At 57.2% G+C, this 57,671-nt stretch carries 48 protein-coding genes and 9 pseudogenes (2 of these 57 running past the window's edge); 35 read left to right on the forward strand and 22 right to left on the reverse strand.

Annotation, left to right across the window (positions count from 1 at the left end; translation table 11 throughout):
* The 5 genes from JCM15831_RS01950 to JCM15831_RS01970 all read right to left on the reverse strand — a co-directional run.
* On the reverse strand, positions 1 to 63 hold the beginning of the coding sequence (locus JCM15831_RS01950) for a glycosyl hydrolase family 8 (RefSeq protein ID WP_198024215.1). It extends 981 nt beyond the left edge of the window; the window shows 63 of its 1,044 coding nt (coding positions 1-63); the start codon lies at positions 61 to 63; the stop codon falls past the left edge of the window.
* Positions 64 to 409: 346 nt separating this feature from the next.
* A complete protein-coding gene (locus JCM15831_RS01955; RefSeq protein ID WP_051528239.1) occupies positions 410 to 2,128 on the reverse strand; it encodes a sensor histidine kinase in 1,719 nt (572 codons plus the stop codon).
* Positions 2,129 to 2,251: 123 nt separating this feature from the next.
* Entirely contained in the window at positions 2,252 to 2,440 is a 189-nt protein-coding gene (locus JCM15831_RS01960) for a NepR family anti-sigma factor (protein ID WP_025822334.1), read from the reverse strand.
* A gap of 208 nt (positions 2,441 to 2,648) precedes the next feature.
* On the reverse strand, positions 2,649 to 3,227 hold the full coding sequence (locus JCM15831_RS01965) for a sigma-70 family RNA polymerase sigma factor (protein WP_025822335.1): 579 nt from the start codon (positions 3,225 to 3,227) through the stop codon (positions 2,649 to 2,651).
* Between the two features lie 118 nt (positions 3,228 to 3,345).
* On the reverse strand, positions 3,346 to 3,891 hold the full coding sequence (locus JCM15831_RS01970; RefSeq protein WP_373277596.1) for a sigma-70 family RNA polymerase sigma factor: 546 nt from the start codon (positions 3,889 to 3,891) through the stop codon (positions 3,346 to 3,348).
* Between the two features lie 138 nt (positions 3,892 to 4,029).
* Here JCM15831_RS01970 and JCM15831_RS15895 point away from each other — a divergent pair.
* Positions 4,030 to 4,772: pseudogene (locus JCM15831_RS15895) on the forward strand (PhyR family response regulator anti-anti-sigma factor).
* 36 nt (positions 4,773 to 4,808) lie between these two features.
* On the forward strand, positions 4,809 to 6,614 hold the full coding sequence (locus tag JCM15831_RS01980; protein ID WP_025822339.1) for an ABC-F family ATP-binding cassette domain-containing protein: 1,806 nt from the start codon (positions 4,809 to 4,811) through the stop codon (positions 6,612 to 6,614).
* A 16-nt stretch (positions 6,615 to 6,630) separates the two neighbouring features.
* Here the strand turns inward: JCM15831_RS01980 and JCM15831_RS01985 are convergent, their stop codons facing one another.
* On the reverse strand, positions 6,631 to 7,599 hold the full coding sequence (locus JCM15831_RS01985) for a Gfo/Idh/MocA family protein (protein WP_025822341.1): 969 nt from the start codon (positions 7,597 to 7,599) through the stop codon (positions 6,631 to 6,633).
* Positions 7,600 to 7,760: 161 nt separating this feature from the next.
* Between JCM15831_RS01985 and secD the strand changes: the two genes are divergently transcribed.
* Positions 7,761 to 9,311 (forward strand): protein translocase subunit SecD, encoded by a 1,551-nt coding sequence (gene secD, locus JCM15831_RS01990; RefSeq protein WP_025822343.1) that lies wholly within the window; start codon positions 7,761 to 7,763, stop codon positions 9,309 to 9,311.
* 4 nt (positions 9,312 to 9,315) lie between these two features.
* Entirely contained in the window at positions 9,316 to 10,254 is a 939-nt protein-coding gene (gene secF, locus JCM15831_RS01995) for a protein translocase subunit SecF (protein ID WP_025822345.1), read from the forward strand.
* 83 nt (positions 10,255 to 10,337) lie between these two features.
* Here the strand turns inward: secF and JCM15831_RS15900 are convergent, their stop codons facing one another.
* A complete protein-coding gene (locus tag JCM15831_RS15900) occupies positions 10,338 to 10,607 on the reverse strand; it encodes a hypothetical protein (protein ID WP_035773642.1) in 270 nt (89 codons plus the stop codon).
* A gap of 174 nt (positions 10,608 to 10,781) precedes the next feature.
* The gene (gene mscL, locus JCM15831_RS02005) at positions 10,782 to 11,240 is read right to left on the reverse strand and encodes a large-conductance mechanosensitive channel protein MscL (protein WP_025822349.1); all 459 of its coding nucleotides are present in this window, start codon (positions 11,238 to 11,240) and stop codon (positions 10,782 to 10,784) included.
* A gap of 236 nt (positions 11,241 to 11,476) precedes the next feature.
* On the opposite strand from mscL, the gene rpmE reads away from it, so the two are divergent.
* The 6 genes and pseudogenes from rpmE (at position 11,477) to JCM15831_RS02040 (ending at position 15,141) form a co-directional block, all read left to right on the forward strand.
* Positions 11,477 to 11,710 (forward strand): 50S ribosomal protein L31, encoded by a 234-nt coding sequence (gene rpmE, locus JCM15831_RS02010; protein WP_025822351.1) that lies wholly within the window; start codon positions 11,477 to 11,479, stop codon positions 11,708 to 11,710.
* Between the two features lie 159 nt (positions 11,711 to 11,869).
* Complete coding sequence (locus JCM15831_RS02015) at positions 11,870 to 12,346, forward strand: Hsp20 family protein (protein WP_025822353.1); 477 nt, start codon at positions 11,870 to 11,872, stop codon at positions 12,344 to 12,346.
* A 206-nt stretch (positions 12,347 to 12,552) separates the two neighbouring features.
* A pseudogene (locus JCM15831_RS15905) lies at positions 12,553 to 13,136 on the forward strand (DUF1013 domain-containing protein).
* 77 nt (positions 13,137 to 13,213) lie between these two features.
* Positions 13,214 to 13,414, forward strand: coding sequence for a YdcH family protein (locus JCM15831_RS02030; protein ID WP_025822360.1), 201 nt, complete (start codon positions 13,214 to 13,216; stop codon positions 13,412 to 13,414).
* Positions 13,415 to 13,942, forward strand: coding sequence for a 5-(carboxyamino)imidazole ribonucleotide mutase (gene purE / locus JCM15831_RS02035; RefSeq protein ID WP_025822362.1), 528 nt, complete (start codon positions 13,415 to 13,417; stop codon positions 13,940 to 13,942).
* The gene (locus JCM15831_RS02040; protein WP_025822364.1) at positions 13,939 to 15,141 is read left to right on the forward strand and encodes a 5-(carboxyamino)imidazole ribonucleotide synthase; all 1,203 of its coding nucleotides are present in this window, start codon (positions 13,939 to 13,941) and stop codon (positions 15,139 to 15,141) included. Before purE ends, JCM15831_RS02040 begins: the two co-directional genes overlap by 4 nt.
* On the opposite strand, the gene JCM15831_RS02045 is transcribed toward JCM15831_RS02040, so the two are convergent.
* Positions 15,104 to 15,853 carry a JAB domain-containing protein gene (locus JCM15831_RS02045; protein ID WP_156938697.1) on the reverse strand — a complete coding sequence of 250 codons (750 nt, stop codon included), beginning with the start codon at positions 15,851 to 15,853 and terminating at the stop codon, positions 15,104 to 15,106. The genes JCM15831_RS02040 and JCM15831_RS02045 overlap by 38 nt on opposite strands.
* A gap of 32 nt (positions 15,854 to 15,885) precedes the next feature.
* On the opposite strand from JCM15831_RS02045, the pseudogene JCM15831_RS15910 reads away from it, so the two are divergent.
* Together JCM15831_RS15910 and JCM15831_RS22215 are read left to right on the forward strand one after the other, a co-directional pair.
* Positions 15,886 to 16,387: pseudogene (locus tag JCM15831_RS15910) on the forward strand (HAD hydrolase-like protein); the annotation flags it as partial.
* A 6-nt stretch (positions 16,388 to 16,393) separates the two neighbouring features.
* The gene (locus JCM15831_RS22215; protein ID WP_232227953.1) at positions 16,394 to 16,579 is read left to right on the forward strand and encodes an HAD hydrolase-like protein; all 186 of its coding nucleotides are present in this window, start codon (positions 16,394 to 16,396) and stop codon (positions 16,577 to 16,579) included.
* A 10-nt stretch (positions 16,580 to 16,589) separates the two neighbouring features.
* On the opposite strand, the gene JCM15831_RS02055 is transcribed toward JCM15831_RS22215, so the two are convergent.
* Positions 16,590 to 17,213 (reverse strand): JAB domain-containing protein, encoded by a 624-nt coding sequence (locus tag JCM15831_RS02055; protein ID WP_232227941.1) that lies wholly within the window; start codon positions 17,211 to 17,213, stop codon positions 16,590 to 16,592.
* 102 nt (positions 17,214 to 17,315) lie between these two features.
* Here JCM15831_RS02055 and JCM15831_RS02060 point away from each other — a divergent pair, with 102 nt between their 5' ends.
* The 5 genes and pseudogenes from JCM15831_RS02060 (at position 17,316) to JCM15831_RS02080 (ending at position 23,766) form a co-directional block, all read left to right on the forward strand.
* Positions 17,316 to 19,544 carry an ATP-dependent helicase gene (locus JCM15831_RS02060; protein ID WP_025822369.1) on the forward strand — a complete coding sequence of 743 codons (2,229 nt, stop codon included), beginning with the start codon at positions 17,316 to 17,318 and terminating at the stop codon, positions 19,542 to 19,544.
* A pseudogene (locus JCM15831_RS15915) lies at positions 19,541 to 20,436 on the forward strand (50S ribosomal protein L11 methyltransferase). Before JCM15831_RS02060 ends, JCM15831_RS15915 begins: the two are co-directional and overlap by 4 nt.
* Entirely contained in the window at positions 20,393 to 20,929 is a 537-nt protein-coding gene (locus tag JCM15831_RS02070) for a GNAT family N-acetyltransferase (RefSeq protein WP_025822371.1), read from the forward strand. The pseudogene JCM15831_RS15915 and the gene JCM15831_RS02070 overlap by 44 nt, the downstream one beginning before the upstream one ends.
* Before the next feature lie 29 nt (positions 20,930 to 20,958).
* The gene (locus tag JCM15831_RS02075) at positions 20,959 to 22,728 is read left to right on the forward strand and encodes an aminopeptidase P family protein (protein ID WP_035773645.1); all 1,770 of its coding nucleotides are present in this window, start codon (positions 20,959 to 20,961) and stop codon (positions 22,726 to 22,728) included.
* Positions 22,729 to 22,743: 15 nt separating this feature from the next.
* Positions 22,744 to 23,766 carry an isocitrate/isopropylmalate dehydrogenase family protein gene (locus tag JCM15831_RS02080; RefSeq protein ID WP_025822375.1) on the forward strand — a complete coding sequence of 341 codons (1,023 nt, stop codon included), beginning with the start codon at positions 22,744 to 22,746 and terminating at the stop codon, positions 23,764 to 23,766.
* A gap of 272 nt (positions 23,767 to 24,038) precedes the next feature.
* Here the strand turns inward: JCM15831_RS02080 and JCM15831_RS02085 are convergent, their stop codons facing one another.
* Together JCM15831_RS02085 and JCM15831_RS23820 are read right to left on the reverse strand one after the other, a co-directional pair.
* Positions 24,039 to 24,611, reverse strand: coding sequence for a hypothetical protein (locus JCM15831_RS02085; RefSeq protein ID WP_373277597.1), 573 nt, complete (start codon positions 24,609 to 24,611; stop codon positions 24,039 to 24,041).
* 86 nt (positions 24,612 to 24,697) lie between these two features.
* Positions 24,698 to 25,003, reverse strand: a complete 306-nt coding sequence (locus tag JCM15831_RS23820) for a DUF1647 domain-containing protein (RefSeq protein WP_025822379.1) — start codon at positions 25,001 to 25,003, stop codon at positions 24,698 to 24,700.
* Between the two features lie 340 nt (positions 25,004 to 25,343).
* Between JCM15831_RS23820 and JCM15831_RS15920 the strand changes: the two genes are divergently transcribed.
* The 6 genes and pseudogenes from JCM15831_RS15920 to JCM15831_RS02120 all read left to right on the forward strand — a co-directional run bounded on the left by JCM15831_RS15920 (position 25,344) and on the right by JCM15831_RS02120 (position 32,344).
* Positions 25,344 to 26,684, forward strand: coding sequence for an aldehyde dehydrogenase family protein (locus JCM15831_RS15920; RefSeq protein WP_156938715.1), 1,341 nt, complete (start codon positions 25,344 to 25,346; stop codon positions 26,682 to 26,684).
* Positions 26,685 to 26,967: 283 nt separating this feature from the next.
* Positions 26,968 to 28,468, forward strand: a pseudogene (locus JCM15831_RS15925) (phytoene desaturase family protein).
* Between the two features lie 24 nt (positions 28,469 to 28,492).
* The gene (gene crtI / locus JCM15831_RS15930) at positions 28,493 to 30,817 is read left to right on the forward strand and encodes a phytoene desaturase family protein (protein ID WP_232227942.1); all 2,325 of its coding nucleotides are present in this window, start codon (positions 28,493 to 28,495) and stop codon (positions 30,815 to 30,817) included.
* Positions 30,818 to 31,006: 189 nt separating this feature from the next.
* Positions 31,007 to 31,057 (forward strand): annotated as a pseudogene (locus JCM15831_RS23825) (hypothetical protein); the annotation flags it as partial.
* Positions 31,058 to 31,173: 116 nt separating this feature from the next.
* Positions 31,174 to 31,911, forward strand: a pseudogene (locus JCM15831_RS21295) (glycosyltransferase); the annotation flags it as partial.
* Positions 31,901 to 32,344, forward strand: a complete 444-nt coding sequence (locus JCM15831_RS02120) for a DUF2141 domain-containing protein (protein ID WP_025822386.1) — start codon at positions 31,901 to 31,903, stop codon at positions 32,342 to 32,344. The pseudogene JCM15831_RS21295 and the gene JCM15831_RS02120, both read left to right, overlap by 11 nt.
* Positions 32,345 to 32,422: 78 nt before the next feature.
* On the opposite strand, the gene JCM15831_RS23195 is transcribed toward JCM15831_RS02120, so the two are convergent.
* Positions 32,423 to 32,770, reverse strand: a complete 348-nt coding sequence (locus tag JCM15831_RS23195; RefSeq protein ID WP_051528241.1) for a TonB-dependent receptor — start codon at positions 32,768 to 32,770, stop codon at positions 32,423 to 32,425.
* Entirely contained in the window at positions 32,746 to 35,349 is a 2,604-nt protein-coding gene (locus JCM15831_RS15940) for a TonB-dependent receptor plug domain-containing protein (RefSeq protein WP_051528242.1), read from the reverse strand. Before JCM15831_RS15940 ends, JCM15831_RS23195 begins: the two co-directional genes overlap by 25 nt.
* Before the next feature lie 546 nt (positions 35,350 to 35,895).
* On the opposite strand from JCM15831_RS15940, the gene JCM15831_RS02130 reads away from it, so the two are divergent.
* A complete protein-coding gene (locus tag JCM15831_RS02130; RefSeq protein ID WP_025822388.1) occupies positions 35,896 to 36,192 on the forward strand; it encodes a superinfection immunity protein in 297 nt (98 codons plus the stop codon).
* A 153-nt stretch (positions 36,193 to 36,345) separates the two neighbouring features.
* Here the strand turns inward: JCM15831_RS02130 and JCM15831_RS15945 are convergent, their stop codons facing one another.
* The gene (locus tag JCM15831_RS15945) at positions 36,346 to 38,607 is read right to left on the reverse strand and encodes a heavy metal translocating P-type ATPase (RefSeq protein ID WP_051528243.1); all 2,262 of its coding nucleotides are present in this window, start codon (positions 38,605 to 38,607) and stop codon (positions 36,346 to 36,348) included.
* A 59-nt stretch (positions 38,608 to 38,666) separates the two neighbouring features.
* On the reverse strand, positions 38,667 to 38,882 hold the full coding sequence (locus JCM15831_RS02140) for a heavy-metal-associated domain-containing protein (protein ID WP_025822390.1): 216 nt from the start codon (positions 38,880 to 38,882) through the stop codon (positions 38,667 to 38,669).
* Between the two features lie 108 nt (positions 38,883 to 38,990).
* Here JCM15831_RS02140 and JCM15831_RS02145 point away from each other — a divergent pair, with 108 nt between their 5' ends.
* The 10 genes and pseudogenes from JCM15831_RS02145 to pstS all read left to right on the forward strand — a co-directional run bounded on the left by JCM15831_RS02145 (position 38,991) and on the right by pstS (position 52,256).
* Positions 38,991 to 39,383, forward strand: coding sequence for a hypothetical protein (locus tag JCM15831_RS02145; RefSeq protein WP_025822392.1), 393 nt, complete (start codon positions 38,991 to 38,993; stop codon positions 39,381 to 39,383).
* A 65-nt stretch (positions 39,384 to 39,448) separates the two neighbouring features.
* Positions 39,449 to 41,284: a copper resistance system multicopper oxidase gene (locus tag JCM15831_RS02150; RefSeq protein WP_025822393.1), complete on the forward strand. Its 1,836-nt coding sequence runs from the start codon at positions 39,449 to 39,451 to the stop codon at positions 41,282 to 41,284.
* Positions 41,285 to 41,367: 83 nt separating this feature from the next.
* Positions 41,368 to 42,071, forward strand: a pseudogene (locus tag JCM15831_RS15950) (copper resistance protein B).
* 639 nt (positions 42,072 to 42,710) lie between these two features.
* Entirely contained in the window at positions 42,711 to 44,180 is a 1,470-nt protein-coding gene (locus tag JCM15831_RS02160; RefSeq protein WP_025822394.1) for a beta strand repeat-containing protein, read from the forward strand.
* 176 nt (positions 44,181 to 44,356) lie between these two features.
* On the forward strand, positions 44,357 to 47,536 hold the full coding sequence (locus tag JCM15831_RS02165) for a beta strand repeat-containing protein (RefSeq protein ID WP_156938700.1): 3,180 nt from the start codon (positions 44,357 to 44,359) through the stop codon (positions 47,534 to 47,536).
* Positions 47,506 to 48,027, forward strand: coding sequence for a hypothetical protein (locus JCM15831_RS02170; protein WP_025822396.1), 522 nt, complete (start codon positions 47,506 to 47,508; stop codon positions 48,025 to 48,027). The genes JCM15831_RS02165 and JCM15831_RS02170 overlap by 31 nt, the downstream gene beginning before the upstream one ends.
* 46 nt (positions 48,028 to 48,073) lie before the next feature.
* A pseudogene (locus JCM15831_RS23830) lies at positions 48,074 to 48,394 on the forward strand (autotransporter outer membrane beta-barrel domain-containing protein); the annotation flags it as partial.
* 11 nt (positions 48,395 to 48,405) lie between these two features.
* Positions 48,406 to 48,960, forward strand: a complete 555-nt coding sequence (locus JCM15831_RS02175; protein WP_025822398.1) for an autotransporter outer membrane beta-barrel domain-containing protein — start codon at positions 48,406 to 48,408, stop codon at positions 48,958 to 48,960.
* A gap of 522 nt (positions 48,961 to 49,482) precedes the next feature.
* The gene (locus JCM15831_RS02180; protein WP_084490519.1) at positions 49,483 to 51,027 is read left to right on the forward strand and encodes a carbohydrate porin; all 1,545 of its coding nucleotides are present in this window, start codon (positions 49,483 to 49,485) and stop codon (positions 51,025 to 51,027) included.
* Positions 51,028 to 51,248: 221 nt separating this feature from the next.
* Entirely contained in the window at positions 51,249 to 52,256 is a 1,008-nt protein-coding gene (gene pstS / locus JCM15831_RS02185; RefSeq protein WP_025822402.1) for a phosphate ABC transporter substrate-binding protein PstS, read from the forward strand.
* Positions 52,257 to 52,364: 108 nt separating this feature from the next.
* Here pstS and JCM15831_RS02190 read toward each other — a convergent pair whose 3' ends face one another.
* The 5 genes from JCM15831_RS02190 to JCM15831_RS19825 are packed head-to-tail and all read right to left on the reverse strand — an operon-like array spanning position 52,365 to position 56,487.
* Positions 52,365 to 53,015, reverse strand: coding sequence for a response regulator transcription factor (locus JCM15831_RS02190; RefSeq protein WP_051528244.1), 651 nt, complete (start codon positions 53,013 to 53,015; stop codon positions 52,365 to 52,367).
* Positions 53,012 to 53,155 carry a hypothetical protein gene (locus tag JCM15831_RS23835; protein WP_373277601.1) on the reverse strand — a complete coding sequence of 48 codons (144 nt, stop codon included), beginning with the start codon at positions 53,153 to 53,155 and terminating at the stop codon, positions 53,012 to 53,014. Before JCM15831_RS23835 ends, JCM15831_RS02190 begins: the two co-directional genes overlap by 4 nt.
* Positions 53,098 to 54,081: a sensor histidine kinase gene (locus JCM15831_RS15955; protein WP_051528245.1), complete on the reverse strand. Its 984-nt coding sequence runs from the start codon at positions 54,079 to 54,081 to the stop codon at positions 53,098 to 53,100. Before JCM15831_RS15955 ends, JCM15831_RS23835 begins: the two co-directional genes overlap by 58 nt.
* Before the next feature lie 10 nt (positions 54,082 to 54,091).
* Complete coding sequence (locus tag JCM15831_RS15960) at positions 54,092 to 55,714, reverse strand: TonB-dependent receptor (RefSeq protein WP_051528246.1); 1,623 nt, start codon at positions 55,712 to 55,714, stop codon at positions 54,092 to 54,094.
* Complete coding sequence (locus JCM15831_RS19825; protein ID WP_051528247.1) at positions 55,711 to 56,487, reverse strand: TonB-dependent receptor plug domain-containing protein; 777 nt, start codon at positions 56,485 to 56,487, stop codon at positions 55,711 to 55,713. The genes JCM15831_RS15960 and JCM15831_RS19825 overlap by 4 nt, the downstream gene beginning before the upstream one ends.
* Before the next feature lie 417 nt (positions 56,488 to 56,904).
* Here JCM15831_RS19825 and JCM15831_RS21300 point away from each other — a divergent pair, with 417 nt between their 5' ends.
* A complete protein-coding gene (locus tag JCM15831_RS21300) occupies positions 56,905 to 57,066 on the forward strand; it encodes a hypothetical protein (protein ID WP_156938702.1) in 162 nt (53 codons plus the stop codon).
* 19 nt (positions 57,067 to 57,085) lie between these two features.
* Here JCM15831_RS21300 and JCM15831_RS02210 read toward each other — a convergent pair whose 3' ends face one another.
* Positions 57,086 to 57,671: the 3' end of an MFS transporter gene (locus JCM15831_RS02210; protein ID WP_025822406.1), read on the reverse strand. It continues 605 nt past the right edge of the window; only the last 586 of its 1,191 coding nucleotides appear in the window; the start codon falls outside the window, past its right edge; its stop codon occupies positions 57,086 to 57,088.

Below are 57,671 nucleotides of genomic sequence, written 5' to 3' on the forward strand. Positions count from 1 at the left end.
GAGCACACCGCTCAACGCCATTGAACTGCGGCAAAAGCAACGCCTGGAAAGTTCACGACGCATTAACGTTCTTTCGACGATTGACGGGCTTAGCCGCAGATGAGAGCACATTTCTGTGAAGAAGTATGCATATCCCGTCAACTCCTCGTTCGCGCCAACCAGCTTTTTTCTCGATTACCTCCAAGTATCTGGGTATAGTCCCGTAAAATTAACGATTTATAACGATTACATTTCCTATTCAGAACGGCGCTCGTCAACGAGACTCCATTTGCAGAAACCGATGATTGCATCATTCACCTACACCGAACCTGGTTAGAGTTCAGTCGGTATTTTTCCAATATAGATAGTAGTTTAAAACTCGACGGGACGAGGACTTTTATGAGCGGAATGCAGAGATGGGATTGAAATATTAGGTCAACGCCCTGCGCGTTATTGGAACTGGAAACACCAGACGATACTCCGTTCCAGCTTCAGAGCTAATATCCAGCGTTGCACTTAACTGGCGCGCGAATCCTCTCACCAACTGCAGCCCGATACCCTCTCGCTTCTCTTTCTCTGCCTGAGCCGCGTGGCTTAGGCCCACACCGTCATCTCGAAGTGTCAGAATCGCCATATCGTCGTTCCGGCTCAGCGTAATCGCGACAGCACCACGACGTTCATCAGGGAAAGCATATCGGAGAGCGTTGGTCACCACCTCGGTAACGATGAGCGCAAGCGGTACCGCCTGATCTGGCGTCACCGGTACATTTTCCACGTCGAGCGAAAGGCTGATTCGACCTCTATTGATACGGTTATTCGCAGTAAAAATCTGACTGGCCAGCTCCTCCAAGAACGCCCGGATATCCAACGCGGAAAGACCACCTTCCGGGTAAAGATGCCTGTGAAGCGTGGCCAAAGATCGCACCCTGTCCCTGACAAGATGAAACTCTTCACGCGCTTCAGGTAATTTGATCCTGTTGGCCTGCAAATTCAGAAGCGACGCAACAATCTGCAAATTATTTTTGACGCGGTGATGAATCTCTTTGATCAATAAATCCTGCTGTTTCGCAGCTCGTTGCAGGCGGGCCTCGTGTCGGTCGAGGCGTCTCGTCGCGCGATCAAAGGCGCGCTCCATCTGACGAATCTCAAGAGGCAAGGATTTCGGGAGATCAGGCTGAAATTTCCCATTTTTCCGCCAGACAGCAACGCTAAAAGCCAGCTTTTCCAAAGGTTCAACGAGATAGCGTTGAGCAGCAAGCGCGACCAATAGCAGTTCTACGACAAGAATAAGGACGATCAGCGCGACGCGTGCAAGGAAGAGGTGAAGCGCGCGGGTTTCAGCAAAGCTTCTTACGGACACCGCAACGATACTATTATCGCCATACCCCGGAACCAGGGTGTAATATAAATCGTCGACTTGAAAATGATCGCGAACCCTTCCCTCTCTCAGATCTTGATCAAGTCGTTTGAGCGCTTGGGTCGACCAGGGATCATCAACTTTTTGTGAGCCCTCTAATGGTACTGGCGGCGCCCCCGCCTTAAAAAGCCATAGATCCGTCGTTTCAGGCTCAAGATCGGTTGGCGAGCGAGAGTTCTTCACGGACGTCGCCACATCCTGCTTGATCAAGGGTCTTAGCGCGATAAGCTCCCCAGGCAGCGTCTCTCCCAAACTATTGACGTAACTCACCTTGATATGAGCTCGTGCAAGGGGAACCTCACCGTACGATAGAGACACGGTGGCTTCGCTGGGGCTTCGACCCATTCCAGAGGGACTGCTCTCTGCTTTCGTCGCAGAAAAAATCGGGACTGACCCACCGAGACAGGCAACTTTCGTCCGCCCCTTATCGGAGGAAGGAACAACAACCCGCCCTTCCCCATCGGATAGGATGAGCGCGCAATAGCGGTTTTGATCGATCGACTGAACAAGTTGAAACGCTTGATCGGCAGTTGCCTCGCGCATCCCACTTTTCGCAAGCGTCCGCAGCGCGCTCTGAACCCGCTCGAACTCATTCGCAATCTCACGTCGCGCGCTGAGAGCATCAGCGCGCGCGCGCTCAAAGCTGTTATCAGAGGTCGCGAGATAGGTGTGCCATGCCAACACCCCAGCCACACAGGCGAGAGGGAGAGACGTGCAGATGATGAGAGCCATCACCCGGGACCCTACTGTATCGAGCAGCCCGGAACGCACGGACAGCGCTTTAATCGGGAACAGCCTGCGAGAGCTCAATTTCTGTCCCCGTTTCGATTCATAAGCGCCGTCACAACCACATCATTAGGCGCTACGATCGTCTCGATCTTCCTCAATCAGACGAAGAAGCTCCTCTGGTATCGGCTCGTTCGCCACATCGTCAAACAACTGATGTAAACCGCGCTTAAGCCAGATATCAAAAGGATTGTCATTCTCCGGTGATGGCTGTGCCTGCCGGGGCTCATCGGCCGCGCCGTCCTCTCCCCCAGTCATGTCATCACCTCAACAAAAGAAATCAACCTATGCGTGTTTAACAGAGGTCTTGCACATGAGTTGCACTCAAGAGTTAAAATCAGCGCACTTGGGTCAAAATAGAAGCAGACTCACAAAAACGGGGAATGATGTGCAATCATTCCCCTCATAGCTCTGCAAATTATCAGCGCCAACTACAGGAAACCCCTGCTCAGCACATGAGAGCTACTTAAAATGTGAAAAGATCGTCTGACTTGAGGCCCTTCCGGCGACGATCATCAAGCAATGCACGCAATGAGGAAACCTTGACGCGCAACTTGTCATTCGCAGGAAGATCACCCGTCATCCAGGCTTCGAGCTGACGGCGAGCACGGAAGACACGGCTCTTGGCGGTACCAACGGCACAACCAGTTGCCTCGGCGAGCGATTCATAGCTCATCCCCTGCACGACAACCATCACCAAAGCTTCACGCTGGTCAGCAGGGAGACGCGACAGGGCCAGGGAAAGATCCTTAAGCGCCAGACTATCTTCGTGTGTCGGGTTGCTCGCAAACGACGCTGCGGGGACATCATCGATATCGGTCGTTTCTCGGCGCTTACGCAGATCGGAGATAAAACGGTTACGGAGAATGCGATGCATCCAGGCTGAAAAATTTGTGCCTGGAATGAAGCTGTTCTGAGCAGCCAGAGCGTTGCAAACCGCGTCCTGGACCAGATCCTCTGCAGCGGAACGGTTGCGCGTCAGGGACAAAGCCTGGACGCGGAGCTTGGGGAGAATCTGGATAACTTGGTCGTGGAAGCTGGTCATGCGAAAATCCTTCTTCGCTCAGTGCTTTTCATCTGAGGAATGAATGGCGAGAAACTTTGGTTGCAACGGCTCGAAATTTTTTGAACTTTTTTCGATACGCGGCGTGCCCAAGCACGATTCAGCTGACTTGAGTGACTGGTTTCCCACCTTCCGGGATAGAGGCGGACATGGCCATTTCCGCCAGTTTTGCGCGAGCCCGAGATACCCGCGCCTTGATCGTGCCGGCTGGACAGAGGCAGATCGCCGCCGCCTCCTCATAACTCATTTCCTGGGCGCCTACGAGAATGAGAGCCTCACGCAAGGCGTCAGGCAATCTCCAGATCAGAACTGATAGATCGAGCACCTGATCGCTGAACTGCTCGCCCCCTCGATCGTCGCCTTCATTGTCGCGGGATATCTGCGACAGGATTTCAACTTCACGAACCTGCCTTCGCCTTTGTTCGTAAAACAGGTTCCTCAAAATCGTAAAAAGCCACGCCTTTACATTTGTTCCTTCTGCGAATTGCGCCTTGGCGCCAAGAGCGCGCAAAACCGTGTCCTGCACGAGATCGTCGGCTTTTGACGCATCCCTTGAGAGATAGCGTGCAAAGCCGCGCATATCGGCAAGATGAACGGCAATGCCCTCTCGGACTGGATCACGAATGGCGGGCAGATTGCTCTGCAAACTGTCATGGACGTTCTTCAGGGTGCTGTCTTCTCAGTGGATGTCACAGCATTCCTCTTTGCTGATTTCGGAAATAGTGCCATTCTACCGCAATTGAACGCGTCTCGTACGTGAATGATTTCGGAGTTACGTTATTCAATGGTCGATGCAGAGCGCCAAGACCTGATTAGAGCCTTGCCCTTTGCGCGCCGTTTTGCAAGGGCCCTTGAAGGCAATCAGAAACAGGGCGACCAGCTTGTCGCGCACGCCCTCAAGAATTTGGCCACCCTTAAGGACGGCCACAACATCGGTATCCGCTATCGGCTTTACCGTGCAATCACTGAGCGCTTTCAGCAAGCGAATGAAGGCCCTCACACATCGGTAACGTTAACGCTTACCCAGCGATTTGTTCTTCTGCTCACGTCGCTCGAAGAGGTTCCTCTCAGCGCAGTGGCACTCATTCTCGATAAGTCCGAGCAGGATATCCTCGAAGACATCACACGAGCCAATGACGGGCTACGCTCCGTTGCCGAGACCAGCGTGCTGATCATCGAAGACGAGCCGATCATCGCGATGGACATCCAGGATGTGGTTCAGCAATGCGGGCACCGCATCGCGGGTGTCGCCTATAACGAGGCAGATGCAGTGCGGATCGCCAAGGAAACGCGTCCAGGCTCATTCTGGCAGACATTAATCTCGGAGGAGGCGGCGACGGCATGCATGCCGTTGGCCGGATCATGAAAGATCATCAGGCCCCTGTCATTTTTGTCACAGCCTACCCCGAGCGTCTGTTGACAGGAGAGCAGGAAGAGCCCTCGTTCATCATCACAAAGCCCTTCGAACCCACGACACTGGCCATCACAACCTATCAGGCGGTGACGGGCGGCGTGAAGGCAATCTGACTTGCATCAAATGGGTCTGTGCGACACATAGGACCCATGGCTGCACCGATCCTTCATCTTCGTGATATCGTCTATAGTTTAGGAGGCCGTCCGTTGCTGGACGGCGCTGAGATCGGGGTCGCTCCCGGGGAGAAACTCTGCCTTGTCGGCCGTAACGGCTCAGGCAAATCGACCCTGCTTCGTATCGCAGCAGGTGAGATCCTCCCGGATTCCGGGCAATGCTTCGTGCAACCGGGCATCAAGGTTGTCTATCTGCCTCAGGAACCTGACCTGAGTGCGTTCCCGACCAGCTATGACTACGTCGCTCAGGATCTCGAGCCCGAAGAGGATTATCTTGCTCGCAGCATGCTGGCAGAGCTCGGACTGACCGGCGATGAGCTGACAACGACATTGTCGGGAGGCGAAGCAAGACGCTGCGCCCTCGCGCGCGCCCTCGCCGCGCGCCCGGATCTGCTCCTCCTCGACGAGCCGACCAACCACCTCGACTTGCCGACGATCACCTGGCTTGAGCGCGAACTCGCCTCGATGCGCTCAGCCATGATCGTCATCAGCCATGACAGACGCCTTCTCGAAACGCTCTCCCGGGCCGTCGTATGGTTGGAACAAGGAATCACGCGCCGCCTCGATCAGGGATTTGCGCGCTTCGAAGACTGGCGCGAAGAAGTTCTCGCCCTGGAAGAGCTTGCAGCGCACAAGCTCGATCGCGAAATCGCGCGCGAGGAAGACTGGATGCGCTACGGCGTGACCGCGCGCCGCAAACGCAATGTCAGACGCGTTGCCGAACTTGCCGGGCTACGCGCACGCCGCAAGGACATTTCGAGCCAGTTCCGCGGCGCCCTCAAACTGACCGTTTCCGAGGCGCAGAACACCGGCAAACTCACGACCATGGCTGAGAATGTCACCAAGGGCTTTGGTGACCGCGTCGTTGTGCGAGATCTGGACCTGCGTGTTCTCAAAGGAGACCGGCTCGGGATTGTCGGTGCCAATGGCATGGGTAAAACGACGCTTCTACGCCTCCTTACCGGCGAAGATCAGCCCGATAGCGGCAGAATACAGATCGGCCCCTCGACAGCGCTCGTGACGCTCGATCAGCGCCGTGCGAGCCTGGACCCCAACCTCACCCTGTCCGACACAATGACCGGGGGAAGTGGCGATATGGTTCAGGTCGGCACAGAGAAGCGTCATGTTATCGGCTATATGAAGGATTTCCTCTTTCGCCCTGAACAGGCCAGAACACCCGTTGGCGTTCTCTCGGGTGGCGAACGCGGACGTCTCGCTTTGGCCTGCGCGCTCGCTCAGCCCTCAAATCTCCTCGTCCTCGACGAGCCGACGAACGACCTGGATTTGGAGACGCTCGACCTGCTTCAGGAAATGCTGGACGATTATCCCGGTACAGTCATGCTTGTCAGCCACGATCGCGACTTTCTCGACCGTGTAGCAACGTCAGTGCTCGTCGCACAAGGCGATGGTCACTGGATCGAGTATGCTGGAGGATATAGCGACATGCTTGCTCAGACAGGAGGAGAAGCTCCTGCTGAGCGGGGCACCGCAGAGCCAGCATTTAAGGAAAAAAATACTGTAAAAACAGAGAGAAGCAGCAAAAAGCTCACCTATAAAGACAAGCTGGCGCTGGAAAAACTTCCCAAGGAGATTGAGCGATTGGAGACGCTGATCGTGTCGCTGCGGGAAACGTTGTCCGATCCGGCCCTCTACAGCAAGAACGCAAAGGTGTTCACTAAGGCCAGCGAGGACCTGACGCAGGCCGAGACAGACCTCGCCACTGCGGAAGAAGCCTGGCTCCTGCTCGAAATGAAAAAGGAAGAGATCGAAACCGGCGCCTGAAGCGCTCCTTCCGATCTCAGGCCTGAATCAAACCGGAGAGCTCCATGGTCCTGCGGGAGAGGTCCATGCTGCTTTTGACCCGGATGGCCGCATCCAGAGCTCTGATACCAGCTTCGGCATCGACAAGCACAGGCGCCCCATCGAGGCAGGCCGCTGCGAAAGCATCATGCTCGGCGGCGAGATTATCACAATCTTTCCAGCGCATGGCTTCACGCTTGAAGCCACCTGTGCCGGGCAGAGGCAGGCCCCGCTTCCGCCCGATCATAGTCAGCTCCTGCTGCATGAAATCGGCAGAAAGATAGCCTTCTTCGGAAAAAACCCGCATGCGACGCTCGGTTTTGAGCGAGATGCGGCTGGCGGAGATCGATGCAACGCATCCGTTCACAAAACGAACACGCGCATTGGAAATATCCTCATGCTGGCTCGATACGGCGACACCCACCGCGTCGATTGATTCGATCGGCGAGTCAACCAGTGAGAGCACGAGATCGAGGTCGTGGATCATCAGATCCAGAATGACCGAGACGTCAGTGCCGCGCGGCTTGAAGGGGGCGATACGGGTCGCCTCGATATAAAGAGGCTTGCCGATCCGCTCGGAGATCGCACGATGCTCTGCCGAATAGCGAAGCAGATGTCCTACCTGCAGAATACACCCAGTCTCACGGGCAAGGGCGGCAAGCGCCTCGGCTTCTTCGAGGGTCGCTGCAATCGGCTTTTCGACGAGCACGTGACGGCCCGCCTTGAGACAGGCAGATGCGACAGGAAAATGGTGTTCGGCCGGAGCCGCGACGATGACGGCATCGACCTGCTTGATCAGATCCTCGAGGCTCTCCGCCTGAAGACATCCCGCTTCCTCAGCCACAAGACGGGCACGGGCCGGGTCAGGGTCGAACAGCGCAATCAGGGCCTCTCTCTTGCAGTCTCGCGCCTTGAGCGCATGAAACCGCCCAAAATGCCCGGCCCCGACAATACCGACCTTCAGCATGTGTTTTCCCGTCTCATACGCATCCGAATTCATGTTTTTGGTGTAGCAGGGCGCAGAGGGAGGTTGCAACGCACGGCGCCACCCGGCATCTTCCCGCAGCTTGACCGCCCTGCGGTAGCTTTTGATCTCCGGTCGTTACAAGAAGGACGCCGCTCAGTTCGATGATGTACTATAGTCGGCCTACCATGCTGGGAGTGCTCGGAGCCTGTTTGCTCGGGCTCCTGCTTTGCCTGCCCAATTTCATGCGCGCCCCCTCGGCCAAGCTGCCCTGGCATCAGATCCATCTGGGTCTCGATCTCCGGGGTGGCTCGTACCTTCTTCTTCGACTCGATCAGCAAAGCCTGGTCGATGATCGCCTCCAGTCGCTGGAAGATCAGACCAAGCAGGGTTTGATCGAGAAAAATCTCGGCTATCGCGATTTCCGCAAGGATGCAGCGTCACGCACGCTCAGCTTCCTCCCGCGCGATGCCAGCGAGCAAAAGGCGAGCCTTGAGGCGCTGTCTTTCCTCTCAGGCAGCAGCAACGAGGTCACGTCAGCTCTGGATCACGACCGCATCGTGCTGACGCTCAACGACGCTGTCCTGAAGCAACGCGCGCGCGAAGCCGTAAGCCAGTCGATTGAGATCGTGCGTCGTCGTATCGATGCAACAGGCGCTGTCGATCCGGAGATCACCCGCCAGGGCGAAGACCGCATCGTGGTCGAACTGCCTGGCATCAGCGATCCGGAGCATATCAAGCGCCTTCTCGGCACGACCGCGAAAATGACGTTCCGCCTTCTTGCGAATGGCATTGGCACCACGGTTGCCCCCCCGGGTGCAACGATGTTGCCCGATCTGAGCGCGAACAATCTTCTGCTGCCGGTCATGGATCATGTCGAGGTCGATGGCGCGGCACTCACCAATGCAGGCGCAACAATCGACCAGAAAGGCGGGCAATGGGCCGTCAGCTTCTCGTTCAACCGCGCTGGCGCTGCCGCCTTCGCGCGGACGACGCGAGAAAATGTCGGCCGACGCTTCGCGATCGTTCTCGATAACAAGGTGATTGAAGCACCTGTCATCAACGAGCCAATCACGCAGGGCAACGGTCAGATTACAGGCAATTTCACGGCTCAGGCCGCGACCGATCTCGCCGTCATGCTGCGCGCGGGCGCCCTGCCCGCTCCGCTGGCAGTGATCGAACAACGATCGATCGGTCCGTCTCTCGGCGCTGACTCCATCCGCGCAGGCGGGATCAGTCTCGGCGTCGGTTTTGTTCTGGTCATCCTCTTCATGGCCCTGTTTTACGGGCGGTTCGGCCTCTACGCGAATGTTGCGCTGCTCGCGAACCTTGTGCTCATGACGGCCATTCTCTCGCTTTTCGAAGCGACGCTGACGCTGCCCGGAATGGCGGGCATGCTGCTTACGCTCGGCATGGCCGTTGATGCCAATATCCTGATCAATGAGCGTATCCGCGAAGAGGTAAGGCGCGGTCGCACTGCGCTGGCTGCCATGCAGGCGGGCTTCGAGCGCGCGTCTTCGACGATTATCGATAGTAACGCCACGGCCTTCCTGGCCCATGTGATGCTGTTCGTCTTCGGCACCGGCCCTGTGCGCGGTTTCGCGTTGACGATCACCATCGGTATCGTCACCACGCTCTTCACCACCCTGCTCCTGTCGCGCCTGCTGATGGTGCGCTGGTATGCCCTCACCCGTCCCACAGAACTGCCGGTCTGAAGCGATGCTCTCACGTCCCCTTTTGCGCTTCGTCCGCGAAGACAAGCACATTCCGTTCATGCGGGGTCGCTTTGCCGGCCTTGCAACTTCGGCCATCCTCTCCGCGCTTTCGGTCGTTCTGTTTTTCGTGCCCGGTCTCAAGCTCGGTCTCGATTTCCACGGCGGTATCGTCGTCGAGGCCCAGACGCAGGGACCAGCCGATTTCGACAAGCTGCGTCACGCCCTGGCCGTCCATAACGTCACCGCGGCCGGGCTCCAGAAATTCGGCGCTGATAATGACGTCCTGATCCAGCTCGATACTCCGCCTGCTGGGCCCAATCAGGAAGCGGCGACACAAAATCTCGTCGACACGGTGCGTCATGCGGTTGTCGAGGCTCAACCCGGTACACAGGTTCTTCGTGCCGACGCGGTCGGGGCATCGGTTTCAAGCGAGCTGTTCCGCAACGGCCTTCTGGCGCTCGGGCTCAGCCTAGTCATGATCCTGGTCTATATCTGGGTTCGTTTCGAATGGGAGTTTGCGGTCAGCGCCGTCATCACCCTCGTGCTCGATTTGACCAAAACCGTCGGCTTTCTGGCCGTCACACGCTTTCAGTTCGATCTCGTGATGGTGGCAGCCATCCTGACCATCCTGGGCTATTCAACCAACGACAAGGTCGTGGTGTACGATCGGGTGCGTGAGAACCTGCGCAAGTTCCGCACCATGCCGTTACGGGAACTCCTCGATCTCTCGATCAACGAGACACTGAACCGGACGCTCGGCACGTCCATGACGGTGTTTCTCGCAGCACTGCCCCTCGCCATTTTCGGTGGGCACAGCCTATCCGGTTTTGCGACGGTCATGCTTTTCGGCATTGTGGTGGGCACGTCGTCTTCGATCTTCATCGCTGCCCCCTTGCTCCTGCTGATGGGCGAGAAGCGCTTGCGCCGCAGCAAAACGCCCTAAGTGCAGATTGCAGGCATAAGAAAAGGGGCCTTCGAGGCCCCTTTTTGCTGTCATGACCCTGATTGTTTGCTGCGCTGACCGGTTCAGCGAGTATCACTGGCCTGACGCTCTTCTTTCGACGGCGGCTGTGTCACCGGCGTGGCATACTCCAGAATCTGGTTGATCCCGGAATCAGCGAGGCGAAAATTTTCTTCGGACGGCGCGAAAGCGGCCTGCTTGATCAGTTGCCACGTATTGTGATCGATGGCGATCAGTCGGGCGATCTCTTCGTGCGTCGCCCGCTTCTGGATAATACGCACGATAAGTCCATGTTCGGCCATGCCGTTGGCAATAGCGTAGCTCGTTAGCAACACGCTTGGCGAGCGGTTCCTCTGAACAATGTCTCCTTCCGGTCCTGCGCAAGCAGTCAGAAGGGCGAAACCACAAAGTAAGGCTGAGGCAGAAAGACGGCGCATAGCGTGATCATGCGCCTCGACGGCGCATACGCCAAGTCGGCATATGCGCTGCCTGAAGGATCCAGTCGAAACTTACTTCGACTCTTTGGCCATGAGATCGCGGATCTCGGTCAAGAGAACTTCGCTCTTTGTCGGAGCGGGCGGTGCAGAAGGGGCGGCTTCCTGCTTGCGCTGAAAACGGGAAATAATCTTGATCAGCCAGAAGATGGCGAAGGCAACGATCAGGAACTGAATGACGGCATTGAGGAAAACGCCTACATTAACCGTGACGGCTCCAGCCTTCTGAGCCTCTGCCAGTGTCGGAAGAACGGGCCCCTTCAGCGTCAGAAAGATGTTCGAAAAATCGATGCCCCCCGTCAGCAGACCAATCCCAGGCGTCAGGATATCCTTCACCAGACTGGTCACGATCGAGGTGAAGGCAGCACCGACGATGATACCCACAGCCATGTCGATCACGTTGCCGCGCATGATAAATTTCTGGAATTCTGTAATCCAGCCAGGGGTGTGCAGCTTTGATCGGAGATCGGACATGATCTATCCTTTTCTAGGTTCAAGTATGACGAAAACAGGCTTCGTCCGCCCTGACCTGTTCGGTGAGGCAGACGGATCGGGTAAGGGATGAGGGATAAAAGAGAGCGATCAGGTAGAAAAAACACAGGAGACGCAAAAGTTTCTGCGTTTTTATCGTTCCCCTGACGGTTTCTTTCCGTTATAGCCGCGAAATTCGCTCCGGTCGGCATCGGAGCTCTGCAACAAGGACAACTGAGATGAAATCCGGCATCCACCCCGACTACCACGAAATCAACGTCATCATGACCGATGGCACCGAGTACAAGACCAACTCCTGCTACGGCAAGGCCGGCGACACCCTGCGCCTGGACGTTGATCCGAAGTCCCACCCGGCCTGGACCGGCGTGCAGCGCATGCTCGACACTGGGGGCCAGGTTGCCAAGTTCAACAAGCGCTTTGCTGGCATCGGCGGTCGTACCGCAAAGAAGTAAGTCAGGCACTCCTTCCCAGGCGGGACCTTGTTCTGCCTGGAAACGGTCCTACATGATGGTTATCGCGATGCCCTTGAGGGTCGCGAGACACCCCTCATGCAGCGGCGCTTGCCCCTGAGGAAGCACGCTGTCGGATCTGCCTTGAAGGAGGTTCACATCATGTCCTACGATTTTGCACCCCTATTGCGTTCAGCAATCGGCTTCGATCGCCTCGCTCGTCTTGTCGACGATGCCGTATCGAATGCTCCTGCCAATGCGAGCTACCCCCCGTATAATATCGAAAAAGCGTCGGACGACGATTATCACGTCACGATGGCACTTGCCGGTTTCGGACCTGACGATGTCGAGATCTATCTCGCGGATAATCAGCTGATCATCAAAGGCAACGCGCCACGATCCCCCCGCGCGGGTCAGATCCTCCACCGAGGTATTGCCACGCGCGCCTTCGAAAGACGCTTCGCGCTCGCGGATCATATCGAAGTTACCGGAGCAGAACTCGTCAACGGGCTTCTCACGGTCGCTGTGCGACAGATCACCCCCGAGGCCCTCAAACCGAGACGTATTCCGATCAGCGTCGGCCAGCCCGTCTCCCGGCAGGTTCCGGAAAAGACAACAGCCCTCGGGCACGCTGCCTGATACTAGGCGAGACGCTCGGCGTCACACGGGTTTTTTAACGATTTTAGCGCGGAAGGGCTTGACCCTTCCGTGTCCGACAGACCATACATTTGGCAACTTTGCAGTGCATCCAGCAGGTGCCAGGCAGAACCGCCCCGGTTTCCCCGGGGCAGGACATTTCAATCGGTGCCTGCTGGAGCGATGCTCCTCACGCAGGATAAACCGAGATGACCTTGCCGCTTATGCCGAAAGCCACCGCAGTGTGGTTGATCGACAAAACCGCCCTCACCTTCACCCAGATTGCCGAGTTCTGCGGCATGCACCCGCTCGAAGTTCAGGCGATTGCTGACGGCGAAGTGGCTGCAGGAATCAACGGCTACGATCCCGTCAAGAATAACCAGCTTACGCAGGAACAGATCACGCGCTGTGAAGGCAATGCTGACCTTCGTCTGAAGATCTCCGCGAAGGCCAACCCGGTGGCACGTCGTGCCAAGGCGCCCGCTACACGCCAATTGCCCGCCGTAACGACCGACCGGACGCAATCGCGTTCGTCCTGCGCCAGTTTCCCCAGCTCTCCGAGCTGCAGGTCATCAAGCTGCTCGGCACGACCAAGGACACCATTGCCAAGGTGCGCGACCGCCAGCATTGGAACAGCGCCAACATCAAACCACGCGATCCGGTGATTCTTGGCCTGTGCAGCCAGACCGATCTCAATGCTGCCGTCCAGGCTGCCAATGAGCGTCTCGCCCGCGAAGGCCAGAGCGTTCCTGTTGTCGCGGAAATGTCAGCCTTTGAAGACAGCCACAACTAAGAAGGGTTGGCACCAGCCTACAACCCTGTTGTAGGATTTCTGGGTTAACGTCTGTCTTTAGAGCGGAAAAGAAGCCGATGCTCGTTGATCATGAAATCATGCTCCGCCGTTTGCATGAGCTCCGAAGCGAGCATCGCGACCTCGACACGGTCATCGACAGACTCATCCAGCATCCTCTCAATCAGTTGCAATTACAGCGTCTCAAGAAAAGGAAGCTCATTCTCAAGGATGAGATCAATTTCATCGAGAACCGCCTGATACCGGATGATATCGCCTGAATGAGCGAAGAACTCGATCTTTACCGTCAAAAGACGGACGCGGCCCAGACTCCTCGCGTAGGGATTATCATGGGGAGCCAGTCTGACTGGTCCACGATGAACTTTGCAGCAGAAAAGCTGGCCGAACTCGAGATTGCTTTCGAGACGCGCATCGTCTCAGCCCATCGCACGCCCGACCGGCTCGCCGAGTATGCGCGCTCGGCGCGCGGGCGCGGATTGCAGATCATCATTGCCGGAGCTGGCGGTGCAGCTCATCTCCCAGGAATGGTCTCAGCTTGGACGACCCTTCCCGTATTGGGTGTGCCAGTCGAATCCCATGCGCTTAAGGGGCTCGACTCCCTGCTCTCCATTGTCCAGATGCCGGGTGGCGTGCCGGTCGGAACATTGGCAATCGGCAAGGCCGGTGCCATCAATGCGGCCCTGCTTGCAGCATCGATCCTTTCTCTTCAGGATGACGGCGTGCAGGCAAGGCTGGACACCTGGCGTGCCATGCAGACGGCCTCTGTCGCCGACACACCTGAATCATGAGTCTGGATGCGCTGCCCGCCGGGGCAACGATCGGGATCATCGGTGGCGGTCAGCTTGGGCGCATGTCTGCCATGGCGGCCGCCCGTCTGGGCTATCAGGTGCATGTTCTGAGCGCGGAAGATGCACCCCCGGCGGAGGACACCGCCTATCGTGTGACGATCGGCGCCTATGACGACGAAGCGGTGCTCAGACATTTTGCTGAAACCGTCGATGTGATCACCTTCGAGTTCGAAAACATCTCCACGGAGGGGCTTGAGCTTCTCGCCTCGCTACGCCCGGTTCACCCCGGGAAGCATATTCTGGCGACCAGTCAGGATCGTATCCGGGAAAAGACCTTTCTCGGCGATCAGGATATTCCGGTCGCGCCCTGGGTTTCTGTCCCCGACGAAACACAGCTTGCCAAAGCAGCCTCTCAACTCGGTGTCCCCTTCCTGCTCAAAACCACGCGTTTCGGATATGACGGAAAAGGCCAGTTCCGGATCACTGATGAAGGGTCGCTCTCGCAGCACGCTGCGGATCTGCCTTATCCCTTGATCGCCGAGGGGTTTGTCGATTTCGAAAGAGAGCTGAGTGTCATGGTGGCGCGTAACGCTCACGGTGCGGTCCGCTGCTTCAGCGTGACCGAGAACCAGCATCGCGAAGGCATTCTCGATCTCAGCCTCGCACCGGCACGTATCCCGGTGGCGCTGGCTGAGGAAGCGGAACGACTTGCCAGAAGAATTGCAGAGACCATCGGACTGATCGGCATTCTTGGCGTCGAGATGTTTGTTGCGGCAGACGGAACCCTGCTCGTCAATGAAATCGCGCCACGACCGCATAATTCGGGTCACTGGACCATGGATGCCTGCCTGATCGACCAGTTCGAGATGCATATCCGCGCGGTGGCCGGCCTGCCTCTGCCGGAGCCGTTTCGTCATAGCGACGCAGTGATGAAGAACCTGATCGGCCCGGAAGGAATCGCACTCTGCGATGCTGTACTGGAGCAATCGGGTCTGGCGCTTCACCTCTATGGCAAGCGTGAATGCCGACCGGGGCGCAAAATGGGGCATGTGAACGCGCTGTTCCCCCTCGGTGCACTTCCGGTCCGTACGGAATTGCCGCTCAGTTCGACGCAGCGCTTCAGCCGGAGCTTTCCAGCTGAGCGCCTAGCGGGTCCAGCCCTTACGACTCACTCAACAGACCCAGATCGCGGAAGCTGACATAGGCGCCGTTGCCGATGATAATATGATCGACGATACGCACCTCGATCAACGCTGTTGCTCGCGCGGTATCTCTCGTCATGGAGATATCCCCGTCGGAAGGGCTGGGGTCGCCGCTCGGATGATTATGGACGAGAACAATTTTTTTGGCGCCCAGCTCCATGGAGCGTCTTGCCACCTCTCTGGGATAGACAGGGGTATGATTCACAGTCCCGCGCGTCTGGGCTTCATCGGCCAGCAATCGGTTTTTCTCATCCAGAAAAAGGATATGAAATTGCTCGATGGGTTCGCGGGCGAGGCGCGAAATCAGATAATCGAGCAAAAGCTTCCGATTGCCGAACACGTCATCGCTGCCCAGACGCGCACGGCTCACCCGAATGGCGGCGTCATGAACCAGCCGCAATCCGGTGCGTATAGGAGGGCCGACATGCAACAACCCGGTCAACGCACGATCCTCTGCTGCAAACACGGCAGCAAGTGAGCCGAACCGAACCAGAAGGGTCTGCACCATCGTCCGTCCAATTTCCGGATTCACCCCAAGAGACTCGCAGAAAAGCCTCAACAGCACTTCATCCGCCAGCACTGGCCCCTGCCCCGCGACCAACGCCTGTTGGGGAAACTCAGTCCAGTCAGGTGAAGAAATGTCCGATCCGTCACCAGAAGGTTCCTTCTTCTGGTTCTTGACGCCGTTAGTGTGCTTTACTTTCCTCAACGGCTTCTCCGCCTTGGTCCATCGAGAGAATTATGTCAGAGTTTGATAATTATACGAGTGATCATTCTATTTTATTTGATCTTGACGGGACAATTATCGACTCCCGCATCGGTATTATCGAAACACTCCACAAAGTGGTTTCGGCGCTTGGACACAAGCCGGATTTATCGATCGACCTGACTTGGGTCGTCGGGCCACCACTTGCCGAACTTATGGCCGAGGTGATCAGCGCCTACGGAGAGACACGGGTGAACGAAGCCATCACACTCTATCGTCGCTTCTATGACGAGACGGCGCTTTCAGACACTTGTATTCCCTGCGATGGCGGAATTGCTTCGCGATCTCGCCCGGTCACCGATCCGTATTTTCACAGCCACCTCCAAGCCAGCCTTTCTGGCCCGTCAGATCCTGACGGAGCATGGCCTCGATACATGTTTCGACGCGATCCACGGGGCTTCCGATAATGATAGCGGCGGCGAGAAGCCTGAGATGATTGCCCGGATCATCGCCGAAGAAGGCCTCGCGCCCCACCGTACGCTCATGATCGGCGACCGGCGCTTCGACATATCAGGTGCGCATGCGAACAAGCTGAGAGGGCTCGGCGTCCTCTGGGGCTATGGCGGTGTCGAGGAGCTGACCGAGGCAGGAGCGGATCTTCTTGTCGAAACGCCTGATGGGCTTGCCGCCGCCATCAGGGGACAATTTCAGGCGCTCTCTCGCCTCTAAGTCACGAGATCTAAAACAAACCTTTCTGCCTCAGGCTGAGGGGGGAGCGCCTCTCGGAGACGATGACGACATCGTGCAGGATCATCGACAGCGCGCCCGCCTCCTGGCTCAGACGCCCGGCGAACAGTTTGAGAGGCGAGGTTGTGGCATGAAAGCTGGCGAGCGTTTTCTGAACGCCGATCAACGCCACAGCCTGTAGCGCCAGAGCGCGACGAAAGATCGGGGCCGTGCAGGCAAAATCATCGACTGGCTCATCGGCGAGAAGGCGGTTTCGGTTATCGAGATAGAGCAAGCGAAACTGCTCGGGCACCGCACTTGTCATCGCGCCAGAAAGATAGGCGCAAAGCTGCTCCCAACCACTCAGCCTTGGGCGCAATCGATCCTCAGCCAGGGCAAGGCGATCTGCGACAACGGGCGGGAATTTCAGCAGCAGGACAGCCTGCTCCCGTAACCCCATGGCGAGGAGGTCCTTGCCAGAGGCGGCAAACACCCCGGCGAGGCTCCCAAACCGGTGCAGAAGCGCCTTTGCCAATGGCTTGGTGTCCCGTCTCGGCACGCTGTAATAAAGCAGCATTTCCAATGTTTCGTAATCGGCCAGCGTCTCTGCCCCCTGCGTCAGCACACGATGACGCATCCGCTCCCGATGACCGTGAGGGCCAGTTCCTTTCAGCAGGTTCTTTTCTCGGGTCGGAAATGAGGATTTGGCCATAACGCCATTACATTCTATATCGAACCGGTGACGCAATCCCTCATCTCACCCTCCTCCCCTGAGTATCTCGACCGGCTCAATCCGGAGCAACGAGAGGCCATTGAAACGACCGAAGGGCCGCTTCTGATTCTCGCGGGAGCCGGCACTGGCAAGACACGTGTTCTGACGACACGTTTTGCCCATATCCTGCTCGAAGGGCGCGCGCGCCCCTATCAGATTCTGGCTGTGACCTTCACCAACAAGGCGGCCCGGGAGATGCGCGAGCGTATCGGGGCCCTGCTCGGCGAAACCATCGATGGGTTGTGGCTCGGCACCTTTCACGCCCTCTGCGCGCGTATGCTTCGGCGTCACGCCGAGTATGTCGGGCTAACGACCGGCTTTACCATCCTCGACACCGACGATCAGATCCGTCTGGTGCGCCAGATCATGGAGCCTTATCGTCTCGATACCAAGCGGTGGCCGCCTCAGGCATTGCTCGGAATTTTCCAGCGCTGGAAAGACCGGGGACTGACCCCCGAACAGGTGACCGCCGCTGAGGATACGGATTTCGCGGGCGGTCAGGCGCGCAAGATTTACGCGGCCTATCAGGACCGCCTCAAGGCAGTAAATGCGTGCGATTTCGGCGATCTCATGCTGCACACGCTCGAGATCCTACGCACCCAGCCCGATGTCCTCGCTCAGTATCACCGGCTTTTCCGTTACATTCTGGTCGATGAGTATCAGGATACGAACACCATCCAGTATCTCTGGCTTCGGCTTCTGGCCAAACGCGAGCACGGCCCGGCCAATATTGCCTGTGTGGGTGATGACGATCAGTCGATCTATTCATGGCGCGGCGCCGAAATTGAAAATATCCTGCGTTTCGAGAAGGATTTCCCCGGCTGTAAAGTCGTCCGTCTCGAACGCAACTACCGATCCACCGCCCAGATCCTGGCTGCCGCTTCCGGTCTGATCGCCCATAATTCGGGTCGCCTGGGTAAAACGCTTCGTCCCGGCCGAGACGACGCGCAGGGCGAAAAGGTGCAGATCATCAGCGCCTGGGATTCGGATGAGGAAGCCCGTATCGCGGCAGGCGCCATCGAGCGTCTGCGCGCCGAGGGTCACCCCCTTTCGCAGATTGCCATACTCATGCGGGCGGGCTTCCAGACACGCCCCTTCGAAGAGCGTTTTCTGACACTGGGTCTTCCCTATCGGGTCGTTGGTGGTCTGCGCTTTTACGAGCGCGCCGAGATTCGCGATGCCATGGCCTATATGCGTGTTCTGGCGCAGCCCGCAGACGATCTCGCTTTCGAACGCATCATCAACGTGCCCAAACGCGGTGTCGGCGCGGCGGGGCTGCAGAAGCTCCACCATGAAGCCAGAACGCTGAATGCACCGCTCAGCGCAGGTGTTGCCCATGCGCTTGAGACTGGCGTGGTCAAAGGCAAGGGCCGCGAGGCTCTGGCAAGCCTGATCGAGGCCTTCCGGCGCGCACGCGAGACACGAGAGACCGAGGGTCATGTCGTGGCGACCGAGCAGCTGCTCGAGGAGAGCGGCTATCTGCAGATGTGGCGCGACGACAAGACGCCCGAAGCACCGGGCAGGCTCGACAATATCAAGGAACTGCTACGCGCTATCGGCGATTTCGGAACGCTTGAGGGTTTTCTCGAACACGTGGCTCTCGTCACGGAGACCGAGGACAAGGCCAATCTCGACACCGTCAGTCTGATGACACTGCATGGCGCCAAGGGACTGGAGTTCGACACGGTCTTCCTTCCCGGTTGGGAGGAAGGCGTATTTCCCTCCCAGCGCAGTCTCGATGAAGGCGGTCTCAAAAGTCTGGAGGAAGAACGCCGGCTGGCCTATGTCGGCATCACGCGCGCGCGCAAACGGGCGATCATCATCCACGCAGCACGTCGACGCATCTATGCCAACTGGCAGGACTCAGTGCCAAGCCGCTTCATTGAGGAAATCCCCTCCGAGACGGTCGAACATACGGGTCAGGCCATGCAGGAGCGGCGTCAGGCCGCAGCGCAGACATCGATCTTCGCCTCGGGCCCCGTGTCCAGTTCACGGGGCAGCTATGGTCGCCCCTCTCCGCGTGTTACCGACGTGCTACCCGATGCCTCGCATAACATCGCCATTGGAGCGCGCGTTTTCCATCAGAAATTCGGTTATGGCACAGTGCTGGGCGTCGAATCCGATCGGCTTCATATCAACTTTGAAAAGGCAGGCGAAAAACGCATCATGGCCCATTTTGTGGAACAGGTCTCGTGAGCGCATCCAGACGACACGCTTCGGCACTCGAAACCATCTCCGTCACCGTTGCCGATGAGGCCGTGCCTCTTTTCGAACAGGCCATGCTGACAGTCTGCACCACGGTCGGCATTTTCGAAGCCAATGAAGACCAGAACATCTGGCGTGTCGAAGGTGTCAAAGACGTCGGCTACGGTGAGGAAGAGCTCGACCGCGCTCTGACGCTGGCACGCCTGATGACAGGCGTGGATGCCGAACTGATCCGCGAGCGCACCGAGGCCGAGGGCTGGCTGGCCCGCACCTATGAAGCCTTTCCCCAACAGAATGTCGGCAAGCGTTTCGCCATACGCGGCACACATCTGACGCCGAGCCATAAGCGCGACCGCCTCACCATCACGCTAGATGCCGGCATTGCCTTCGGTTCTGGCGAGCATGGATCGACACGGGGCTGCCTTCGCGCGCTCGAGGAGATGGCCTGGCGCAAGCCGCCCGTATTCTGGATATGGGATGCGGTTCGGGCATTTTGGCCATGGCGGCGGCGCAGCTTTTCCGCAAGCGCGTTCTGGCAGTCGATATCGAGCCGTGGTCGGTGCGTGTCGCTGCCAGCAATGCCACGCTAAACGGCATCGGCCCGCAGATCGATGCGCGCCTCGGTAATGGCTGGCTTACCCCCGCCGTCAGGGCAAAAGCCCCTTATGACCTGGTCTTTGCCAATATTCTGGCCCGCCCGCTTTGCAAGATGGCGCGCTCCCTCGCCAATCATCTCGCACCGGGCGGGACGGTCATTCTCGCCGGTCTTCTGACCACTCAGGCGCGGATGGTGCTTGCTGCTCATCGCCGACAGGGCCTGGTGCTCGAAAAGCAGTATTATGAAGGCGAGTGGTCCACGCTGGTTCTCCGCCGCCGTGGTTGAGCTGCGCGACGCGACAAAACACGATCTGCCAGCCATCCTGGCGATCACAAACGACGCCATCGAGACGTCGGAGGCCATCTGGGCCACGTCACCGCGCAGTCTCGATGAGCGCAGAGCCTGGATGGCTGACCGCCAGGCGAACGGCTTTCCCGTCGTCGTCGCGGTTTCCGAGGGCGTTATCCTCGGTTTCGCCTCATACGGCCCCTTCCGGGCCTATGAAGGCTATGCGCGCACCGTGGAGCATTCGATCTACGTCTCCCGGCAGGCCCAGAGGCAGGGCATCGGTCGGCGACTTCTTGACGCCATGGTCGCCCATGCTGAAGGAGCGGGCATGCACGTGCTGGTTGGCGCCATCACGGCGAGCAATTCCGCCTCCATCGCCCTGCATCGTGCTGCGGGGTTCAGCGAAAGCACCCCCTTGCCTCAGATGGGGCGCAAATTCGGGCGATGGCTCGACCTGATATTCATGTACCGGCTTTTCGAGAGCCCCTGATTCCCGGACCAGAAGTGAAAGATCGCACGATGAGCAGCATTCCCCTCGCCAATCGTCAGGCCCTTGTCCGTCAAGAACTCAAGGCCAGCCGCGTGGATGGATTTATCCTGCCTCGAGGAGACGAGTTCATGGGCGAATATGTCGCGCCCTATGCCGAACGCCTCGCCTGGCTGACCGGATTTACCGGAAGCGCCGGCATGGCCATTCTGCTGCGTGACAAGGCCGCTGTTTTCTCGGACGGACGCTACACCAGCCAGCTTGAGGATCAGGTGGAATCCGACCAGTGGGAACGCCTTCATATCACGAAGGAGCCCCCCCGTGAGTGGCTGGCCGCTCATGGCAAGGGACTCAAGATCGGGTACGATCCCAGGCTTGTCAGTGACGTGCTTGTCGCCTCCCTGAGTAACACGGGCCTTGAGCTCGTGGCCATGGACCGCAATCCGATCGATGCAGCCTGGACGGATCAACCCGCCCCCCCTCAGAGCGAGGTGCGTTTTCAGGAGGATGCGTTCAGCGGTGAAGGCAGTCTCGCCAAGCGCCAGAAGCTCGCTGCCGAGCTCGACAAGGCCGGTCAGCAGACGATGCTCGTCTGCGACCCGACGTCACTCGCCTGGCTGCTCAACATCCGTGGCGATGATGTGCCCCACACGCCGGTCATCCTTGCGTTCGGCATTTTGCACCAGAACGCCTCTCTGGAGGTTTTCGTTGACGCGGCCCGCGTGAGCCCCGCCGCTGCGGCCTCTTTCCAGGAAGTCTCTGTTTTGCCGCCTCAGGCCCTTTCTGAGCGTCTGCAAGCACTCAGTGGTCGCGTCGTGCGCTTCGACCCAGCCCAGACCGGGCTTTGGTTCATCCAGACCCTTACGGAGGCCGGAGCGGAACTGGCCCGTGGTCCCGATCTTTGCGCCCTGCCCCGCGCATGCAAGAATGACACAGAGCAGAATGGCGCCCGCAAGGTGCATCTGACGGATTCAGCCGCACTGTGCCGCTTCCTGCGTTTCGTCGAAAGCAAAGGGACGGGTCTTCGCGAGACCATGCTTGCGGACATCCTCGATACCTATCGGTCTGCTGCTCCGGATTATCATGGCGAAAGTTTCCCCGCGATCTCTGCAGTGGGACCGAATGCGGCCCTGCCCCATTACCGTGCGCTGCCCGGAGAAGATCGCGTTCTGCAACCCAATCAGGTCTATCTGATCGATAGTGGCGGGCAATACGACGCCGGGACGACCGACGTGACGCGCACTCTGTGGAGCGGACCGGATGCCCCGCCACCGGCACTCTGCGAAGCCTTTACCCGCGTTCTCAAAGGCAACATCGCCCTTGCGCGGGCACGCTTCCCGGCTGGCACGACAGGACACCGCCTCGATGCGCTTGCCCGTTATGCGCTTTGGCAGGCCGGACTCGATTATGACCATGGAACAGGTCACGGTATCGGCAGCTATCTGTCCGTGCATGAGGGACCGCAGAACATCAGCGCCGTGCCACGCCCGACAGCGCTTGCCGCAGGCATGATCGTGTCCGACGAGCCCGGATATTATCTGCCGGGCGAATACGGGATCCGGCTTGAAAACCTGCTTCTCGTTCGTCCGTCCGCCGTGACAACGAGAACGCCCTTCCTCGAATTCGAGGTCCTGGGTTTCGCTCCCTTCGATCGCACGCTGATCATGGCATCGTTACTGGAACCTGAAGAGCTGCGCTGGCTGAATGCCTATCATGAGGATACGCTCGCGCATATCGGACCGCTTCTGGACGAGCAGGACCGGAAGTGGCTCGTCGACGCCTGCGCGCCGATCACGAACTGACAAAGGAAAGACAGAATGGCTGATCACATGATCCCCGCGACCCTTATCGAAGGCGACGGTATCGGTCCCGAGATCACCGCTTCGGTCGTCGAAATCCTGACGAAAATCGGAGCGCCGCTCGAGTGGGACCATCAGGCCGGCGGTCTCGGCGCGATCGAGAAGTTCGGCGCTCCGCTGCCCCAGCCGACGCTGGACAGCATCCGCAAGACCGGCCTTGCTCTCAAGGGCCCTTTGACGACGCCGGTTGGCGCTGGTTTCAAATCCGTCAATGTCACCATGCGTCAAGAATTCGGTCTATACGCGAATCTGCGTCCTACGAGGACGGTCGTGCCGGGCGGTCGCTTCGACAAGATCGACCTGGTGGTCGTGCGTGAGAACATCGAAGGCCTCTACGCCGCCATGGAACATTACCTGCCAGAAGGCGACGACCCCAAGGGTCTTGCCTACGGCGCAGGGTTCAATTCCCGTCGTGAATGCGCCCGTATCGTGCGCTTTGCCTTTGACTACGCCGTGGCAAACGGTCGCAAGAAGGTCACGCTGGTCCACAAAGCCAACATCCTCAAGATCTTCAGCGGTATCTTCCTCGAGGAAGGTCGCAAGATCGCGAAGGAATATGAAGGCAGGGTCGCTGTCGAGGAACGTATCGTCGATGCCTGCGCCATGCAGCTCGTGACCGATCCCTGGCAGTATGATGTGATCGTCACCACCAACCTCTTTGGCGATATCCTGTCCGACCTGACAGCGGGTCTCGTCGGTGGTCTGGGCATGGCTCCTGGTGCCAATATCGGCCCCAATGCCGCGATCTTCGAAGCGGTTCATGGCTCGGCTCCTGACATTGCAGGCAAAGGCGTTGCCAATCCGCTTGCCATGTTGATGGCCGCAAGCATGATGCTTGCTCATGTCGGCCGTCAGGATCTCTCGAGCCGCGTCGACAGCGCCATCGACCGCGTCATTCGCGTCGACGGCGTGCGCACGCGCGACCTCGGCGGTGAAACCGGAACCGCCGAACTGACAAAGGCTCTTCTTGCCGCTATCTGACACTCTCGACGAGGCCGGGTGCCTTACCCGGCCTGACTTCCAAACCTTCTAAGATCCGGATGGGTCGAGAAAGGGTCTTCTGCCACTTTACCGTGTCGGTAGAGAGAACTGTCCACGCCGCTCAGACGGCCCGTAGGCCTCAACGCGGACTCTTTCCCTGGACGGTGAGCATCTGCGCGGCACCTTCACATCACAGACCAAATGAGACCGCTCGAGCACGACAGGGAAGGCTTCTCCTGCGTGCTCGAAGGCTCCGTCTAAAGCGTGAGTCCTTATTCACGTGCCAGAAGCGTGTTGACCTTATCTTCAATGTGGATCAGTCGATCCATCATATCCTGGCTCCTGAGCTTTTCCTTGAAGTGATCGCTTGCTTCCAGAAGCATCTCGCGTTCCTTAAGTTCACGAAACGGCAGGCACACAGACAGCGAGACTTCCGCTCCACCGCCTCCGAGATTCAGCCACTCCAGATGATTTCGGTACCACTCACTGAAGAGAGCGAGCAACGCCTCGCTCTTCCAGATTTTTTCGTCTCCACCGAAATGGACAACCCTCGCCATGATGGCAGTTTCCCGCTCTGGCATGCATTGCCAGATTTCTGTCGGGACGAGAGTTGGGCGAAGACTGAAGTTTTGCAACGCCAGATTGAAAATCGGTTGATCGCCAAGCTTCAAGAGAGCTGCATGACGGACGACAGCTTCGTGGCACCATTCGTAGATTTCTCTGTGGTTTCCAACTGAATCGTCCACAACGATGAATGCTGAACAGACAGACGGAGTCCGCATGTTGAAGCCTGGAACAGGCTGCAGAAAATTGTCACCAACTGTCCAAGGGTAGTCTTCGGTCATGACCAGACCCTGAAAATCTACAATCTCGTTAAGGTTCCTCTGGACAAGCATATCGATATCCAGCCAGGCCGTTTTTTTGTAGGTGTCTAACAGACTAAAAACCTCAAAATGGGCGAGAGCATCAAGTGCTTTTCGTTACGCACAAAACGAGAGTCCTCGGAACAGTTTTTCAACACCGTTTCCCTGTAGGTTTCTACATCGAAGCGACGCACGGAAACGTTGTCTATGCTCTCCAGTGCCTCTCGATCGCTCTCAGAAATATCATCGCTAAATAAGATGATATCGAACGGACAAGCTGTGAAATACTTATTAAGACTAATCGCTGTATTTGCGGCCGCGAACAGAAGGTTATTTGTAGCAGCAAGAACGAAAGCTAATTTTTTCTGATTCAAGGAGAAATATATCCCTTCGCTTAACTGGGTATAAACAATGATACGATCTGATTATCGTCGATGACGACTCTGAGGGAAAATAAATATTTATTGAGGCTTTATTATGGGTGTCGGTCGGTTACACATACGAACTCCGATACTTATTCTCAAATCTCCGGGCCCATAGATCAACATCCGGACATATTGCTGTCGCACACCTTCGCGACGTCAGAGCACAGCCTGCTGGAGTCACTTGGACTCCGACGGCGACCGAATAACGTTAAGCCAAGAACTCCTACCGCTTATGAAACTCTTTTCTGCTCCCACTGTTTCGTCCTCCCATCGAAGCAGTGAGACGATCATGATCAACGGCGTGCCTGATTTTAGGCAGCAATCTGAAAAACAGTCCGACGCTCTGACACACCAGATCAATTCACTTCGCGAGTATCAAGAAGAATGGGCTCAGGTACCGGTACGAAAGCGTATCCTGTTTCTGAAACGCCTCAGAAAACTTCTTCTTTTTAATATCGCCGACCTTACATCCCGCATCAAAGATCAATCAGCGTTCGATATCGTCACCGCAGAACTGCTTCCTCTCCTCTCGGCGACACGCTTCTTAGAGCGAGCCTCTTCCAGACTTCTTAGAGACAAAGCGCTTAGCGTCGTGAACCGACCTTTGTGGCTCTGGGGCGTCAAGACCACCGTAACGCGAAAGCCGCTGGGTGTCGTTCTTATCCTTGCACCGGGCAATTATCCCCTCATGCTCGCTGGCATCCAGACCCTGCAGGCGCTGGTCGCGGGCAATACCGTTGCGCTCAAGCCTGCGCCAGGACGGACGGCCGTGCTGACACATTTCGCCAGTCTGCTCGCACAATCCGGCCTCCCTGACGGTACACTGCAAATACTGCCGGAAGACGCCGGCCCCGAGGCCTGCCGGGCGGATGTCGATCTCATCGTTCTGACCGGCTCTGCCAACACGGGGCGTCAGGTCGCTCTCGCAGCAGCGGATAATCTCACCCCCACGATCATGGAGCTCTCCGGGGCTGATCCCGTGTACGTGTTACCCTCCGGCTCGCTCTCGCTTGTGACGCGAGCCCTGCATTTCGGCCTCTCGCTCAAACAGGGCGCGACCTGCATCGCACCGCGACGTGTCTTCGTTGAGAAAACGCGGCGCGACGCGCTCGAAGCGCGGCTCATCTCTTTGCTGAAGAAAGCACCTCTGCGAGATCAGACTGCGCCTAACCCGGCTCTGGATGCTCTCTTGAGCCGCGTCATCGCTGCCGGTGGAAAAGCCATCCTCATAGGCGGAGCGACGGTTTTCGTCCTGGACGCAAAACACACTGACCTGGTGGACATCGATCTCTTTGCCCCGTGGCTCGCTCTGATCAGCGTGACGGACATGGATCAGGCACTTGCTCTCGAAAGGCAGGCGAAGCACGCCCTGGGCGCCAGTATCTTCGGCAATGAAGACGAAGCGACAGCGCTCGCGCGCCACCTTCCGGCGGGCACCATCACAATCAACGATCTCATCGTACCTAGCGCAGACCCACGCCTCGCATTCGGTGGCGCCAAGTCGAGTGGCTATGGCGTGACGCGGGGGCGCGAGGGATTGCTGGCCATGACCCGCCCTGCATCGATCGCCATCCGCAGGCGCGGTGCCTTGCATCTTATCGAACGCGTAAGGCGCTGGCACAGCAGATAAAACCTTGACGAACCGAAACCCCATCGATCACGATCCGTTCTTGAAGATGTGCAGAGTTTCGGCGCATCGACCGGTCATGCGCCTTGAAACGATCCTCCGGTCTGACCATGCGCCTCTGACGCGGCGCGGCCTGACCGGAACATTCCGGTAGCGGCTAATCCTTGGAAGGAATTCTCGCCTGATGGCCCCCTCCCTCCCGCCGGCATCCCAGCTTGCCTCGTCTTCTCTCGCTTCAAAAAAAGTTGCGATTGTCGGGGCTGGCCCAGGTGGGCTCGCTGCAGCAATGCTTCTTGCTCACGCAGGCGCCAAAGTCACTGTCTATGAAAAAGCCTCACAGCCGGGTGGACGCTCGGCTTTTATGGAAATCGACGGCTTCCGCTTCGACACCGGCCCGACGTTTTTTTCTTTACCCCGAGATCCTTCGGGAGATTTTCACACGCTGCGGCTTCGATCTTGACCGGATGGTCAAACTCACGCGCCTCAAGCATCTCTATGATCTCGTCTTCGAGGATGGTCCCCGGCTCGGCCTGACTACCGACCCGACACGGCTGGAAGCTGAAATTGCCAAGATTTCGCCCGAGGATTCTCGCCAGGTCAGGCGCTTTCTGAAAGATAACCGAGGCAAGTTCGCACGATTCATCGCGCCGCTGCAGCGACCGTTCAATTCATGGCGTGACCTGCTCAAGCCTGACATGCTGCGTGCTCTGCCGGTGCTCTCGCCCTTCTCGTCGATCGACAAGGATCTGTCGCGGTATTTCAAAAACCCGCGCACCCGCCTCGCCTTCTCTTTTCAGAGCAAATATCTGGGCATGTCGCCCTATCGCTGCCCGTCGCTCTTCACAATCCTGAGCTTTATGGAGCACGAATACGGCATCTATCATCCCGAAGGCGGGACTGGATCCGTGATGGCCGCCATGACCGAAGCGGCCGAGAGCCTTGGGGTAACGATCCGCCTGAACACGGCCGTGGAGACGATCGTCACCAAAGACGGTAAAGCCGTTGGTCTCAAGACGTCAGAGGGGACGCAGTCTGCCGATGCGGTCATCGTCAACGGCGACTTTGCCCGTACGATCCAGAAGCTCCTTCCCGACACATCACGTCGCAAATGGAGCAATGAGGCACTCGCGAGCAAGAAATACTCCTGCTCCACCTTCATGATGTATCTGGGTTTGCGCGGAACCATGCCCGGCAAGGGACATCACACGATCTTCCTGTCGAGCGACTACCAGTCCAATTTCGCCGAGATCGAGGCGGGCAAAATTCTCTCACCTCGCGCCTCACTCTACGTTCAGAACGCCTGTGTCACCGATCCAACCCTGGCGCCAGAGGGATGCACAGCGCTTTACGTCCTGATGCCCGTCGGCAATCTGCGCGAAGGCGGCTATCAATGGGACGAAGCAGCAACTCAGGAGGCGAGGCAGATCGTCTTCAATCGCCTGCGCGATGCTGGATTCGGCGAGATCGAAGACCGCATCATGGTCGAGAAGACCGTCACCCCGCTGGACTGGCAGGAAGAATACGACGTCCATCGGGGTGCCGTCTTCAACCTCGCCCACTCGCTCGATCAGATGCTGCATCTCCGCCCTCATAACCGCTATGAGGATGTCGGCTCCGTGTATCTTGCCGGCGGTGGAACCCATCCTGGCAGCGGTCTTCCCGTCATCTTTGAAGGGGCTCGCATCAGCGCCGACCTTGTCATCAGAGATCTGGCAAAGATGCCCGCTTCAATCGCCGAAATGCCGACACCCGGCCTCACCCTCATGCCCGAGTGCTCGCGTGGATGAGGGCCCTTCCAAAGGGATTACGTCATGACAACATCGTCTGAACACGCGCCGGTTATCATTATTGGAGCAGGACTTGGCGGGCTGGCCGCAGCCTGCACCCTCAGCGCAAGAGGGCACAAGGTCGTCGTTCTGGAAGCCAATGACTGGACGGGTGGCAAGGCCGCGGAACTGAGTCAGGATGGCTACCGCTTCGATATGGGGCCGACCATTCTGACGCTGCCTTCGGTCCTCAAACGCATCTTCGCCGAGGGAGGCCTCAGCCTCGATGAACGGCTCGATCTGCGTCGTCTTGACCCGCAATGGCGTTGCTTCTTCGATGAGGGATCCCCTCTCGATCTCGTCGAAGACATTCCCCAGATGGCTGCCGAGCTTGAAAAGCGTCATCGTGGCGACGGTAAGGGTTATGAGGCACTTCTCGCGATGAGCGAGAAATTGCATGAGATCTCCCGACGCTTTGTGTTCTGGAAGTCCGTCGGTGGGCTTCGTGATACGATCAAGATCGGCGAGGCCATGGCGCCCGATACGATGCGTGATGTCCTCGCACTGAGGATGCATTCCACTCTGGGCCGAGAGATCCGCAAACGCATCTCTAACCCGCAAGCCGCTCAGGTATTCGACCATTTCACACAATATGTCGGGTCGAACCCGCTTCAAGCGCCGGCTGTCCTGACAGGAATCGCCCATATGCAGGTCGATGAGGGCATCTGGTACCCAATCGGTGGCACGCGTGCAGTGCCGCAGGCATTACGCCGCATGGCCGAGGAAAACGGCGTCGTCTTCAAGACAAACAGCCGTGTCACGCGTCTTGTCCATGATTCAAAGCGGGTTCGTGGGGTGGTTACCGAGCAGGGCGACACCTTTGCCGCGTCAGCCGTCATCTCCAATATGGACTCTGTGCGAACCATGCGGGAACTGGTCGACGCCCAGATTGCGCCGCGTGCCGTGCGCAGTTTCAAACGGCAATGGAAACACCGCGAACCGGCATGCTCGGGCGTCGTTCTCTACCTCGGGCTCAATCGGGCCTATAACCATCTGGCCCACCATAACTTCGTCTTCTCCCGTGACCCAGAAGAAGAGTTCGATGCCATCTATAAGCACGGTGAACCAGCCCCGGATCCGACCTGCTATCTGGCGGCACCATCGCGCACCGAGCCGCAGACAGCCCCCGATGGGGGCGAAGCGCTCTATGTGCTCGTCCATACGCCTTATCTGCGTCCGGGACAGAACTGGACCGAGATGTTCCCCGGCTACCGTCAGGTAATTCTGGACAAGCTCAAGAAGGCGGGCGGGATGCCCGATATCGAAGAACGCATTGTGAGCGAACATCATCTGACGCCAATGGACATCCATACCCGCTATGCGCCGCAGGCGGGTGCCATCTACGGTCTGGCAAGTCACGGTCGTCTTTCCGGCGGGTTCAAGCCTGCCAATCGCTCGGGGGAGCTCGCGGGGCTCTATCTGGCTGGCGGAAGCGCCCATCCCGGGCCCGGGATGCCGATGGCCTCATGTCTGGCTGGATTGCCGCAGATTGCCTGGACAGCGACCGCAAGGAGACTGCCCAGACCCTGCATGCTCGTGCCGTCTGATCCCGCAAGGGCTTTCGGCAGATCGCCCTTCCTGACGCCTTGGGTCACGCGCGCCTTGAAGCATCGCGTCAAACGCAGCTTCGAGTGCGTCAGGTATTGTGGAAAGCTTCCGCAGATCGAAAGAGGACGCGGGATCCTCCTCTATGCCACCCATCCCTCCTGGTGGGACCCGGCCATCTTTGCGCTTCTTCAAGATCACTTCTTTACCGACCGGCCGGGCTTTGGCCCCATCGACGCGGCTGCGGTCAAGCGCTATCCCTTTCTGCAAAAGGCGGGTTTTCTCCCACTGGACGCCCGTTCTCATGGCTCGATACGTAGCTTCCTGACTGCTTCACAGCAGATTCTCCGTTCAGGAGGAACGTTCTGGATCACCGGTCAGGGCGAGTTTTCAGACACGCGCCTTCGCCCGATCCGGCTGCGACCCGGACTGGCCCATATTGCAGCCCGTTCACCCGGAACGGCCATCATTCCCGTCGCCCTCGATTACAGCTTTGGCTCGGAAAACCGTCCCATCGTCTCGGTCAAGTTTGGAGAGACGATCTATCCGACAGGCCATAGCATTGCCGAGCTTAACCAGCATTTGAGCAAAGCTCTGGAATCGACTGCAGACGCACTCACGCGCCTCGTCGTCGCGCGGCAGGACACCGCTTTCACCATTTTGCTGAGAGGATCAGTCGGGATGGGCGGTCTTTACGGAAAAATCCAACATTTTTCGGCATTTTTAAAACGGCGGCCCTATGATCCGAACCATGCTGATCGCTAGCCCTCTCCTTCGGAAGAGCGGTGAGACAGTCATTGCAGGGCTCGCCTTGCTGCCTCTCGTCATGACGCGCTCAACCTCCGCGCGCTTGGCCGCGCACCGGCAGAGGCTCCTGGTGACGTTGAAGGAATCTCTGTTCTTATCCCTGCGCGAAATGAAGGTGCGCAGATCGACGACGCCCTTGAGTCCATTCTGGCGAACCGTGACTGGGTTCGGGAAATTCTCGTCCTTGACGACCGCTCGACAGACGATACCCGGGCACGGGTAGAGGCGTTTCATGACCCGCGCATTCGGCTTCTCGCAGGGGGAGAGCTCCCTTCGGCTGGGGCGGGAAGAACTATGCCTGTGCGCAACTTGCTGGGGCAGCAAGCCAGCGTTGGATGCTCTTTATCGATGCTGATGTCCGTCTTGCACCGGATGCGCTCTCCCGCCTCATGGCACATATTCGCAGAACCGAGTTCCCCTCTTTTGTCAGCGGTGTGCCAAGACAGGTGATGAACACCCCGATGGAGTGGCTGCTTCTGCCGTTCATCAACGCTCTGCTGTTTGGCTATCTTCCTGCGTCGCTCGACAAGGGACGAAAGCCAAAGATGGCAGCAGCATGTGGGCAGCTCATCCTGATCGAGTCAGACGCCTATCGCAAGATCGGGGGGCACGGCGCCATCAAGGCCCGTCTTCACGATGGCCTGGCGCTGGCTCGTCGGATGAGAGATGGCGGGTATCGCACAAATCTTGTTGATGCGACCGATCTGGCATCCTGCCGCATGTACCGAAACGGTAGCGAAGTCTATGCCGGACTGATGAAAAACGCCACGGAAGGCCTGGCTGGTCCGGTTGCGCTCCCGGTGTGGACCCTTCTGCTCGGAGGTGGGCATATTCTGCCTTTCCTCATGCGCTCGTCTCCGGTCATCTGGCTTGCACGTTCTGCAAGCCTTCTTTTCCGGTTGCTCGTTGCGCTAAGGTGTAAACAAGGCTTTCGTACCGTGCTCGCAAGCCCTTTTGGGACGTTTATTCTTCTCTGGATCCAGTGTCACGCACGCCTGCGTCACCTCGCCGGGCGCCCCGTTTCGTGGAAAGGACGTTATTATGACACTTGACTTGCATCACCTCAGGCATGTGCTCGCTGGCACCGTTTTTTCTCTTGTAGTCCTGCCGGGCGTCGCGTTGGCCGGTCCGGTCACAGCAACCATCGAAAACATCCCTGACGACCAGGGGACAATTAGGGTCGCTGTCTGCACCGAAGACGAGTTCCTGAAGCCAACCTGCCACTATAACAGTGAGGTGAAGGCCAGCTCTCCCAAGGTCAGCATCAGCTTCACTGACATCCCTGCAGGAACCTACGCGGTTCAGGCCTATCAGGATCGCAACGGCAATGCGAAGCTGGATCGCTCCTTCCTCGGGATTCCCAAAGAGCCGATCGGCTTCTCCAGAAACCCGGCGCTCCATTATGGACCGCCCAGCTTCGAGGACTGCGCTGTCGAACTCAGAGAGGCAGGCGGCGCCCTCAATGTGACGCTCCGCACTCGCTGAGCCGAGCACGCCGACCCTGCGGTCGTCAGGAGCGTCTGGCCTGAATGGAGAAGATCTCCAGCCAGGCCATGCTAAAGGTCAGAACGAGCGATTGACCTGCATGAAGACGTAACGTCCGATCATCGCGCCTGAATAGATTGCGTTGGCGGTATTCGTCGCTGTGTCGAGAACAAATGGCGGGTTTTTATCGAGGATGTTGTTCACACCCGCTTCGAAGTTCCACTTGTTCCAGCGGTAGTTCACTGTCACGTCATGCGTGAAGATGCCCGGTGTCCGCCATTGTCCCGCAGTAGCTGGTGTCAGATCCACCGACATGTCATTCCAGACCATACCGCCTGTGTAATGCAGCATGTAGGTGAAGGTGAAGGCATTATGCTGCCACGACGCGGTGGTGTAGTTGGTCACGCGCGGGATACCATTGGGCATACCCACCGCTGAAGACCCCTGGAAAAACAGCGCCCGGCATAGTTATACCATGATCCACCCGGCTCGTTCTGCTGCAGATAAGAGACGATCTGCTGAAGATTGTTCGACAGGGTCAGCGTATTTTCGCGATTGATGCGGAAGCGATAATCGAGATCGAAATCGATGCCCGAGGTCTTCAGGCCGCCCAGATTGTCGTAAAGCGTGCTGACATAATTGATCTGCTGGTTCGAAGACCGCACGATGTCCGAGCAATATTGCTGCGAAGAACCTGAATAGCAGGAGTCCAGAACATACTGCGCGGAGACCGCGTTGATCGCGTTCTTGATCGTGTAATGCCAGTATTCCACCGAAGCAGAGAGGTTCGGAATCCAGCGTGGCGTAATGACGGTGCCAACCGTATAGGTGCGACCCGTTTCCGGACGCAGGTTCTGGTTACCACCACTGATGGAGGGCACCTGACCCGAATTGGCAACTTCGAATGTCGCAGGGTTGATCCCCTGTCTCATGCATGTCGCCACCACTGTCGGGTTGCTGGCACCCGCGCAAGGATCATTGGCCGCCGCATAGCCAAGCGATTGACCCTGATAGAGCTCGTAAACATTAGGCTGACGATAGGACGTGCCAAGTGTCGCGCGGAACCGGATGTCGCGGATCGGAGCCCAGTTGATGCCGACTTTCCAATTCTGTGTGTTGCCGAAGGTGTTGTAATGCGACCAGCGACCCTGCGCGTCGACCGTCAGATCCTTCGCCAGAAACGCGTCGCGTAGCAAAGGCAGCTTGGCCTCGCCATAGATCTCAGTCGCGTTAAACCCGCCCCCCGTATAAGATTGGGTGTTACCAGTCGTATCGCCATTAACTGCCAATGGATCGGGCGCATAGCTGAGCTGCTCGCTACGACGTTCAAGCCCGAAAGCCAGCCCCAGAGCGCCACCGTGCTGATACGGCATCTTGACGACCTTGTCGTTGTTCACACGGAAGTTGAAATCGCGGATCATATATTGTGAATGATCGTGCTGATTGAACTTTGCGTAAGAAGCTCCCTGCTGCGACATCGGCGCAAAAGGGTTCTGCAGCGTGCATCCCGATGAGGCCTTACACACGCTCGGGTCGTAGACGACGGCGCTGCTGGCGTCGGTCGGATCGACCTGACGAATACCGTATTCTTCCTGAATATGGCGGTAATTACCCATATTATTGGTATCGTAACGCGCTTGGCTCACGCCGTAACCCATTGACGCATCGTAGTACCAGTTATGCGTGATCAGGCCGTTCATCCCGCCTGTGATCTGCAAATTATCAGTCGCGTATTCCTGTCGACGATCGCCCAGATCGGTATAACGCTTCTGGACGATGGCATCGACACCGAACGGATTATAGGGTGCCCCAGCAGGCAAAGTCAGCGGGTTGGAGAGCTGTGACGGATAGATCGAGCCGGCAACGGGCGACGGAGCCAGTGAAGCTGCGGCTGTCTTATGCGCGTAGCGCACATTCGCATAGATATTGAAGTGCTCGCTGAACTTGTAATGGGCATCGCCGGACAGAACCGAGTTCTGGACGTAATTGGTGAGGCTCTGGTTATTACCGTAATTATAGCGATTGGCCGCTGTGTATTTCGAGAAGCTCGACCCGTCTCCATTCGAAATCAGACCGGCGCCGGGACCGCTGAGCACGCGCGTATTTGCCGTGTATCCCGAACCATAGATCGGGGCGACGCCAGGGTCGTTCGAGGCCTGAACGAGACGCGACCAATCGCGGTCTCGCTGCATGACCGGGCCCTGCGTCAGATACTGACCAGACAAGGTGATGTTTCCCTTGTCGTGATCGAAATTCCAGCCTTTATAAGCGGAGATGAGCCCGGTGCGTGAGTCACCCTGATCTGTAATACCACCACGAATGGTCATGCCGCCTGTTGTCAGGTCATGACGCAGCTTGATGTTCACCACACCCGAGACGGCATCGGCGCCATAGAGCTCTGAACCGCCATCCTTAAGGATTTCGACACTCGCGATCTGCTCGATGGGGATCGTGTTCAGATCGACGCAGGCGGCGCCGGGATCCTGTGCGACACGCTTGCCGTCGACCAGGACAAGAACACGTTTCGAGCTCAGGTTACGGATATCCGTGCACGAAACTCCACTGAATCCATTGGTCTGGGTGTTGGACGCGCCCGCACTGCCAATGGAGGGAAGACGCTGAAGATAGTCACCGAGCGTCGTGGCTGAAGTCTGCTGAATCTGCTTCGCAGTGATGATCTGTACCGGATTGGCATTCTGGTTGTTCGAGCTGCGAAGCATGGAACCCGTCACAACGATGTTCTCGCTCCCGCCCTCGCTCACCCGGCTTGAAAGAGTCCGTGCGCGTGCCGATGGTTTGGCAGCCGGCACCGCAGTGGGAATAGCGGCGCGACTGCCATCATTGACGAGGACCTTTGTCTGTTTCGCTGAGCCCTTGGACGCATGAGTGCCAGGAAGTGTGTGAGATTGGGTTTGCGTCGCAGCCATCGCGGCAGGAAGACCGCACCAGGACGACGTCAGAACGGTTGCCCCGAGAATTCTTGCGAGGATCGAATGACACTTCATGTAAAAAGCTATCCATTCTTTATCAGTTATCAGATGCCAATGTTCTTCCGTCGCAGAAACAATACCGGTTAAGCAATGGCATTCGGTTACAAGAACGCCAGTTTCGTCACAAGACACCGATACAGTTGCATAAAAGCAACAATTACTAATATAGGTAAACGATCTTCGGTGCCAAGAAGAAACAAGAGAAACGAAACATAAGCACAGTCACTCTGGATCACCCGAAGATTAATCTGACGGTCGCGTGAGTTTCTTACTGCACTTGATATTCCACCCTCTCTAATATTTAATCGACATCACTTAATTGAGAACAGTATGAGTGTATTCTCATCATCCCTGAATTCAGGATGATCAGTGGCGAAGGATGTGCAGCGATATGACGAGGACTTGCGTCGACCCCCTTCCCTCGCCCGATCAAAATGCCGCAACTTCAGCAGCCTTAAAGCTCACACTCTTCGGAAATCTGTTGAACCTTCGAATATTTCATGGAACGATATTTTGACGTAACAAATGACACGGAAATAGCATTCGCTAGAGGGAGCCATTATGAGCGAAAAAACAGTTATCCTGATCGCGTCTCTGATCGTCGCTTACTTTATTCCGACGATCATCGCGGTCGTGATGCGTCGGAGTTATTATCGGAGATTGTTTTTCGTCAACCTGGCCTCTGGCTTCACGTTCTCAGGATGGCTCGGAACGCTGACATGGGCTGTATCGAATAACCCCGAGCCGCTGACGAAGAAAAACAGTCCGAAGTCGAGATATGCTTATATTTTCCTGATCGGAGTTTTTATTCTTGAGGCCGGGATCGCTGCCTATGTCAGCAGCAGAAAGCATTTTTGAGCCCGACCTCGAAGGGCCTGCTGGCCAACCCGCCTTAATCCTCGCTGGGGGGAGTGTATGGTGCTTCAGACGACTGCCAACGATTGAGCAGTAGGGAATTACTGACAACCGACACCGAGCTCAGCGCCATGGCACCCCCCGCTATCGCCGGGCTCAGATAGCCACAGGCCGCCAGCGGAATTGCTGCAAGATTATAACCGAAGGCAAAGCGAGATTCTGCCTGATCTTGCGGACTGTGGCCTTCGACAACGACAGCGCGTCCGGAATGGCCCGCAGATCCGAGCGCATCAGAACGAGATCGGCAGTCTCCATCGCCGCGGCCGAGCCCGAGCCAATCGCAATGCTGATATCGGCTGCGGCCAACGCCGGTGCGTCATTGATGCCATCACCCGTCATACCGACAACTTGCCCGGGCCGACGCAACCCCTCGATCGCATCGACTTTCCCCTCAGGTTTGAGGGCCGCGAATACCTGATCGATACCGATCTCCCGGGCAATCGCCTCCCCCATCACGGGAGTATCGCCTGTCAGCATGACGGACCGAATGCCCTGCCTATGAAGCACATCAATGACCCGAAGGGCCTCGGGACGAATCTGGTCCGAGAGGCCAATCGCCCCCAGATAATCGTCATCCCGCGCCAGACAGGCAATTGTCTCCGGCCCTTCCGAGGACAGAAGCTGAGTCGTATCGACGCCCGAGTTAGTCAAAAACGCCGGTGTTCCAACCAGATAGCGGCGCCCGTCGCTCCACGCCTCAAGGCCACCACCGGGGATCGCGCGAAAGCGCTCCATCTTCGCCGAAGGGTCAATTCCTCTCTCCTGCGCCTCACGACAGATCGCCTTTCCGAGAGGGTGCTCCGAGTTCAGTTCGAGAGCTGCGGCAAGGGCCAGGAGCTCATCACAGCTGACTCCGTTAGCCGGATGAAGCGAGTGCACCCGAGGAGCCCCCATCGTGAGAGTCCCGGTCTTGTCGAAAGCCAACACATTCAGTCGATGTACCCGCTCGAGCGCCTCGGCATTGCGAAAGAGAATACCCGCAGACGCGGCTTTCCCTGTCCCGACCATCAGGGCAGTCGGCGTGGCCAGACCGAGGGAACAGGGACACGCAATCACAAGAACGGAAATCGCTGAGACAAGGCTCCAGCTTGCATTGCCGGTGATAGCCCATCCGATCAAAAACGTAAGGACCGCGATGATGATAATCGTCGGCACAAAAACTGCCGAGACGCGATCTGCCATTCTTTGGATCGGCGCTTTCGACCCTTGCGCTTTTGAGACAAGCGCCACAATCCGGGCCAGAGCGGTTTCGCTGCCGAGCGACGTGGCTCGTGCCCGCACTGCGCCCGTCGTATTGAGCGTCCCGGCATAGATGATGTCACCCTGACGGCGCAGGACCGGGTTGGCTTCACCGGTCAGCATCGACTCATTGATCTCTGTCTCGCCGTCGATCACCTCACCATCGACCGGCACTGCCTCTCCCGGACGAACGAGAAATACATCGCCCTTACGTAAAGACGACACGGGACAGGTGACGATTGCCTCCCCCTCAACCCGATTGGCGGTCTCAGGCTTCAGATTGAGCAGAGCCTCAAGCCCCGCCGCAGCATGGTGACGCGCCCTCGCCTCAAGCAGACGCCCAAGCGAGACCAGGAGGATGACAAAAGCACTCGCCTCGAAATAGACAGGCAGATCAAGATCAAGGAGTGTGACGATCAGACTGAAGGCATAGGCGATGGTCGTGCCGAGACAGACGAGCACATTCATGTTCGCCGCGCCGGTCCTCAAAGCGTGCCACGCACTCCGGTAAAAATGACGCGCTGAATAGACCTGCACGACCGATGCACAGAGACACTGGATCCATATCGGGACAACGCCATGCTGACCGAAGGCCATGCCGCTCATCTCGACGATAAACGGCAGGCAGAACACAGCGGTCAGCCAGAGATCGACCCAGGCACGGTTTTGCTCGGAAGCAGGATTTGAACCGGGAACTTCGTCGCGCGCGGGTGCCGCGGAAAATCCGGCTTTCTCGATTACCGCAACGAGTTTTTCTTCCGTCGCGGCGCCGGAAATATACCGAATTTGCGCCCGCTCGGTCGCAAGATTGACTGAGGCCGCTACTCCTGGGAGCCGGTTCAGCACCTTCTCGACCCTGGCCGAGCAGGCAGCGCAGCTCATTCCGGTAATCTGAAGCGTCGTGTCCACATGCACGAGCCCAAAACCGGTTTTCTCGATTACTTTCTCGATCGCCGCCAGATCGGGAGCTTCGGCCTTGCGCGCGATCACCGCGCGGGACGAGGCAAAATTAACCGACGCCTCGATCCCGGTTTGTCGGTTGAGCACTTTCTCCAGACGTGAGGCGCAGGCAGCGCAGCTCATCCCTGTGACTTCAAGATCGAGACTTTGAACGGTCATTCACAACACTCCCCGCGCTCGCCGACACATGATCTTGCGCCTGCCCCCGTCAGTCCGACTCAGTCCCGGACGACGTCAAACCCCGTCTCTTCAATCACTGTCTCGATCGTGGCTCTTGGCAGCGGACGCTCCCCCAGCGTAACCGTCACAGCGCCCGTCTCATGGCTCGCCGTCACGGCCTGAATGCCCGGAATTTCGGAGAGTGCTTTCTCCAGCTTGCCTGAACATCCGCCGCAGGACATGCCGTCGACCTGAAAATGGAGTAGTCCGCTCATCTCAAATACCTCTTCACTGCGTTGACGCCCTGAAGTTAGGGATCAAAGCTGTTGCAATCAACTCGCAGCTCTGAGAGATTTAAGGCCTGACCGCAAATCAAGGATCCCATGCCGCGCCTTCGCCAGTCCCTCTGGATCGTCTTTGTTCTGACGTTCTGCCTCGTTCTGCGCGGTGCCTTGCCTGCGCAGGCGGGAGGGGTTGGGTGCGCGTCATCGCATCACTCACTCGGCATGTCAGCCATGCCGAATGCAATGATGTCCGGTCAAGGCGACTGCATGGAGCCACACAAGAAGGCCCCGCCTCACCCGGCCTCGCACGGCCATGGATGCACGACGACTTGTCTGCCCTCCATGTCCTGCATTTCCTGCTTCTCTGTCCCCCCGGGCACCTCATTCAGTGCGTCCTTTGCGACTGACGAGGCGCGCTTCGATATGCGGACATCGTCCGTGTTGCTCGGGCACAGGGTTCCACCCGATCTGAGACCCCCCAGAACCTCCTGAAGCTTTGACCCTCACAGACCCGATCAATGCCCGGGTCTCGTCTTGTCTCGCTCAGGAATTATCTGATGATTATGCGTTCCCGCCCCGGAACCGGTCTGTCCCGTCGGCATTTTGTCACGGGTCTGACGGGCCTTGGTCTTTCGGCCTGCACCCGGGCCCCTGCGCCTTTCCCGGCGTCGCCCCTTGTCGATGCCTCCGCCATCCCTGCCACCGCAACCTCGCGCCATACGCTCACCGTGGATACAAGACCCTGGCAGATCGGCTCACGCATCGGACGGGCCTTTACCGTTAATGGCAGCGCGCCTGCCCCGACGCTCCGCTGGCGCGAAGGCGATGACATGGTCCTCGAGGTCCAGAACCGCCTCAGTGAGCCGACATCGATCCACTGGCACGGGATCAGACTTCCTGCGAATATGGATGGGGTCCCCGGCATCAGTTTTGGTGGTGTGCCTGCGAAAGGCGCGTTCACCTATCGCTTCCCGGTTCGGCAGTCCGGGACCTACTGGTACCATAGCCACTCCGGAATGCAGGAAGCACAGGGGCTTTTTGGCGCGCTGGTGATCGACCCGATCAGCAAACCGATCCACACCTATGAGCGTGATTACGTTCTCGTGTTGTCCGATTGGAGCGACGTCGCTCCGCATGACATCATGAGCAATCTCAAACAACAGGATGACTATTATAATTTCCGTCAGCGCACTGTGGCCTCCCTGTTTGGAGAAGCCAAAGAGAAAGGCCTCGGCAACGCGCTCGATGACCGCCTGACATGGTCTCGTATGCGGATGGCGGCAACCGATATTTCCGATGTCAGTGGCGTCATCTATAGCTATCTGATCAATGGCGAGGCCCCGGATTCAAACTGGACAGGTGTTTTCACACCAGGCGAACGGATACGTCTGAGGGTGATCAACGCTTCGGCCATGACTCTTTTCGACTTTCGCATCCCCGGTCTGACCTTTTCCGTCATCTCGGCCGACGGATCAGATGTCGATCCTGTGACGGTCGAAGAGTTCCGCATCTCACCGGCCGAAACCTACGATATCATCGTGCAACCCACAGATGGCCGCGCCTGGACCATCTTCGCGCAATCTGAGGACAGGACCGGCTACGCCCGTGGCACCTTGGCTCCGAAAAAGGGCATGAAAGGCGCGATCCCGCCTATGGATCCGCGCCCGGTGCGGAGCATGGTCGATATGGGTATGGGGCACATGGATATGGGCCATATGCACGGCTCGGAGTGCGGCATGAGCGGCATGAGCGGCATGAGCGGCATGAGCGGCATGAGCGGCATGAGCGGCATGAGCGGCATGAGCGGCATGAGCGGCATGAGCTCGACTGACAAGCCTGCGTCAACCCCAAAAGAGGCCCCGCCAGCGCCGGTGATCGACGATCCGGGACCGCCTCCGAAAAACGTCGAAAACCAGATTGTCGCCGTCAATCCGATCGACAGACTGGGCGAACCGGGTGACGGGCTTGAGCATAATGGTCGCAAAGTCCTGACCTACGCCATGTTGCGCGCCCTGCGCCCTGCGCCGGATCAGCGCCCGCCGAGCCGCGAGATCATCATGCATCTCACGGGTAATATGATGCGCTATATCTGGGGCTTCGACGCAAAGAAATTCTCAGAGTCCTCCCCCATTCATATCAAGCTCAACGAGCGTGTCAGAATAACCCTGATCAACGATACGATGATGGAACACCCCATTCATCTGCATGGCTTTTGGAGCGAGCTCGAAAACGGTCAAGGCGAGTTGAGACCCAACAAACACACGATCCTGTCACAACCGGGGTCGAAGCTCAGCTATCTCGTGACAGCGGACACTCCAGGGATGTGGGCGTTCCATTGCCATCTCATGTATCACATGCATCTGGGCATGTTCAGAACAGTGGTGGTGTCATGAGCACGTTTCACCGACACCTGCTTCTGGCTCTGATCACTCTGGCAAGTCTTTCGCATGCAGAGGCCTCTTCTATGGCCGACTCAATGGCCAAGCCTTCATCGACCACACCCGACCCGTCGATGGCCAATTATATCGACGACATCATGCCGGTCATGGATCAGGAAATCTGGGTTCATGGCATCCTCAACCAGTTTGAAGGACGCCTTGCGGGCACGAATTCGAATTTCCGATGGGACGGAGAAGCTGGGTAGGCGGCGATTACAACCGCCTCTGGTTGCGGTCAGAAGGTACAGTCTCCAAGGGCCGCATGGGGGATGGCCAGCAGGAGGTGCTCTATAGCCGTTCGGTCTCAACCTATTTCGACGTTCAGGGCGGCGTGCGTGTCGATCTCGATGACGGACCGACCCGAACCTGGGGGGCATTCGGCCTGCAAGGGCTCGCGCTCTACCAGTTTGAGGTCCAGGCGACCGCTTATGTCAGCGACCGCGGACGGTTCGCAGGGCGCTTCGAAGGGTCGTACGATATCCCGATTACGAACAGACTTATCCTGCAGCCTCAGATCGAGCTCAATCTCTACTCGAAAGCAGACAAAGGACGCGGAAATGGTGCCGGGTTATCTTCGATCGATACCGGTTTGAGACTGCGTTACGAGTTCTGGCGCAAATTCGCTCCCTATGTCGCCGTCACCTATGATGGCTACCTGCAACAGGCACGACGCTTCGCCCGCGACCGTGAGGACAGCGCTGGCTCCGTCCGGCTGACCTTCGGCATCAGAAGCTGGTTCTGAACATCCTGCAAGAAACCACCTCCAGACCGTCAAAAGGGTCTGCAGGTGGTTCTCGTTGGCGCACCAATCCTAATGCCTTTGCAAGGGCTTCAAGTCCGAAAGCGCAAATTTTTCGGGGCTAGGCTCTGCCGCATCGCTGACTTGAGCGGCGGCTCCATCGCTTTGAAGAAGACGCGTTTTCAACCTTTGTCGTTACGGCCTCTCGATTGCCCCCGTTCCTCAGTCCACATGCATGGTTCAAGATATTCATAGTAATAGCATGACTGCATTGGAGGATGCTGAAAGCACAGCGAGAGAAGATTGGTCGAATTTAAACGCAATGTTACAAAGTTCACAATCACGTAAGCTTCTCTTAACCTAATCGGACTTTGCAATGATAATTACCTCCCAATTATAATTGGGAACCATGGAGTTCATCGACAGTCAAATTTCAGAATGAAAAGAACGCAAATCTATTTGATCATCAGTTTTTATGAACTACGACAATGTTACCTGGAGTGTTAAGATTATATAAACTTGGATAAATTAACCGTTCGCCCGCGTTACATTTCGTGGCGCCTGGATTTTTTCCGCAAGACTTCTTTCTAGGAGAAAGCGTGGAATTTCCATTCGAGAGTTAGCGAAGCGGAGCGTCGTGGTTTGATCAACAAGAAGTTCTATTTTTATTTTGCCTTTATTACCATTACGCTCAGCAGACATGACACGTTCCTTATGGGGACTGCCCTTGCCAACTGCAACGGAACTTCTGGAACAGTAACGTGCACTGGAACAACAACATCTCGCGTTGGAGCTGGCTCAGGCGACCCGATAACGACTTTAAATGTCTCCTCCGGCGCCGTCATAAGCACGCCCGGTGTCTCCATAAGTCTGGGATCGGGAACCTCGTCGAACCAGAATGTCATCAACGTCGATGGTACGGTGCAGAATCAGGGGAGCGGCGCTGGGCCTTATGACCTCGGCCCAAATGTTATCGAATTTGGAAGCAACACGACTGTCAATGTCGGCAAAACCGGCACGATCGAGCAGCTCGGCGGAGATAGTGGCGGAGAAGCGATCAACGTCACAGGTGGCAATAATACATTCAACAACTATGGTACCATTCAGACAGCGACTTCCTCGACATTCTGGTTTGAGGGAAAAGACTCCGCCACGTCCGATATGCGTAATACGATTGAAAATTATGGCTCAATAAGAGCAGGCAGCACGGGAAATGACACGCTCCTCGGGTTTGGAACTGCCGGAAGTATTTCCTTCACAAATCATACCGGCGCGACGGCCAAGGGCAATTTGAACTTTGGAAGCGGCGGCTCCATCTCGAACGTAGCGACGTTCTATACGGGCTCCACTTTCACGGGAAATATCTCAGGCGGCGGAAATGCCGACATCCTGAATTTGACCGGTGATGGCGGATCATCCAATCTAGGTACCGGAATTACCGGCTTCGGTACGCTTAACAAGACTGGCACCGGAACTTGGACGGTAGGCGCCAATGAGCCATTATCTCAGCTCGGTTCTTCTCTTGCGATGAACGTCGACGGCGGTACTCTGATCCTGGCCAGCGATACCTCCTCCAGCCAGACAAAGGCGACAATCAATTCAGGCGGCGTCCTACAGCTTGGCAATGGCGGCACCGCTGGCTGGCTCGACAGTGTCTCATCGAATGACGGAACCCTTTCCTTCAACAGATCAGATACCAAGACATATTCTACCGCCATAAATGGATCTGGCTCCATAATCCAAGGCGGAACCGGCACCACGATACTCTCTGCCAATAATGGTTTTACGGGCGACACTACAATCTCTGCCGGAACGCTTGCCCTGAGCGGGGCAGGCTCAATTTCGACGTCTTCAGGTGTCCATAATAACGGCACTTTCGACATCTCCGGAACGTCTTCTTCAAGCTCGTCAATCAAGGCATTGGACGGGAACGGCAGCACGATCCTGGGAGACAAGACACTCGTCTTGACAGATGCCAACTCGACTTTCGGCAACACCTATTCGGGGATCATGTCAGGCCCAGGTGGGCTGACCATCGAGGGTGGGACGCAGACGCTGTCAGGGCTGATACGTACACCGGAGACACGACGGTCGCCGACAATGGACAGCTGAACCTTCCAGGGTCGATCGCATCCGCTCTGATCAACGCCGGCACGACAAACATCGATGGCGGAACGATTGGGGGAAAAACGACAAACACGGGAACCCTGAACGCAAAGAACGCGACGCTCGCCGATATCGATAATGGGACCGGTCAGGCAACACTGACCGACAGCTCCGCCAATTCTGTGACCAACACACAAGGCGCTACCTTCGAAGCAAATGGCGGCACAATGGCGACAGCGAGCAACGCTGGCACCATGACGCTCAAAACGGGTAACACCGTTACCGGCGATCTCGCCAATAGTGGTGACCTCACGCTCAACGATAACGCGATCAACGGAAAAACCACCAATACGGGCGCTTTAAACGCTCTGAACGCCACGCTTGCCAACATCGATAATAACGCCGGTCAGGCAACGCTGACTAACAGCACCGCCGACGCCGTAACCAACGCACAAGGCGCGGCCTTCACAGCGACAGGCGGCACACTTGCTCAGGCAAGTAACGCTGGCACCATGACACTCGATGCGGGCAACACTGTCAGCGGCAACGTCACAAATACCGGCGATCTCACGCTCGACGGCAGCACGATCAAAGGAACACTCGCAGCGCAGTCCGGTACTTTTACCGTTGCACCCAAGGTGGCAAGACTTGCTCGCTTGGCTCGCGCAAACGTCAGATCGGGCTCTACATCTGCTGCTAAAAACAATGCAGAGATCGGCTCATTAAGCGGTGCGGGCAATGGCACGCTCAATGGCAGCCTCACCCTCACCGCAGCTGAGGATGACTATTCGGGGGTTATGTCAGGTCCCGGAGGGCTGACAGTCGAGGGAGGAACGCAGACTCTATCGGGTGCGAACACCTTTACTGGCAACACGACAGTCGCGCGTAACGCGGAACTCATCCTACCAGGGTCGCTCGCCTCGGAAGTGATCAACGCGGGTACGATGACCGTCAATAGCGGCGAGGTTGGGGGGAATACCGCCAATACAGGGACCATCAACGCTGATAACGCTACATTTGCTGACATCGACAACAATGCCGGTCAGGCAGTCTTGACGAACAGCACCGCCAACACCGTAACGAACGAGCAAGGTGCCACATTCACGGCAACAGGCGGGAAATTAGCCAGTGCGAGCAACGCCGGCACGATGAATCTGACTGCCGGAAACGTTGTAACGGGTGACGTCATCAATAGCGGCGACCTGTCCCTCGACAGCAATTCAATCGCGGGGCAAACCGTCAACACAGGGACCCTGAACGCTGAAAACGCCACGTTGACCGACCTGGATAACAATGCCGGTCAGGCAGCAGTAATCAATAGCTCGGTCGGCACCGTGACCAACGCTCAAGGCGCAGGTTTCACAGCGGCGGGCAGCAGGCTGACCTCTGCGAGCAATGCCGGCACCATGGCACTCCAGTCCGGTAATATCGTCACTGGTAACGTCATCAACAACGGCGACTTGACACTTGACGGCAGCTCGATCAGGGGCACGCTTGCCGCACAATCGGGTACCTTTACGATCTCGCCGGGGAACGCTCAGGCGGGATCGTTGAGCGGTGCAGGTAATGGCACGTTGAACGGCTCTCTGAACCTTACCAATGCAGTGGACACCTATTCCGGCGTGATGTCCGGCCCGGGAAGCCTGACGATAACCGGTGGTACACAGACATTGGCCGGTGACAATACCTATACCGGAACGACCAAGGTTTCATCGGGCGCTCTTTATGTAAACGGCAATCAGCAGGCTGCTACAGGAGCAACAACGGTTTCAGCGGGCGCACTCGTAGGCGGCTCTGGCACGATCGGGGGTGATGTTTACATTGGCGACAACGGAACCCTCCTTCCCGGCGCAAGCAGGACAACCGTTGGTACCCTCACAATCAATGGTAATCTCACGCTCGCTGGAAATGCCGTCCAGAACTTCAGTTTCGGGCAGGCCTATACCGAAGGAGGTCAATATAATGATCTCGTGCGGGTAAAGGGGAACTTGAACTTCGGCGGCATACTGAATCTCACAGCCCCATCGAGTGGGCCGGATGTCGAGAGAATTGCTCACGGATTTGGCTTTGGCAACGGCGTTTACCGTGTCTACACCTACGGCGGCACATTGGCTGGGGCGCAGATTGCGCGACTTGGCTTGGTGTCTCCTGCGACAGGCACCACAATCGGCCTGCAGACGGCGGTCAACCACCAGATCAACCTGATTGTCAGTGATGGAACACTAACCTTCTGGGATGGCGGAAACACCAAAAACCACGGAACTGACGGCTCGTCCGGAAACGGGACGATTGATGGCGGTGACGGCTCCTGGACCGCGTTGAACGGTGCTGGTGACAATAACTGGACCGATGCAGCAGGATCCAGAAACCAGCCTTGGGCGCAAAAGCAGTTTGCGATTTTCGAAGGGCCTGCTGGTAAGGTGACTGTTATCGGCAAAGACACCAATGGTAGCCCTGCAAAAGTCATGTTCAGCGGGATGCAATTCGCTAACAATGACGGGAGTGCTTACACGATCACGGGCGACGATCTTTACGCAACAACTGCCAGGACGGTCATCCGCGTTGGCGATGGAACAGGTCTCGGCTCCAAAATCACCGCCAACCTGGACACCGTGATTGACGACCGCGACGTCAAGGGGGGAACATCCCTCGTGAAAAGCGACGCTGGATCGCTTGTCATCACAAAGGACCAGAGTTACTCGGGTGCCACCGAAATTGAAGGCGGCACATTGCAGCTTGGCAATGGTGGCACATCCGGCCAGATTTCCAGCAGCTCCGCGATCCATAACGATGGCGTCCTCGCAATTGATCACAGCAATGCCGTGACCTTGGCACAGGCAATAGACGGCAAAGGCTCGCTGGTTCAGTCAGGTTCCGGGACGACGACCCTGACCGGCCAGAACAGTTATTCGGGCAAAACCTCCATCGCTCGCGGAACTCTCAAAGGCTCCGGCCGGAGCTTCGGCTCCAGCGCGATCGACATTGGCGAAGAAGGCACTCTTGCCCTTGATGAACAAGGTCGCAGCACTTTCGATAATACCATTTCGGGAGCAGGCCTGCTGAAGAAACTCGGCACCGGGACATCAGTGCTCACTCGAGACAATGACAGTTTCAGCGGTGCGGTGGATGTTACCGAAGGCGATCTGAGCATCAATGGGTCAATGCGCTCCGCCACGTTCAACGCACGACAAGGTGGCACGCTTTCAGGCACGGGCACACTCGGTAAGACGACGATCGGGGCCGATGGACGGCTATCGCCTGCAGGATCAGGTTCCTTGGGTGAGCTGACCGTGGACGGCAACCTGACCATGCAGCAAGGATCGACCTTGCTGTGGACGGCGACGGTCAGCAGACGGGTCTGACCCTGCAGCATCAAGGTCACCCCTATATCAGGCTCGCCAGCGATCTCGTGAAGGTTCAGGGCGCGGTCACTCTAAATGGTGGAACAGTCGCTTTGAATGTGAAGAGCGGTTCCATTCTGAACCTCAATCGTGGGTACAAAATCCTTCAGTCAACCGAGGGTGTCACAGGCAAATTCGACCAGCTCTCCACCAACATCACGAGCGACTATCTCTATCTGTCGCCAGCGCTGATCTATTCGGGAAATGACGTTGATCTATTATTGAATCGTAATTACGTCAGCTTTTCGGCAGCAGGGATATCGCGCAATCAGATTGCGGCAGGGCATGCGATCGACGGCCTCTCAGGAAACAACGCGTTGCCATCGGCTCTGCTAGGCCTCGACAAACGTGATGCCCGTGCGGGCCTGGATGGCAGTCTCAGGCGAATTGCACGCCTCGATTCGTTCTGCACTGATCGAAGATGCCTCCCAAATCAGGGAAGCTGTCAATGAAAGGCACGAAAGCGCAGATTGTGACGGCGGCGGCAACGCGCTGTCGATGCGCACGATTTCTGGTGAAAAGGGCTCACGCAAAGGACAATGTTACTCGGATCGTGCTGTTTTCTGGACCACGGCTTATGGCAGCTTCGGCCGTAACTACGGGAACGGAAACGCCGCCACTCTGAAACACACCAATGCTGGTTTCCTTATGGGCGCAGATGCACCGGCATTCGAAACGGCTCGGTTCGGTGCAATGGCAGGGTACAGCAATTCGACGTTCAATGTCGGTCAGGGCCGAAACTCGTCAGGTCAGAGCAACAACATCTCTATCGGAGGATATGCCAGCAACCATTGGAATGCACTCAATGTGCGTGCCGGAGCAAGCTATACATGGAGCATGCTCAGCACACGCCGATCGGTAGATTTCAAGGGATACCAGGCTCGCGCCTCAGTGCTTCCTATCTTGCTGGCACAGCTCAGGCGTTCGGCGAAGTCGGGTACAAGATCAGCCGGAAAAATGCCCGTATCGAGCCCTTCGCAGGCATCACATACGTTAACCTTCAGACCGACAGCTTCAGAGAGCATAACGGTTCCGATGCTCTTCGCGGCAAGGCCATGACGACGGGTGTGACATACTCAACCTTCGGCGTCCGGGCTTCTGCGGATTATCGTCTCGGCAAGACGATGATCACCCCTAATCTGATGGTCGGCTATCGTCATGCATTCGGCCTGACAACCCCGACAAGCTCTCTCCGATTTGCGAATTTCAGCACAGTGTCTCTGGATACGGCAGGCGCACCTCTGGCAAGCGACGTCGCCATGGTGAACGCAGGCCTCAGTGTCAAACTGACTGACCGCATCGATTTTGGCTTGGTGTATTCTGGCCAGTATGGCGTTCAGGCGATCGATTCCGGCGCAAAAGGAAGTTTCAACTTCAAGTTTTGAGCCTCAGTTTCCTTTTCGTACGTCACCTCCAGTCGCAAGGTGCGTTGTCTCGTCACAGCGCACCTGTCCTACGCGATGTGCCTCGCAAGAAAGGCACATCCGCGAAGATCCGAAATCCACGCAAGGCGCGAAATCTGAGGCGGACCCTCTTTTCATAGAGAGTTCGCAAATGTGGATATCAATCACTTAAGATGTAATTTATACACTACAGAATAAATATATAATCTATATTGAAACATATTCATTAATATATGCGTATTTTCATTTATTTAAATATGTTAATACATAGTCTATCCTGAACTTCACTTAATTAAGTCGGGATAACAACGTCTCTACATTCTACCGTTTGTTACCTCGGCCTGGCGTTTCCCAATATGTGGCAGAAAAACCACTTTCCGCCGACCAACGTCGGGTTGCTTTCGGAATTGGATCAATCCGCATTGTCATATTATGAAATATTGATAGGACGGCTGGACCGGCCATTCACGAGGCCAACAATCAGACCAAAGAATGTGCGCGATGATGATTGTCTCAAAAATCGGGAAGCTCGGCTCCCTGTGGGCTGCTGGGACCATCCTTGGTGGCTGTTTTCTTACCAGTCAGGCCTACGCTCAAACCGCGGCGACACTCGATCCCACGGAAAAAGTCACGGCCTCCCCAAAACAGACAGGCACAACTGTCGATAGCCCGGCCAATCTGTATGGCAGCCCCTATGACCGGGGACAGCCGACGCTTGGCACGGTCCGTCATCCTGTGGTGCCCGTCCCCGGTAACGAGGCGCTGTTTCCGGCAAGTTTTTCCGACTGGCTGCAACAACCGAGCATGACGGGTGACTGGGGCGGTCTTCGAACGCGCCTCCAGAACATGGGCATCACACCGCAAGGTCACTATCTGCAGGATAGTGCGGGCAATCCGACCGGCGGACGGGCTCAAACAGTGCGTTATGCACACGAAGTTGCGCTCGGCGCCGACGTCAATTTCGCTCAGCTGACCGGCCGTAACTTCGGACTGTTCCATATCCTGCTTACAGAGCGTGCGGGGCTCGGTATCGGGCAGCAGCTTCCCGCGCTGAATAGCCCTCAGCAGATCTTCGGCTCAGGCGAGACAATCCGCTTTACCCGGCTCTCATGGGAAATGCAGTGGAACCGGTACGCAGACACGGAAATAGGCTGGATCAACACCGAGAACGATTTCGGTCAGTCCACGATGCATTGGGGCATGAACCTCTACTGCCAGTTCGAATCCAACGCGATCTGCGGTATGCCTCAGGCCATCGCAAGCAACTCGGGCTATGGCTATTACCCGACCGCCCATCCCGGGGCCATGGTCAAGCTGTTTCCGTTCGGTGATGAGCGGATGCTCGTTTCGGCCGGTATCTACAATGTCGACCCGACGATCTCTAACACCGGATATGCCTGGAAGATGTGGCTCCACGGCTCGACCGGTGCCTATCTTCCTTTCCAGGTCGGCTGGCATCTCGGTGGCACCGACAGCAAGGGGCGACTGCCCACCAATATCAAAATCGGTGGGTACTGGGATACGTCTGAAGTCAAGAACGTCTACTCCCAGCTCGCCGGGTTCGAACTCCCGACGACCGTCCTCGGCAATCTGCCCGTCGACAAGGTACGGGGCCGTTACGGCGGATGGTTCATGGCCGACCAGATGCTTCAGCGCGACAAGAGCGACCCTTCGCGCTCAACCGTTGCCTTTCTCTCTTTCACCTGGGGTGATCCGAGAACGGCAATTGCGCCCTATTACGTGACATGGGGTGTCGTCCGGAAAGGCACGTTCTGGAACCGCCCGAATGATACCATCAGCATTGGTGGCAAGTTCAACTTCGTAAACCCGAAGCTCGGCGCCTATGTCGGTGCCTTGCAGGCAACACAGACCCAGGACACGGGTCTGCTGAAGCCGAGCGGCGAACATGCGGGTGAAATCAACTATGGCTGGCGCCCTGCCCCATGGCTGACCATTCGCCCAGGTGTTCAGTATATCTGGCATCCAGGCGGCACAAATCGCTATAAAAACGCGTTCCTGCTCGACCTCGAAACCGGTGTCAGCTTCTGACAACCACTGCTAGTGGCCGCCCCCTGCAACACCCTCGGACCTGAGGGCGATTGCAGGGAGGCACCACAGAAAAGCTGCCCGCTTCCTTAAGGGAAAAACATCGTTTATCCCCTAGGCTCGCGTGAGGCAGTGATTTCATAAAACTATCACCAGCGAATTATATCTTTCTGTTGCTGCCCCCGGTAAAACGAGCCGTCATCTAGATCTATCGAGGTCACACCATGCAGCTTACCCGAATTTTCGGCGCTCTTTCCCTTTCTCTGGCACTGACCTGCGGCGTGTCACACGCGGCGACCATCACGGGCGCTGGCTCCAGCTTTGCCGCGCCGATTTACGGCGCCTGGGGCGAAACCGCAAAGAAGGCTATTGGCACGTCCATCAACTACCAGAGCGTTGGGTCGGGTGCGGGCCAGAACCAGGCTATCGCTCGCACGGTGGATTTCGGCGCTTCCGACAAGCCGATGGACGCGGCGAAGCTGGATAGCAGCAAGCTCTATCAGTTCCCGACGGTCATGGGTGGCATTGTCGTCATCGTCAATGTCCCAGGCATCGCACCGGGCAAGCTCAAGCTTGATGGCCCGACCCTTGCCGGTCTTTACGATGGCTCGATCTCGACCTGGGATGATCAGCGCATTGCCGCTCTGAACCCGGGCCTCAAACTGCCGGATTCAGATGTCGCTCCGCTTCACCGCGCCGATGCCTCGGGCACGAGCTACGTCTTTACTTCTTATCTCTCCAAGGTCTCGGCCTCCTGGAAGGGCAAGTTCGGTGCAGGCACCTCCATCGCCTGGGCTGGCGGTGCAGGCGCACGCGGCAACGATGGCGTTGCTGCCGGTGTCAAGGAATCCGAGGGCGGCATCGGCTATGTCGAATATGCCTATGCCAGCCGTAACCATCTGAACATGGTCCAACTGCGTGACCATGACGGCGCCTTCATTGCACCGAATGCCGCATCGTTTGCCGCCTCGGCAACCCATGCCGACTGGTCACACGCCGACCATTATGCTGTCGATCTGCTGGACATCGCCGGTGCCAATGCCTGGCCGATCATGAGCGCGACCTTCGTTCTCGTACCGACGAACCCGGCCGACGCGACGCAAGGCAAGGCCGTGAAAGACTTCTTTTCCTACGCCCTAAAAAGCGGCAACCCGGACGCGATCAAGCTCGATTACGTCCCGCTGCCGCAATCGGTCAAAGACGCCATCGTCTCTGGCTGGCCGAAAAACTGAGGCCCATCATCCAGCGGAGATTTTCTCCGCCGGATCGATCTCTGGTCACAGACAGGGGCGCTCTCGGGCGCCCTTTCTGTTTTTGGTTTGCCGTCTCGATCCTTCGCTTTACTCCATCCCGAACTCGGGGCAGGCCCTGAGACGATCGATCTGCCGGACCAGATCCGGAAGCGAAGCAGCCTGCATTTTTCGCATCAAACTGGCGCGCCGCACCTTGACGGTGATCTCACTCAGTTCGAGTTCTGCTGCCGTCTGCTTGTTGAGCAATCCGGCAACGACACGATGGGCCACATCCCGCTCTCCCGCAGTCAGCCCCGCCCATCGTTCCATCAGAACCCGGCGTTCGCCTTCGCTCGCCAGCCTCGCTTCGTCCAGAACCAGCCCCCGATGGAGCGCGTCGAGCAGATCGATATCCCGAAAGGGCTTGGTGAGAAATTCTATGGCTCCATTCTTCATCGCCTCGACGCCCATAGCGATATCTCCATGACCGGTGATGAAGATGACCGGCGTCGAGGCACCCTGCTCCAGAAGCCTCCTGTGGAAATCCATCCCCGAAAGTCCTGGCATGCGGATGTCCAGAACGAGACAGGACGGCCCCTCCACGGGCTCCGCCCTGAGATAGGAATCTGCATCGGAGAAACATCTGACATCGTAGCCGACCGACATCAGGAGGTCTTCAAGCGCCTGTCTGATGGACGCATCATCGTCGATGACCTGAACGCAGGCGTTCCGTTCTTTCAGAACACTGTTCCCCGTCATGCTTTTGCCCTCCTGACAGACCCATCCGCCCTTGCTGCAGGAATACGAAAACAGAAAGCCGTCCCCTTCTTCTGGTCCTGCATCACCCAGATCTGACCCTTGTTGGCCTCGACAAGGTTGCGGCTGATTGCAAGACCGATCCCTGTTCCGTCCTGCTTGCTGGTCCAGAATGCCTCGAACAGATGAACGGCAAGACCGGGGGGATCCCTGCCCCATTATCCTCAATCCTGCAGCAGGCATGGTCTTCTTCATGCCAGATCCTGATCTCGACGAGACCGTCGGCCTGTTTCGTTTCCCGGATTGCATCGATCGCATTAGCTAAGAGATTACCGATAATCTGCTGGATCTGGACCGGATCGGCATGCGCAAGAACAGGCTCATGCATCTCGACAAAGCGATGAGTGATCCCGTGCTGGTCGAGCCTGGAGCGCATCATCCGCAAGACGTCCCTGACAGCGTCCCCCAACGCAAAGCGCTTCGCCTCCGGCGTGCCACCTTTGGTCAGTGCACGCATGCGGGAGAGAATGGCAGCCGCTCTGACGGCATCTTCCTCGATCCGAGTCAGCGCCATGCGCGCGCGCGCAAAATCGGGCGCAGGAAGCGAGAGCCATCGCGCGCAGGCCTGACTGCTCATTGTCACAGCGGCAAGAGGCTGATTGAGTTCGTGCACAATCGACGTTGTCAGCCCGCTCAGTGTCTGGGCTGTCGTGACGCGCGCCAGACTTTCCTGCGCACGCAGGGCGATGTCTCTCGCATGGAGCATCTTGAGCGCAAGGCAGGCAGTAATCACGATCGCCGCCGTACTCAGCCCCAGATTGATCAGCCCGCTCGGGACATTACCTCTGACCGTAAAGAAAAAGCTCACCACCGCCAGAGCAAGGCAGAGAAGGGCCAATCCCGCCAGATAACCCCGACGGATGACAAGAGCGGCATAGAGAATGACGACGGTATAGAGCACCGGCATCGCCACTTCGTAATGCGTCAGTGTGTCTGCCACGAAAATCACCACGACAAGGGCAGCGAGACAAAGCGGATGCAAATAGCGTGAATAACGATGTGCTGGCATGGCGCCCTCGTCAGAACTGGGTTCCGAGACTGAAAACCATCTGGCGCGGCGAGGACCGCTGCATGGTCTGCAGATCTCCCGAGAAGGGTGCCCCATCGACATTGAGGTTACCGATCATCTTACTGTTCATCAGATTATAGACGTCCAGCCGGGCGGTGAAGGGCGGGATCTTTCCCCGACGCTCAAATTTCCACGATGCGTAAGCGGTCATGTTCCAGTAATTAGGGCCCATGATGTCATTTGTGTAGGAAAACGGCCGGTTGAGGTAGACGATATTCGTTGCACCCATCTCAAGATGAGAGACATGTACCAGAGCGCTGGTCTGCAAGCTGAGCTCGGGATAACCGGGCTGCGCCTTGCCTCGCAGGTCGAAAGTCTCACCACCGACAAAGAGATCGCCACCGTAGCGAAACCGGCTGACAGAGAGCGATTGCCGAAGGGTAAAATGCGAACCGATCGGCAGACTCGCCGCCACATCGCCGCCCCAGATATGAGAGGCGCGGACAGTACCGACCGTATTGACCGGGCTGTGAAGCGTGCCTACCGAGGCGGAGACGAGACGGTTCTCAATCAGGCTGAAATATCCGTCCCATGAGAGGGAAATCCATTTCCGCTTGAGATGGCCACCAATTGTCACGGTCGTATCCCGCTCGGGCGCAATGCGGGCAAGGGCCTCGTCGAAACTGGCCTGGTCCGATGCGGACCAGATCGATGCGGAATATCCGATATTGCCTCTTGGCGAGAGGCGGTAGGCGCTCTGGGTCTGAGCGGCGTCAATGAAGACATCGTCATGCTTATTGTAGCGCCACAATGCCGATAGATGCGGCAGGAACCCGGCCTGAGAACGAAGACGCCCGCGCGGCGCCTGGTCGTCTCCGATCCCTCCTCCAGACGAGACAAAATCCACCGCCTTGAACCCTGCCCCAAGGGTCAGCGAGTCTGTGATTTTCCAGTCATCATGGAGGAAAATCTGCCGGGACTGGGTGTTCCAGGTCGAAAGATTGGCCGTCTGAAAGGCATCGCCATAAGTGTCGAAGGGACCGATGGCCTTTAACGGTGCACCCTGTCCGAGTAGCGGCTCGTTATACCACGCCTGATGCGCATCCGAATGAGCGGCTTCCTGCCAGATGCCTGCGGATAAATCATGCCGGGCCAGACGATAGCCGAGTTCGAAAGATCCGCCGAAGCGACGCACTGCCGAATGCCAGACCTGTTCAGAAAAGGGCGCTCCTGTCTCGGAGGGCGTGGTCGGATCGGAGACACTCGCATCGGTATAAGTCGTTGCACCGTAAAACACCGCCTTCCCTTTAAGATGCGGCGTCAGGCGGAAATCATGGGTCAGAGAGCCGATCAAATCCCGGGTGACCTGACCACTATCATAGGGGGTCAGAGCAGCTCGCTCGGCACAGCTATATCCTCCCCCGCACGGCTTATCTGCATTCTCGGGCAGCGCTGCTTTATAGGCAGTCTCATAATCCGGATAAGTGTAATCGGAACCACGCCAGCCGAGACGGTTCAGCATATCGTGGGAGACATCATTGTAGCCCGCGATCCGAGCGCTGGATGCTGAGAAAAAGGCGTTGAAGGCCCCCCAGCCCGTCTCTTGCGTCGCTTTGACATTGCCGCGCGTCATGTACTGGCTCCCTGAGCCTGGTACTTGTCTTTGCTGATGCGCTGGAAGCCCGCCATCACCTTCGGACCGTTTGCGCCGAGCTGACCCGACTGGCCCACCAGCGTTGTCACCAATGTATTGTTGCTTCCCACGCCCTGATTGGTCGACAGGCTGTGCTTTTGCGTGGGGGCAAGCAGCATATATCTGATCTCGCCGCCATTATTGCTGTTCGAAAACAGATTTTCTCGTGCTGTGCCCGGGGAGACGTAAATCGAGCCGATTGTATCGGGCACACTGATATTGAGCACATTCGTGCCGTTCAGAGTACCGAAGCTGGTTTCGTTCAACGGGATGTTTTCAAAGAGAATGCCCAGTTCGTTCATGTGGAAGCCACGAAGGAAAAGGCTGGCATCGGACTCATCCAGCCCATAGGCGTCGGACGCGGTGTAGGACACACCCGGCACCTGAGAGAGCAGCGCCAGAGGGTTTGAGCCACTCAGAACGTTGCGCCAATCGGAGCGCGTCAGAACAGAACCATTGGCGCGAGGCGTCCGATGAGCATCACGTGCAACCCTGATCGTCTCGATCGGGCTCAAAGGCTTCTTCTTCTTCGCACGTTCGGATGTCACCGGCTCCGTCCGCGCGATGCGTTCGACAGAGGCGGCTGATGCCGAAGTGGAAAAGACAGCGAGCGAGGTCAGGATCAATCCCGCAGACGAGACGCAGCAGCGCCTCAAACACAGAGACCGGTTGGTGAAATAAGCCTGCGGAAAATTTCTTACGTGATATCGCATGAGACGACCCTCCTGTTGGAGCGGTCCTAATAGACATCAAATATATGATCCATATTCTCTTTGGTTTTTCTATCGTATACTTTCGTATACCGAAAGTCTTCATGACATCCGCACGTATGAAGGCTCTGCTTTTGGAGCAATCCAGTCGGGATACGGGACTAAGACGTTACCATAACAAAATTGCGTTCCAAATGAACATGAAGTAGTTATTTATAAATATCGTTATTTTATTCAATGTTGATCTAGATCAATCCTTACTTTTCGTGAAGTTTGTGTACGAATGTAAGTATTGACGAACACGCACAGGAGAGTGCAACCTGCGTTTATCGAGCGGATCGATCACTTATCAAGGGCCGGAAGAGCCAGATGAGGGTCGATCCGCCGATACCCTCAAGAATAAAAAAAGGAGATCACGCGATGAGATGGTGGGGTCCGGTTCACGCACATTACGCGATGACAGATATGCAGTCTCTGACGCTTAGCATTGGGGCGACTCTTGTCGTGATCTCGGCTGCAAGCCTCGCGATCAGAGCCATGAAGAAGCGTCGGTTCCACGCCACGCATATCAAAACGCTCTGATCCTGTTTCTTCGGCCTCGTCAGACGATCTGAGGGCGTAAGCCCCTCACGAACGCGATGAGGCCGAGCAAAAGAAGCGCAATAGCCGTCAACGGCAAGGCCGTGATGGTGGCGTGAGTGAGGATGGCTCCCCCCAGCAATCCGCCGAAAGACACGGCCAGGTTCCACGATGTGGTCGCCATTGCCTGCGCCGCATCGAGGGATGAGCCGCTTACATGCGCCATCGCGTTCTGGGTCAGCGCTGCAAAACCGCCCATAGCGAGCCCCCACAGAGTGATCGCGACGATGATGAACAGAGGATGACCCAACCCTGTGCCCAAAATCATGTTCGCGAGGGCAAAAAGAGCAATACCAGCCATAAACAGGGACGCCATATGACGATCGATCAGGGCGCCCGTTATGAACAGGCCAATGACCGAAGCGCCGCCAAAAAGCAGGAGAAGCGCGTCGATCCGCGTATTCAGTGATGAAGGCACCATAAGCGGTTCGATATAGACATAGAGAAGGCTATGGGCCGTCACGAAGCCGAAGATCAGGACGAGCGTGGCGCCTACCCCCGGTAGACGCAGCGTCTTCAGCACACTGAATTCGAAATCATCGTCAGTC

Source organism: Asaia astilbis JCM 15831 (genome assembly GCF_000613845.1).
Taxonomy (GTDB): domain Bacteria; phylum Pseudomonadota; class Alphaproteobacteria; order Acetobacterales; family Acetobacteraceae; genus Asaia; species Asaia astilbis.

What these genes read in the sequence shown, in the direction of transcription:
- JCM15831_RS01955 (WP_051528239.1), bottom strand. Translation starts at nt 2,128, where the DNA reads ATGGCTCTCATCATCTGCACGTCTCTCCCTCTCGCCTGTGTGGCTGGG.
- JCM15831_RS01960 (WP_025822334.1), bottom strand. Translation starts at nt 2,440, where the DNA reads ATGACTGGGGGAGAGGACGGCGCGGCCGATGAGCCCCGGCAGGCACAG.
- JCM15831_RS01965 (WP_025822335.1), bottom strand. Translation starts at nt 3,227, where the DNA reads ATGACCAGCTTCCACGACCAAGTTATCCAGATTCTCCCCAAGCTCCGC.
- JCM15831_RS01980 (WP_025822339.1), top strand. Translation starts at nt 4,809, where the DNA reads ATGGCTGCACCGATCCTTCATCTTCGTGATATCGTCTATAGTTTAGGA.
- JCM15831_RS01985 (WP_025822341.1), bottom strand. Translation starts at nt 7,599, where the DNA reads ATGCTGAAGGTCGGTATTGTCGGGGCCGGGCATTTTGGGCGGTTTCAT.
- secD (WP_025822343.1), top strand. Translation starts at nt 7,761, where the DNA reads ATGATGTACTATAGTCGGCCTACCATGCTGGGAGTGCTCGGAGCCTGT.
- secF (WP_025822345.1), top strand. Translation starts at nt 9,316, where the DNA reads ATGCTCTCACGTCCCCTTTTGCGCTTCGTCCGCGAAGACAAGCACATT.
- mscL (WP_025822349.1), bottom strand. Translation starts at nt 11,240, where the DNA reads ATGTCCGATCTCCGATCAAAGCTGCACACCCCTGGCTGGATTACAGAA.
- rpmE (WP_025822351.1), top strand. Translation starts at nt 11,477, where the DNA reads ATGAAATCCGGCATCCACCCCGACTACCACGAAATCAACGTCATCATG.
- JCM15831_RS02015 (WP_025822353.1), top strand. Translation starts at nt 11,870, where the DNA reads ATGTCCTACGATTTTGCACCCCTATTGCGTTCAGCAATCGGCTTCGAT.
- JCM15831_RS02030 (WP_025822360.1), top strand. Translation starts at nt 13,214, where the DNA reads ATGCTCGTTGATCATGAAATCATGCTCCGCCGTTTGCATGAGCTCCGA.
- purE (WP_025822362.1), top strand. Translation starts at nt 13,415, where the DNA reads ATGAGCGAAGAACTCGATCTTTACCGTCAAAAGACGGACGCGGCCCAG.
- JCM15831_RS02040 (WP_025822364.1), top strand. Translation starts at nt 13,939, where the DNA reads ATGAGTCTGGATGCGCTGCCCGCCGGGGCAACGATCGGGATCATCGGT.
- JCM15831_RS22215 (WP_232227953.1), top strand. Translation starts at nt 16,394, where the DNA reads ATGATCGGCGACCGGCGCTTCGACATATCAGGTGCGCATGCGAACAAG.
- JCM15831_RS02055 (WP_232227941.1), bottom strand. Translation starts at nt 17,213, where the DNA reads ATGCGTCATCGTGTGCTGACGCAGGGGGCAGAGACGCTGGCCGATTAC.
- JCM15831_RS02070 (WP_025822371.1), top strand. Translation starts at nt 20,393, where the DNA reads ATGAAGGCGAGTGGTCCACGCTGGTTCTCCGCCGCCGTGGTTGAGCTG.
- JCM15831_RS02075 (WP_035773645.1), top strand. Translation starts at nt 20,959, where the DNA reads ATGAGCAGCATTCCCCTCGCCAATCGTCAGGCCCTTGTCCGTCAAGAA.
- JCM15831_RS02080 (WP_025822375.1), top strand. Translation starts at nt 22,744, where the DNA reads ATGGCTGATCACATGATCCCCGCGACCCTTATCGAAGGCGACGGTATC.
- JCM15831_RS02085 (WP_373277597.1), bottom strand. Translation starts at nt 24,611, where the DNA reads ATGACCGAAGACTACCCTTGGACAGTTGGTGACAATTTTCTGCAGCCT.
- JCM15831_RS15920 (WP_156938715.1), top strand. Translation starts at nt 25,344, where the DNA reads ATGATCAACGGCGTGCCTGATTTTAGGCAGCAATCTGAAAAACAGTCC.
- crtI (WP_232227942.1), top strand. Translation starts at nt 28,493, where the DNA reads ATGACAACATCGTCTGAACACGCGCCGGTTATCATTATTGGAGCAGGA.
- JCM15831_RS02120 (WP_025822386.1), top strand. Translation starts at nt 31,901, where the DNA reads ATGACACTTGACTTGCATCACCTCAGGCATGTGCTCGCTGGCACCGTT.
- JCM15831_RS23195 (WP_051528241.1), bottom strand. Translation starts at nt 32,770, where the DNA reads ATGCCCAATGGTATCCCGCGCGTGACCAACTACACCACCGCGTCGTGG.
- JCM15831_RS15940 (WP_051528242.1), bottom strand. Translation starts at nt 35,349, where the DNA reads ATGAAGTGTCATTCGATCCTCGCAAGAATTCTCGGGGCAACCGTTCTG.
- JCM15831_RS02130 (WP_025822388.1), top strand. Translation starts at nt 35,896, where the DNA reads ATGAGCGAAAAAACAGTTATCCTGATCGCGTCTCTGATCGTCGCTTAC.
- JCM15831_RS15945 (WP_051528243.1), bottom strand. Translation starts at nt 38,607, where the DNA reads ATGACCGTTCAAAGTCTCGATCTTGAAGTCACAGGGATGAGCTGCGCT.
- JCM15831_RS02140 (WP_025822390.1), bottom strand. Translation starts at nt 38,882, where the DNA reads ATGAGCGGACTACTCCATTTTCAGGTCGACGGCATGTCCTGCGGCGGA.
- JCM15831_RS02145 (WP_025822392.1), top strand. Translation starts at nt 38,991, where the DNA reads ATGCCGCGCCTTCGCCAGTCCCTCTGGATCGTCTTTGTTCTGACGTTC.
- JCM15831_RS02150 (WP_025822393.1), top strand. Translation starts at nt 39,449, where the DNA reads ATGATTATGCGTTCCCGCCCCGGAACCGGTCTGTCCCGTCGGCATTTT.
- JCM15831_RS02175 (WP_025822398.1), top strand. Translation starts at nt 48,406, where the DNA reads ATGGAGCATGCTCAGCACACGCCGATCGGTAGATTTCAAGGGATACCA.
- JCM15831_RS02180 (WP_084490519.1), top strand. Translation starts at nt 49,483, where the DNA reads ATGATTGTCTCAAAAATCGGGAAGCTCGGCTCCCTGTGGGCTGCTGGG.
- pstS (WP_025822402.1), top strand. Translation starts at nt 51,249, where the DNA reads ATGCAGCTTACCCGAATTTTCGGCGCTCTTTCCCTTTCTCTGGCACTG.
- JCM15831_RS02190 (WP_051528244.1), bottom strand. Translation starts at nt 53,015, where the DNA reads ATGACGGGGAACAGTGTTCTGAAAGAACGGAACGCCTGCGTTCAGGTC.
- JCM15831_RS15955 (WP_051528245.1), bottom strand. Translation starts at nt 54,081, where the DNA reads ATGCCAGCACATCGTTATTCACGCTATTTGCATCCGCTTTGTCTCGCT.
- JCM15831_RS15960 (WP_051528246.1), bottom strand. Translation starts at nt 55,714, where the DNA reads ATGACGCGCGGCAATGTCAAAGCGACGCAAGAGACGGGCTGGGGGGCC.
- JCM15831_RS19825 (WP_051528247.1), bottom strand. Translation starts at nt 56,487, where the DNA reads ATGCGATATCACGTAAGAAATTTTCCGCAGGCTTATTTCACCAACCGG.
- JCM15831_RS21300 (WP_156938702.1), top strand. Translation starts at nt 56,905, where the DNA reads ATGAGATGGTGGGGTCCGGTTCACGCACATTACGCGATGACAGATATG.